At 52.7% G+C, this 40,900-nt stretch carries 37 protein-coding genes and 1 pseudogene (1 of these 38 running past the window's edge); 27 read left to right on the top strand and 11 right to left on the bottom strand.

From position 1 onward, the window contains the following. From speB to AC13CY_RS11725, 4 genes are all read left to right on the top strand, one after another. On the top strand, positions 1 to 2 hold a 2-nt sliver of the coding sequence (speB, locus tag AC13CY_RS11710) for an agmatinase (protein WP_253028033.1). It extends 949 nt beyond the left edge of the window; just 2 of its 951 coding nucleotides fall inside the window; its start codon lies off the left edge, out of view; its stop codon straddles the left edge of the window (only 2 of its three bases are visible, at positions 1 to 2). 137 nt (positions 3 to 139) lie between these two features. Continuing rightward, entirely contained in the window at positions 140 to 1,522 is a 1,383-nt protein-coding gene (locus AC13CY_RS11715; protein WP_483052546.1) for a YjiH family protein, read from the top strand. Positions 1,523 to 1,532: 10 nt separating this feature from the next. Further along, entirely contained in the window at positions 1,533 to 3,161 is a 1,629-nt protein-coding gene (locus AC13CY_RS11720) for a 5-guanidino-2-oxopentanoate decarboxylase (RefSeq protein ID WP_208596178.1), read from the top strand. Positions 3,162 to 3,170: 9 nt separating this feature from the next. Next, a complete protein-coding gene (locus tag AC13CY_RS11725) occupies positions 3,171 to 4,616 on the top strand; it encodes an aldehyde dehydrogenase family protein (RefSeq protein ID WP_089675247.1) in 1,446 nt (481 codons plus the stop codon). Between the two features lie 67 nt (positions 4,617 to 4,683). Here AC13CY_RS11725 and AC13CY_RS11730 read toward each other — a convergent pair whose 3' ends face one another. Further along, on the bottom strand, positions 4,684 to 5,625 hold the full coding sequence (locus AC13CY_RS11730) for a DHH family phosphoesterase (protein WP_058578176.1): 942 nt from the start codon (positions 5,623 to 5,625) through the stop codon (positions 4,684 to 4,686). Between the two features lie 432 nt (positions 5,626 to 6,057). Between AC13CY_RS11730 and AC13CY_RS11735 the strand changes: the two genes are divergently transcribed. From AC13CY_RS11735 to AC13CY_RS11770, 8 genes are all read left to right on the top strand, one after another. Then, on the top strand, positions 6,058 to 6,354 hold the full coding sequence (locus AC13CY_RS11735; RefSeq protein WP_054641241.1) for a hypothetical protein: 297 nt from the start codon (positions 6,058 to 6,060) through the stop codon (positions 6,352 to 6,354). Positions 6,355 to 6,545: 191 nt separating this feature from the next. Next, positions 6,546 to 7,652: a heparan-alpha-glucosaminide N-acetyltransferase domain-containing protein gene (locus AC13CY_RS11740; RefSeq protein WP_483052547.1), complete on the top strand. Its 1,107-nt coding sequence runs from the start codon at positions 6,546 to 6,548 to the stop codon at positions 7,650 to 7,652. 29 nt (positions 7,653 to 7,681) lie between these two features. Further along, positions 7,682 to 8,800 (top strand): serine hydrolase, encoded by a 1,119-nt coding sequence (locus tag AC13CY_RS11745; protein WP_474791254.1) that lies wholly within the window; start codon positions 7,682 to 7,684, stop codon positions 8,798 to 8,800. 55 nt (positions 8,801 to 8,855) lie between these two features. Further along, entirely contained in the window at positions 8,856 to 9,134 is a 279-nt protein-coding gene (locus AC13CY_RS11750; RefSeq protein WP_016915098.1) for a peptidylprolyl isomerase, read from the top strand. 132 nt (positions 9,135 to 9,266) lie between these two features. Next, positions 9,267 to 10,640, top strand: a complete 1,374-nt coding sequence (locus AC13CY_RS11755) for a transposase (protein ID WP_287836579.1) — start codon at positions 9,267 to 9,269, stop codon at positions 10,638 to 10,640. Between the two features lie 45 nt (positions 10,641 to 10,685). Beyond that, positions 10,686 to 11,621: an ABC transporter ATP-binding protein gene (locus tag AC13CY_RS11760; protein ID WP_289124090.1), complete on the top strand. Its 936-nt coding sequence runs from the start codon at positions 10,686 to 10,688 to the stop codon at positions 11,619 to 11,621. Next, positions 11,618 to 12,379, top strand: coding sequence for an ABC transporter permease (locus AC13CY_RS11765; RefSeq protein WP_044630024.1), 762 nt, complete (start codon positions 11,618 to 11,620; stop codon positions 12,377 to 12,379). Before AC13CY_RS11760 ends, AC13CY_RS11765 begins: the two co-directional genes overlap by 4 nt. 46 nt (positions 12,380 to 12,425) lie before the next feature. Next, positions 12,426 to 13,070: a nucleoid-associated protein gene (locus AC13CY_RS11770; protein ID WP_483052548.1), complete on the top strand. Its 645-nt coding sequence runs from the start codon at positions 12,426 to 12,428 to the stop codon at positions 13,068 to 13,070. Positions 13,071 to 13,274: 204 nt separating this feature from the next. Here the strand turns inward: AC13CY_RS11770 and AC13CY_RS11775 are convergent, their stop codons facing one another. Further along, positions 13,275 to 14,672: an IS1380 family transposase gene (locus tag AC13CY_RS11775; protein ID WP_289114228.1), complete on the bottom strand. Its 1,398-nt coding sequence runs from the start codon at positions 14,670 to 14,672 to the stop codon at positions 13,275 to 13,277. A 101-nt stretch (positions 14,673 to 14,773) separates the two neighbouring features. Between AC13CY_RS11775 and AC13CY_RS11780 the strand changes: the two are divergent. Together AC13CY_RS11780 and AC13CY_RS11785 are read left to right on the top strand one after the other, a co-directional pair. Continuing rightward, positions 14,774 to 15,157, top strand: a pseudogene (locus tag AC13CY_RS11780) (nucleoid-associated protein); the annotation flags it as partial. A 182-nt stretch (positions 15,158 to 15,339) separates the two neighbouring features. After that, a complete protein-coding gene (locus AC13CY_RS11785) occupies positions 15,340 to 15,933 on the top strand; it encodes an exopolysaccharide biosynthesis protein (RefSeq protein ID WP_289113500.1) in 594 nt (197 codons plus the stop codon). A gap of 318 nt (positions 15,934 to 16,251) precedes the next feature. Here the strand turns inward: AC13CY_RS11785 and AC13CY_RS11790 are convergent, their stop codons facing one another. Next, complete coding sequence (locus AC13CY_RS11790; RefSeq protein ID WP_054645118.1) at positions 16,252 to 16,572, bottom strand: hypothetical protein; 321 nt, start codon at positions 16,570 to 16,572, stop codon at positions 16,252 to 16,254. A 166-nt stretch (positions 16,573 to 16,738) separates the two neighbouring features. Here AC13CY_RS11790 and AC13CY_RS11795 point away from each other — a divergent pair, with 166 nt between their 5' ends. From AC13CY_RS11795 to AC13CY_RS11815, 5 genes are all read left to right on the top strand, one after another. Then, positions 16,739 to 18,061: a UDP-glucose dehydrogenase family protein gene (locus tag AC13CY_RS11795; RefSeq protein ID WP_483052549.1), complete on the top strand. Its 1,323-nt coding sequence runs from the start codon at positions 16,739 to 16,741 to the stop codon at positions 18,059 to 18,061. A gap of 177 nt (positions 18,062 to 18,238) precedes the next feature. Then, complete coding sequence (gene fliD, locus AC13CY_RS11800; RefSeq protein ID WP_483052550.1) at positions 18,239 to 19,588, top strand: flagellar filament capping protein FliD; 1,350 nt, start codon at positions 18,239 to 18,241, stop codon at positions 19,586 to 19,588. Between the two features lie 212 nt (positions 19,589 to 19,800). Beyond that, positions 19,801 to 20,556, top strand: coding sequence for a flagellar filament capping protein FliD (gene fliD, locus AC13CY_RS11805; RefSeq protein WP_483052551.1), 756 nt, complete (start codon positions 19,801 to 19,803; stop codon positions 20,554 to 20,556). After that, positions 20,523 to 21,200, top strand: coding sequence for a flagellar filament capping protein FliD (gene fliD / locus AC13CY_RS11810; protein ID WP_483052567.1), 678 nt, complete (start codon positions 20,523 to 20,525; stop codon positions 21,198 to 21,200). Before fliD (AC13CY_RS11805) ends, fliD (AC13CY_RS11810) begins: the two co-directional genes overlap by 34 nt. A gap of 254 nt (positions 21,201 to 21,454) precedes the next feature. Beyond that, a complete protein-coding gene (locus AC13CY_RS11815) occupies positions 21,455 to 22,399 on the top strand; it encodes an RpnC/YadD family protein (RefSeq protein ID WP_054645117.1) in 945 nt (314 codons plus the stop codon). 206 nt (positions 22,400 to 22,605) lie between these two features. Here the strand turns inward: AC13CY_RS11815 and AC13CY_RS11820 are convergent, their stop codons facing one another. Further along, positions 22,606 to 23,211 carry a hypothetical protein gene (locus AC13CY_RS11820; RefSeq protein WP_483052552.1) on the bottom strand — a complete coding sequence of 202 codons (606 nt, stop codon included), beginning with the start codon at positions 23,209 to 23,211 and terminating at the stop codon, positions 22,606 to 22,608. 231 nt (positions 23,212 to 23,442) lie between these two features. Between AC13CY_RS11820 and AC13CY_RS11825 the strand changes: the two genes are divergently transcribed. The 3 genes from AC13CY_RS11825 to AC13CY_RS11835 all read left to right on the top strand — a co-directional run bounded on the left by AC13CY_RS11825 (position 23,443) and on the right by AC13CY_RS11835 (position 30,182). Beyond that, positions 23,443 to 25,440 (top strand): flagellin N-terminal helical domain-containing protein, encoded by a 1,998-nt coding sequence (locus AC13CY_RS11825; protein ID WP_483052553.1) that lies wholly within the window; start codon positions 23,443 to 23,445, stop codon positions 25,438 to 25,440. A gap of 170 nt (positions 25,441 to 25,610) precedes the next feature. Next, entirely contained in the window at positions 25,611 to 29,630 is a 4,020-nt protein-coding gene (locus AC13CY_RS11830; protein WP_483052554.1) for a TDP-N-acetylfucosamine:lipid II N-acetylfucosaminyltransferase family protein, read from the top strand. Positions 29,631 to 29,633: 3 nt separating this feature from the next. Beyond that, the gene (locus AC13CY_RS11835) at positions 29,634 to 30,182 is read left to right on the top strand and encodes a class I SAM-dependent methyltransferase (RefSeq protein ID WP_483052555.1); all 549 of its coding nucleotides are present in this window, start codon (positions 29,634 to 29,636) and stop codon (positions 30,180 to 30,182) included. A 30-nt stretch (positions 30,183 to 30,212) separates the two neighbouring features. Here AC13CY_RS11835 and AC13CY_RS11840 read toward each other — a convergent pair whose 3' ends face one another. Genes AC13CY_RS11840 through rfbB form a run of 4 tightly spaced genes read right to left on the bottom strand, consistent with a single transcriptional unit; the run spans position 30,213 to position 34,170 of the window. Further along, positions 30,213 to 31,064, bottom strand: coding sequence for a sulfotransferase family protein (locus AC13CY_RS11840; protein WP_483052556.1), 852 nt, complete (start codon positions 31,062 to 31,064; stop codon positions 30,213 to 30,215). Between the two features lie 48 nt (positions 31,065 to 31,112). After that, complete coding sequence (locus AC13CY_RS11845; RefSeq protein WP_483052557.1) at positions 31,113 to 32,222, bottom strand: DegT/DnrJ/EryC1/StrS family aminotransferase; 1,110 nt, start codon at positions 32,220 to 32,222, stop codon at positions 31,113 to 31,115. Positions 32,223 to 32,233: 11 nt separating this feature from the next. Further along, entirely contained in the window at positions 32,234 to 33,103 is an 870-nt protein-coding gene (rfbA, locus tag AC13CY_RS11850) for a glucose-1-phosphate thymidylyltransferase RfbA (protein ID WP_483052558.1), read from the bottom strand. Then, entirely contained in the window at positions 33,100 to 34,170 is a 1,071-nt protein-coding gene (gene rfbB, locus AC13CY_RS11855; protein ID WP_483052559.1) for a dTDP-glucose 4,6-dehydratase, read from the bottom strand. The genes rfbA and rfbB overlap by 4 nt, the downstream gene beginning before the upstream one ends. 551 nt (positions 34,171 to 34,721) lie before the next feature. Between rfbB and cysD the strand changes: the two genes are divergently transcribed. The 5 genes from cysD (at position 34,722) to AC13CY_RS11880 (ending at position 38,966) form a co-directional block, all read left to right on the top strand. Further along, a complete protein-coding gene (gene cysD, locus AC13CY_RS11860; RefSeq protein WP_483052560.1) occupies positions 34,722 to 35,624 on the top strand; it encodes a sulfate adenylyltransferase subunit CysD in 903 nt (300 codons plus the stop codon). Further along, positions 35,624 to 37,528, top strand: a complete 1,905-nt coding sequence (gene cysN / locus AC13CY_RS11865; protein WP_483052561.1) for a sulfate adenylyltransferase subunit CysN — start codon at positions 35,624 to 35,626, stop codon at positions 37,526 to 37,528. The genes cysD and cysN overlap by 1 nt, the downstream gene beginning before the upstream one ends. A 17-nt stretch (positions 37,529 to 37,545) precedes the next feature. After that, positions 37,546 to 38,313, top strand: a complete 768-nt coding sequence (cysQ, locus tag AC13CY_RS11870) for a 3'(2'),5'-bisphosphate nucleotidase CysQ (protein WP_483052562.1) — start codon at positions 37,546 to 37,548, stop codon at positions 38,311 to 38,313. A gap of 71 nt (positions 38,314 to 38,384) precedes the next feature. Further along, the gene (locus AC13CY_RS11875) at positions 38,385 to 38,747 is read left to right on the top strand and encodes a hypothetical protein (protein ID WP_483052563.1); all 363 of its coding nucleotides are present in this window, start codon (positions 38,385 to 38,387) and stop codon (positions 38,745 to 38,747) included. Between the two features lie 6 nt (positions 38,748 to 38,753). After that, complete coding sequence (locus AC13CY_RS11880; protein WP_483052568.1) at positions 38,754 to 38,966, top strand: hypothetical protein; 213 nt, start codon at positions 38,754 to 38,756, stop codon at positions 38,964 to 38,966. Between the two features lie 22 nt (positions 38,967 to 38,988). On the opposite strand, the gene AC13CY_RS11885 is transcribed toward AC13CY_RS11880, so the two are convergent. From AC13CY_RS11885 to AC13CY_RS11895, 3 genes are all read right to left on the bottom strand, one after another. Beyond that, positions 38,989 to 39,213, bottom strand: a complete 225-nt coding sequence (locus tag AC13CY_RS11885; protein ID WP_483052564.1) for a hypothetical protein — start codon at positions 39,211 to 39,213, stop codon at positions 38,989 to 38,991. A 53-nt stretch (positions 39,214 to 39,266) separates the two neighbouring features. Then, positions 39,267 to 39,659 carry an RpnC/YadD family protein gene (locus tag AC13CY_RS11890; RefSeq protein WP_483052565.1) on the bottom strand — a complete coding sequence of 131 codons (393 nt, stop codon included), beginning with the start codon at positions 39,657 to 39,659 and terminating at the stop codon, positions 39,267 to 39,269. Positions 39,660 to 39,714: 55 nt separating this feature from the next. Beyond that, the coding region (locus tag AC13CY_RS11895; RefSeq protein ID WP_483052566.1) for an AAA family ATPase at positions 39,715 to 40,900 on the bottom strand (1,186 nt) is incomplete at its 5' end.

A 40,900-nucleotide genomic window follows, 5' to 3' on the forward strand; every position in this document is an offset into this window, starting at 1 on the left:
AAGCGCTGCCTGCAAAAGTGCCCTGCACCAAGCGCCGACCTGACAAGGCGCGGATGACAATACACAGGAAGAGGAGCGGTGCTCCCTTTCAGGACGCCGCCAGCCCACCTCCAATAATCACATCCAATAGGTGAACCGTATGTCACACTCTAACGCGACGCTGGAAGTATCCGCTTCGTCCACGTCGATACCCCGCGCGCATTTGCTGAAGTTTCTGATTCCTTCGCTGATCGGCGTGCTGCTGTTTCTGATCCCTTTTCAGTTTGGTGAGACCGTCAATATCGGCATGGGGCTGATGGCCGATGGCCTGCAGACCCTGCTGGGTGGGGTGCTGCCTGCCATTGCGCTAGGCGTGCTGTGCGTTTCCGTGATGGTGACGCTGTACGTCAAGCTGGCAAAGCCTGCCTGGGCACAGCAAGGCCACTTCAAGGAGATGTTCGATGTGGGCCCCGTATGGATTGCCATGCGCGTTCTGGGGGCCGTCTTCGTCATCATGACCTTTTTTCAGGTCGGCCCTGAGTTCGTGACGGCGTCCTTTACCGGCGGCGTGATGCTGAACGACCTGGCACCGGTGCTGCTGACGTTCTTCTTTTTCGCTGCGCTGCTGCTGCCGTTTCTGGTCGAGTTTGGTTTCATGGAGTTCATTGGCACCATGGTGCGCAAGCCGTTTCGCGTCATCTTCAACTTACCGGGTCGCAGTGCTATTGATGCCACCGCTTCGTGGATGGGGTCGGGAACGGTAGGCGTGCTGATTACTGCCCAGCAGTACGAGCAAGGCTATTACAATGGCCGCGAAGCCTCGGTGATTGCGACGAACTTCTCTGTTGCATCCATTGCGTTTAGTCTGCTGGTGGTTAATTTCGTCAACCTCAACCACCTATTCGTGCCGTTCTACTTTACCGTTGTGGTGTCGGGTTTAATCGCCGCGGTGATTGTCTCGCGGATTCCGCCGCTGTCGCGTAAAGCCGACGATTACTACGAGCCGGTAGGTTGCCAGTTAAGCGAAGAGCGCACCGAAAATGTGGGCCTGTTCCGCTACAGCCTGCTGCAGGCAACCCGCCGCGCAGCGGGCGCACCGGGCCCTAAAGAGTTGGCGCGTTTAGCGCTTCTTAACGTCATCGATATCTTCCTTACGCTGTTGCCGCTGGTATTCGCGATTGGCACCGTAGCGCTGATTTTGGCCGAGTTCACGCCGCTGTTTACCTGGCTCTCCTACCCCATGGTGCCAGTGCTGGAACTGCTGCGTATTCCCGAAGCGCAGGCGGCCGCTCCTGCCACACTCGTCGGCTTTGCCGACATGTTCTTGCCTGCCGTGCTGGCCACCAACATTGAAAGCGAGCTGACCCGCTTCGTGATTGCCTGCCTTTCCATGACGCAGTTGGTCTATATGTCGGAGATTGGTGCGCTGCTGCTCAAGTCGAAGATTCCCATCAAGTTCTGGGAGCTGGCCGTGGTATTCCTGCTGCGCACGGCGATTACGCTGCCGATCATCGCCTTTATGGCCCACACGTTTTTCTTCTAAGGGGCCTGGTATGAACGAGTCAACGACAATGACCTGCGCCGACCTGTTGATCCACCTGCTGCGCGATACGTACGGCGTGCGCGCGCTGTTCGGCATTCCCGGTGTGCACACGGTGGAGCTGTACCGTGGCCTGGAAGGCAGTGAGGTAGCGCATATCACTCCGCGCCATGAGCAGGGGGCGGGGTTTATGGCCGATGGCTATGCCCGTGCCAGCGGTCAGCCGGGGGTGTGTTTAATTATCACCGGGCCGGGGATGACCAATATTGCCACCGCCATGGGCCAAGCCCTGGCGGACTCCATCCCCATGCTGGTGATCTCCAGCGTTAATCGTCGCGATACCTTGGGCTTAGGCCAAGGGCGGTTGCACGAACTGCCCAGCCAGCAGCAGATGATCAGCGGCGTAGCGCGGTTTAGCCACACGTTGCTGGATGCCAGCACGCTACCCGAGGTGTTGGCCCGTGCCTTTGCCGTTTTCAACGGCGCGCGCCCAGGCCCGGTGCATATTGAAATCCCCATTGATCTGTTCAATGCGCCCGTCAGCGTGCCGACTAGCTGGCAAGCGCCCACGCTATACCGCGCGGCTCCCGACCCGGAAGGGCTGGCCGAGGCGGCTCGGCTACTCAAGGCGGCGAAGCTGCCTCTGGTGCTGTTGGGCGGTGGCTGTGTGTCAGCGCCGGAAGCCGCGCGAGCACTGGTAGAGCAGTTGGATGCCCCCACGGTGACAACCATCAACGCCAAGGGGCTGCTGGGTCGTGATCACCCGCTGGACTTAGGAGCTAATGCTGCACTGCCCGCCGTGAGGGCACTAGCCGCTAAGGCGGATGTGATTCTGGCAGTAGGAACCGAGTTGGGCGAAACCGACTATGACGTCGTTTTTGACGACGGCTTTCAACTCAACGGCACGCTGATTCGTATCGATCTTGATCCTGAGCAGCTGGTGCGCAATCAGCGCACCACGCTTGGCTTGGTGGGCGATGCCGGGCGCAGTTTGGAGCTTCTGATTAAGTATTTTTCGGAGACGCAGAAGCGGCAGGGCGGCGAGCGAACCGCTGCTGCTTTGAACACCTTAGATTTGGTAAACGATCCTTCGTTTAGCGATTTCGTTCCGCTCTATGAAACGCTGGCCGACCACTTACCTGACGCCATTCTAGTGGGCGACTCCACCGCCCCGGTGTATGCCGGAAATCATCTGGTCAGTCAGCCTGCGCCGCGGCGCTATTTCAATGCATCCACCGGTTACGGCACCTTGGGTTATGGGCTGCCTGCGGCATTAGGGGCGCAGCTAGCCCGGCCAGATCTACCCGTAGTAGCGCTGGTGGGAGACGGCGGGGTGATGTTTACGCTCTCGGAACTTGCCACCGCCGTGGAAGCCCGCCTGCCCGTGGTCATCGTGCTATGGCACAACGCCGGTTATGAAGAGATCCGCCGCTATATGGATGCCAACGGCGTGGCCCGCTTAGGCGTGGATATTCAAGCGCCAAACTTCCTGACTCTGGCCGAAGGTTTCGGCTGCCCCGGCATGTTGGTAGAGAGCCCCGCTGAGCTTTCCCAGGCACTCGCCAACCGCGTTCCCACCGGGCCGCTACTGATCGAAATTGACGCCGCTGCTTGGCAGCGCGCGTGCTCACTTTCTGACTAGGGTATTCCCATGCAGACACTCAATCATCAGTTCATCAACAACCAGTGGGTTGCATCGAAGGGCACCCGGTTGCTCGATGTGATGAATCCTTATCGCGAAGAGCGTATTGCTCAGGTCACCGCAGGGGATGCGGCAGATGTGGATGCTGCTGTTAAAGCTGCCCAGCAGGCTCAACCTGAATGGCAGGCGTTGGGTGGGGCCGAACGTGCCAACTACCTCGATGGATTTGCTGATGCACTAGAGTCTCGCCGAGAGGCATTGATCATACTGTCGGCCACCAATAACGGTAAGCCACTGGCGGAAGCAGGCATTGACCTAGACGATGCGATTGCCTGCTACCGCTACTACGCCAAGCAGGCCAAAGCGCTGGATGCACGGCAAGGGGAGCAGGTCAGTGTCGACATGGAAGGCGTTGAAGCGCGTACGTATCACGACCCGGTTGGGGTAGTGGGTCTGATTGCGCCGTGGAACTTCCCTTTAGTGACTAGTGCTTGGAAGCTGGCACCTGCCCTAGCGGCGGGCTGCACTGCGGTATTTAAACCTTCAGAAGTGACGCCGCTGCCTGAACAAGTGCTGGCGGAGATCGCGCTGGAAATCGGCTTGCCTGCAGGCGTGCTAAATCTGCTCAATGGTGACGGCGAGGGCATCGGTGCGCCGCTGACTAACCACTCTGGCGTGGATAAAATCTCCTTCACCGGCAGTAACCGCGTTGGCGAAGCGGTGATGCAGGCTGCCAGCGCCCGCACGGCGAGCGTGTCGCTGGAGCTAGGCGGTAAATCACCCATTATAGTGATGGAAGACGCAGAACCCGCCCAAGCCGCTGAGTGGGTGATGGCCGGTATCTACTTCAACGCCGGACAGATCTGCTCTGCCACCTCGCGTCTATTGGTACACGAAGACATAGCCGAAGCGCTTTACGCTGCGCTTGCTGAGCGGATGGATGCGCTGACGCTAGACGACCCGCTAGCCGAAGGAACCGACTTGGGCCCACTGACCAGCGTTAAGCAGCGCGATGCAGTACAGCGCTACATGGATATTGCCGATCAGGAAGGGCTCACGGTGGTACGCGATGGGAAGCACCGCACGCTGCCAGCTCAAGGCTATTTCCTAGCACCCACGCTTTACCGTGATGTGCCGGTAGAGAGCCGTTTGTGGAAAGAAGAGATCTTCGGCCCTGTACTTTGTGGTCGTAGCGTCGCAAGCGAAGCCGAAGCGATTCAGCTCGCCAATGACAGTGACTACGGCCTCGCCGCGACGGTGATCAGCGGCGACCCGGAGCGGGCCAAGCGCATTGGCCGTCAGTTGAAGGCAGGCAGTATTTGGTACAACAGCGAGCAGCTCGTGCTACCCGAAACTGCCTGGGGTGGCTTCAAGCGCAGCGGTATCGGGCGTGAGCTGGGCCCTTGGGGGCTGAGTGCGTACTTGGAAGTGAAGCATGTGGTTGGCGCTGAGTAGCCTGCGTTAACTAAGTAGAGTGGCCGCCAGTAGCGGCCACTCTACTTATGACAGATAAGTACCCGTTTTACCCATCCGCATTAATCTTCTTAACAATCGCCGCCAACGCGCTCTCCGCCTGATCATTATCAACTTGGCAAGTGCCCGCATTCAGGTGGCCGCCGCCACCGTAGCTTAGGCACAGTTCGCCCACGTTGGTGTTGCTGGAGCGGTTGAGGATCGATTTACCAATCGCCAGCACGGTGTTTTGCTGCTTGAGCCCCCACATCACGTGAATCGAGATATTGCATTCGGGGTACATGGCGTAGATCACGAAGCGGTTGGTGGCGTAGATGGTCTCTTCGTTGCGTAGATCCAGAACCACCGCATTGCCGTGCACGGTTGCGCAGCGCTCAATTTGCTCCTTTGCTAACTGCTCATGCTCACGGTAAAGCGTGGTGCGCTCATGCACATCGTCAAGGGCGAGGATTTCATCGATGGTGTGCTCGCGGCAGTAATCGATCAGCTTCATCATCAACTGATAGTTGGAGATGCGGAAGTCGCGGAAGCGGCCCAGGCCCGTGCGGGCGTCCATGATGAAGTTGAGCAGTACCCAGCCCTGCGGGTTGAGAATTTCGTCTTTGTTGAACTGGGCAGAGTCGCCTTTATCGACGGCTTCCATCATATCATCCCAGCGTGCGGGGAAGGCTTCGTGGCCGCCGTAGTACTCCCACACTACGCGGGCAGCGGAAGGGGCGTCTGCATTGATGATGTGGTTGTCGGCACGCTCAACGTTGCGCACGGTCTCGCTTAGGTGGTGGTCGAACGCTAGGTGGCAGCCGGGCACGTAGGGCAGGTTGGTGGTGATGTCGTTGGCATCAATAGCAATCTTGCCATCCTGCATGTCCTTCGGGTGAACGAAGGTGATTTCGTCAATAAGGCCTAAGTGCTTGAGCAGGGCACCGCATACCAAACCATCAAAATCGCTGCGGGTAACTAAACGAAACGTGGATGCTTGTTGGGTAGACATTTATTTTCTCGATACGGTGAACGGTGACCAAAAGATACCAGCAGTTATGTTGGGTTAAAATAAGCCTTTCTAGCCTTGCAACCTTTCTCACCAACGCTTTCGCCCTATGTACCTATTTATTATGTCAAGTTAGCCGCGGTGCGGGGCGGCATGAATCGCTGGGGCTCATGTGCCAAACGTAAACAAGATTTTGCTAATTAAAAATCGCGATTCACCTTGTTTCAGTTAATGAATTTTTTATTAAGTAGTTGAAAAATAGTGTTTATATTTATTTTTGGCATGCCCTGGTATGGCGTCTGCAGTAGTTGGGTAAGAGCGAAAGGTTAGGATGACTCGCCGCTCTTATCGATCGTGAATCTATCGTGAAGACATAACGTTGTTAAATGTTTAACGCTGAATTGAACGAAAGAGTTGCCATTAGGAGGCACGACCATGAAAAAGGAAGCTCTCAAGAAGTTAGGTATCCTGGGTGTATCATTTGGTCTGGTAGCGAGCCCGCTCGCGTTTGCGATGGAAGAGCCTGAAGAGCAGCCCGCAACGCCGCAAGAAGAGACCATGCAGGATGATCAAGGCACCTACAACTCCTACGACACCGAGCAGGAGCAGGGGTCGACTACTGAAGGCGTGACCACCGAGTACGAAGAGGAAGAGCAAGAATTTACTTACGAAGAGGAGGAGGAAGAGCAAGAGCAGTGGGAAACGGAAAAGGATGACACATCCGGCCAGTAAATCCATTTTAGCGAAAGGAAGTCCTTCCCCTCACGCTCACGGATGAGCAGCACAGTGCCCCGCCCATTGCGGGGCACTGTTGTGTTGGGTGAGTGGCAACGTTTAATAAAGCGCAATAGCACACTAGGTGAATAGGCTATGGTAAAAGCAATGTTTCCCTAACACGAACACCCTACAAGGACGTTGCTAACGTGTTTACCTGGCAAGAAGTGCCACGCCTGCCTCGTGCGGAAGGGCGTATAGATGCGATTGATCTCGCCCGTGGTATAGCGATTGGGCTGATGATTCTCAGCCATACGGTGAGTGGGCTGATTGGAATACGCAACGTGCCCGATTGGGGCATGGTGCCCGTCCATTTTCTCACTAAGTTCTCTTCTTCCCTGTTCATCCTGGTCTTCGGGATTGCGCTCACCGTGGCCTTTTTAGCGTCTACCCAAACAGAGGCGTGGCCAAAACGGCGGCTAAAACTATGGGTGCGCGCGGTTGAAGTGTGGTTTTGGTACAAGGCGTTGACGGTCGTCGAGATGCTGCCGTATTACGCCCCAGGCGATATTGTTGATGCGTTGCTTTATCAGCGCTTTGCGATTTGGGTAGAAATCCTCGGTTTTTACGCCATCGCCCTACTGTGGGTGCCGCTGGTACTTCCATTATGGGCACGTACACCGCTGTGGGGGCGGTGTGCGCTTATTATTGGCTTAACCGCGCTCTCCGCTTGGCTGCAGGGGCTGAGCTTTGGCGGTAACGACACCTTAAAAGCGCTGTTGGTAGACCATGAAGACCATTACACCTGGGGCCAGCTTAGCCGTGCGCCGTTAATTTTGGCGGGCCTGCTGATCGGTGAAGCCTTGCTGCGCTGCTATTTTGATACGGCGCTAAGGCGAAAGCTGGTGCTGGCTCTGGTGGGCGTAGGGGCTGTCATGGTCGCCGCGTTCTATGGCTTGGCCTTTGCCGAAGGCGATGTTTCTGCTGCGATGCTGGCGGTGGCGAATAACGACGGCAAGCACCCGCCTGGGCTGAAATTCACGCTGTACAGCGTGGGTGGCGCGCTGGTTATTTTAGGCGCTGCACTCGCTGGTGGAGCTACGGCAGCCAAGGCGCTACGGCCATTAACGATGGTAGGGAGCGACGCGCTCAAAGCGTTTATTTTCCATATTGTGATGATTTTTCTGGTGCTGCGTTTTCTGCTGGAAGGCGAAGGCATTTACACCTATCCACAGGCGCTTGGTGTGGGTGGGCTGTTAATTCTTGGAGCCGCATTGTGGATTTGGCTAACGCGCTGGATTGCCCGTTACAAATAGCCCGCCACTCGCCGCGGTAGGAGGTAAGGTTGCGACATCTTCAACGCTGGCTAGCCGCAGCGCTGCTGTGTGCTTTATTGCCAGCCAGCACCGCGGTATTGGCAAGTACGAACTGGTATTACGAGGTCGATAAACAGAGCCCTTGGCAAGGCGATGTAGATGCGCGAATAAGCGCCATTGAAGAGGTGTTTGGCGGCGCGCTAGGTGTTTATGTTCAGAACCTCGCAACAGGCGAGGCGTACTCCTGGCAGGCAGACGACCCCTGGTATTTGGCCTCGCTGATTAAAGTGCCCGTGGCGTCTCAGGTGCTGGCCGAGCGTCAGGCGGGCACGCTCTCCTTGGATGAACGCCTGATCCTGGCACGTAGCGACTTTGTCGATGGCGCCGGGCCGGTCAACTGGCACGACCCCGGTACGCCCATCTCGATTCGTTATTTGCTTGAGCAAATGATCACCGTCAGCGACAACACCGCCACGGATATGCTGATTGACCGTGTTGGCTTGGATGCCGTGAACGCCCGCGCCCGCCGCATGGTCGCCGCCAGCAACGGCCAGCCGGGGCACCTTGGCCCCATCAGCAAGCTGGTGGAAGTGCGCCAAGGGGTATATGGCCAGTTACACCCCGGGGCTCGCCAGCTGAGTGGGTTGGATTTTATCGCCCTGCGTCAACACGGTGTGAACCAGCGCTCCGCTGCGTTGGCCCGTGTGCTGGGCGTGAGCGAAGAAAGCTTCGGTCAACCCGACTACGACCACGCCTTCGATGCCTACGAAGCCACCGGTGAAAACGTGGGTACGCTGCGTGCCTACGGCGACCTACTGGCCAGCTTGCATCGCGGTGGTATGGAAGAGGTGAATGGCGAACAGCGCCAAACGCTGCTGGCGATCATGCAGCGAACTAAATCTGGCGAGCGGCGCTTGAAACAAGGCCTGGGCAACGAATTCACCTTTGCGCACAAAACAGGCACGCAGCACCGGCGAAGCTGCGATGCCGGTATTGCGTCGCGTGCCTCTCAAGCGGGTGGCGCGGCCAATGGCCCCTGGGTCATCGTGGCCTGTGCTCGTGGGCCGCTCTCGGTGCAGGCCCATGAGCGTGCCCTGGCGAGTGTGGGCGAAGCGCTGCGTTATAGCGGTGCCTTGGGTCACGACTAGCAGCGAGCGTGATAAACTGGCCTACCGTATTGGGTTTTTTATTAAGGAGTTCGTTATGGCTCGCGCCAGCGCCCGTCATATTTTGGTAAGCAGTGAAGAGCAGTGCAACGCACTGAAACAAGAGATCGAAAACGGCCGCGATTTCGCGGATGTAGCCAAGCAGCACTCCAGCTGCCCTTCTGGCCGCCAAGGCGGTGACCTGGGCAGCTTTGGCCCCGGTCAAATGGTGCCGGAATTCGACAAAGTCGTCTTCAGCGGTGAGCTCAACAAGGTTCACGGGCCGGTACAGACTCAGTTTGGCTATCACTTGCTCGAAATCACCAGCCGCACTTAATACCTTTTAAAGGCCGTCATGCATCGCGGCAGCCATGTCGCGGTGCCATTGACATCGCGCTGCGCTGGTTCTGCGCTGTCCCGCGATGTAAGGAGACTATCCCGCGGCCAGGGAGCCGAGAGAGGAAGTGTTATGACCACCGTCACACGCATTCTTCATGCAACGAGTCCGGATCTTTCGCGTTTGCTGGCGATGTGCCGGACGATGGGGTTCATTCGGGCCGACCTTTGGCGCCGGTACGGTGCCCTTGGTACCGTTGGCAAGAGCGCCAGCGCCGTTCGCAAGGAAATAACCCAGGGTGGCTGGCATACAGACTTGCCACTGGATGGCACGGTTCGCGCCGAATCCACTAAGGATGTGATCAACGACATCCTGACCTACAAGGCGGCTGCCAAGCACAAGGTGCGCCGGGCCGTGGCCGCACGCACCACGGACGAAACCGAACGCAAACGCCTCTACACGCTGCTGAAACAGGACAAATGGCTAGAAGATACCTATCTGCATCGCATGATGCGCAAACATTTCAGGCATGGCAAAAGCCAGTGTAGTAACCAGTTCGTCGTCCGTTCCGACAAGCACAGTGAGCGAATCATCGACGGCCAACTGGTTATTACATTGCATCTGTCCAAAAAGGTGGGCGGCAGCATCACGCTATACACCACGACGTCAGGCAAGAACGTCAGCCTGGAAAAGAAGAATCTGCGCGTCATCGTTCGGGAGGGAAAGGTCGAGATCCATTATGCCTACGAGAAACCGCCAGGGCGGCCTCATGGGGACAAGGTAATGGGTGTCGATAAGGGCTACACGGAGGCCTTCACTGACTCGCAAGGCCAGCATCATGGCGAGTCGTTCGGTCAAGTGCTCACTGCGTACAGCCATCAGGTATCCGCCACTGGCAAGGCGCGCAATCGCCTGCACGCCCTGGAAAAGAAGCATCGGGCGGCAGGACGGATCGCTAAGGCCGAACGCATCCGCGCCAATAATCTGGGTAAGAAGAAGCAAGTGGCTCGCCGCCAGCGCACCCAGCAGCACCTTCGCACCATCGCCTATCAGGCGGCTCATACCATCATGGACGAGGCGGCGCTTCTCGCTTCGGAAGACCTGACTCAGCCCATCGCGGGCAAGGTACAGTGGCGGGATTACAACCGCCGCATGAGCCACTGGGCCAAGGGGGTGCTGGCCCAGGCGCTCGACGAAGTATCGCAGCAGCGTGGCACCCGTCACGACATCGTGAACGCCGCCTATACGTCGCAAATGGACTCGATCACGGGACGCCTGGAAGGTGAGCGCCGTGGCGACAAGTTTTACCGTGCAAACGGGGACGTGATCCAGGCGGATGTCAATGCTGCGCGGAATGTCCTGGCAAGGCTTGATGACCCCGACATTACGCGGTACATGCCGCACGGCGAGGTCAAGCGAATATTGTTGGGACGTTTCTCCGGCGCAACTGAGCGTCAAGAGGCCCGAGTTGTTTGCCAGCACGGCATGTCAACCGGGTGCGGATAAATCCTTTTTGGCCAATGATGGCCAAGCTTTAAGGAGCAGTACGCCTTGAACGACCCCATCATTACCATCGATGGCCTGAATAAAACCTACGAAGGTGGCTTTCAGGCGCTCACCCGCGTGGATTTAACCATCCAGCGCGGCGAAATTTTTGCACTGCTTGGCCCGAACGGGGCGGGTAAAACTACCTTGATCAGCTTGGTATGTGGCTTGGTCAATCCCAGCGAAGGTCATGTCATTGTCGATGGCTTCGACAGCGTGCGCGATTACCGCCAAGCCCGCGAGCGGATTGGCCTTGTGCCGCAAGAACTCACCAATGAAGCGTTTGAAACGGTCTGGAACACGGTGAGTTTCAGCCGTGGCCTGTTTGGTAAATCCCCCAACCCCGCCCATATCGAAAAAGTGCTCAAGTCGCTCTCGCTGTGGGATAAACGCCACAATCGCCTGATGACCCTCTCCGGCGGTATGAAGCGGCGGGTGCTGATTGCCAAGGCGCTCTCCCACGAGCCACGCATTCTGTTTTTGGATGAGCCGACCGCCGGGGTGGACGTCGAGCTGCGGCGGGATATGTGGAACGTGGTACGCGGGCTGCGGGACGATGGGGTGACGATCATTCTCACCACCCACTACATTGAAGAAGCCGAAGAGATGGCCGACCGCATAGGCGTCATCAATCGCGGCGAGATCGTGCTGGTGGAAGAGAAAGCCGCGCTCATGAAAAAGCTGGGCAGTAAGCAGCTCACCCTGCAGCTCCACAGTCCGCTGGCAGAATTGCCGCCTGCGCTGGCGCAGGAAGAACTCAGCTTGGCCGCCGATGGCTTTGAACTGGTGTACACCTACGATGGCCGCCAGGAAGAGGAGGGGCGAGGGATCTCTACCCTGTTAACGCAGCTAGAGCAGGCGGGCATCAGCTTTAAAGATCTACACACCCGGCAGAGTTCGCTGGAAGATATCTTCGTGGACCTGGTGAAGGAGCGCTCATGAACCTCTATCCCGTTCGTGCGATTTACATGGCGGAGATGGCCCGCACTCGCCGCACGCTGCTGCAGAGCATTGTCTCGCCGGTGATCTCTACCTCGCTCTACTTTGTGGTGTTTGGCGCGGCGATTGGCTCGCGGATTACCGAAATTGGCGGGGTGAGCTACGGCGCGTTTATCGTTCCTGGTTTGATTATGCTGATGCTGCTGACCCAGAGCGTCTCGAACGCCTCGTTTGGAATCTTTTTTCCCAAGTTCTCCGGCAGCATCTATGAGATTTTGTCGGCGCCGATCTCCTATTTGGAGATTGTCGTGGGCTACGTAGGGGCGGCGGCCTCGAAATCGATACTGCTGGGGCTGATCATTCTCGGCACGTCCAGCTTCTTTGTGCCGCTTGAGATCGCCCACCCGTTTTGGATGCTGACGTTTCTGGTGCTGACCGCCGTCACCTTTAGCCTGCTGGGCTTTATCATCGGCATCTGGGCGGATGGCTTCGACAAGCTGCAGCTCGTGCCGCTGCTGGTGATTACCCCTCTCACGTTCTTGGGCGGCAGCTTCTACTCCATCGATATGCTGCCTCCGTTTTGGCAGAGCGTGACCCTGGCGAATCCGGTGGTGTATCTCGTCAGCGGTTTCCGCTGGAGCTTCTACGGCATTAGCGATGTCAGCTTGGGGGCCAGCGTGGCGATGATTTTGCTGTTTTTGGCGGCAAGCCTTGCCACCATTGCCTGGATTTTCCGCACCGGTTACCGCTTAAAGCCCTGATGCTGAAGTGACCTCTTCGACGTTTTTATAAAGGTAATGCCTGTTTATGCCGCTACTGCAAAGTACTGTCTACCGCCTTGAGCCATCCCTCGACGGCGAACGCTTAAGTGTGACGGCCCCGCCTGCCGAGGCCGCCGCCAGTGACGACACGGTGATGGCCAGCCTAGTGAATGCGCTAAACGACACCTACAACACCAAAGCGAAGGGCTGGGGGCGCTTTGCCGAGCAGGGCGAGCAGGCCGGGCCGCTGTTGGCGTGGCTCACGGCGTATCAAGCCGACGAGCAAACCTTTGCTCAACTGGCGAACGCGATGGCCGAGCGACTGGCCCAAACGCTGCAGGGTCAGCTCTCCGTTGGCGGTTACTTGGTCATTGCCCATCTACAACAGGGCGATACGGAAACGCTGCTGATGGCCCTCATTCACCAACGGGAAGGTATCGGCTTTAACGACGCGCACCAAGCGGTGCCTGCCGCCCAACTGAACACGAGCCAACTCACCCTGGCAGCCCGCATCAACCTGACCCAGTGGCAGAGCGGTGTGGAAAGCACGCAGTACGTCTCGTTTCTAAAAGACCGGGGCGGTAAAAAGCTCGCCGATGGCGTAGCGGCGCTGCTGGGCATGGAAGAGGGCATCGATGCCCCCGCCGAAACCCGCACGCTGCTGAAAGCCTTTAGCCCGAACATTTCATAAACACCCCAAGCAGCAGCCACGAAATTTTCTCGGTTAGCCCATTACGCCCAGATATGAGAATTATTAGTAGTATGCGCGCCAATGTCGCTCTGATGTCATCCAGTCACCGGCCTTAAGTGTTTATTATTCGATCAATTCCAGCGTCCGGGCGAGGGAAGGCCTCCCGAGCCCGAGATGGAGGTGGCCACGAGCGCCGACGGCGGCTCAGCCGGTGTTTAACCTGGGCCGAGGCAGGCGATATAACCGTTCGGTGACTGTGTGCAGAAGGGCCTTGACCGGGCAGCTACCTGGCAGGTGGAGCTTGATGCGGTCTTTGTACTGCACCACCCGTACGGCCAGCTTGAACAGCTTGATGATGACCGTCGAGGGCTGGGCCTGGGACAACTCGGTGCCTTGCAACAGTTCGGCGCGCAAGGCGTGATGCAGCACATAGGCGGCGCAGGAGAAAAACAGGCGCAGGTGGTTGGCCGCAAAGCGGCAATCCGAGGTGCGGTCGCTGGCCAGGTCGTTTTTCATCATCTTGATGAAATTCTCGTCCTGGCCCCGGGCGCAATACAGCTCGGCGTACAGTATTTCCGGGGTTGACTCTTCCAGGGAGGTGACGACGAAGCGGGGGTTATCGCCGAGGGCCATGGTTTCGGCTTTCAGGACAGTGCGAAACGCCTGTGGCCAGGAACGGGCCTGATAATCGATCTCGTGGAAGGTGCGCGAGCGTTGCGGCGGGGCCTGTTCCGCGAGGCGAGCGTTATGGCAGCGGGTATCGTGCAGCCGCCGGGTGGATTGCAGGTGTGGCTCGGCCAGTTTTTTCAGACGGCTGTTGCCGGCCAGGCCGAACAGAAAATCGGTGTACGGATCGTCGAGCGCCAGTTGCATCAATTCCACGTTGGCGAAATGAGCATCACCACGCAGCAGGATGCGGGTCTCGGGCCAATGCTGGCGCAGCCGTTTGAGCACCCGCTTGAGGATCATTGCGTTCTCTGCCCCCGTCGGGCGTTTGCCGGGGCGCAGTGCCGCGGTAATGAACTTGCCCGACAGACCTTCAAACAGAAACAGTGGCAGGTAGCAGTGACTCTGGTAATGGTGATTATAAAACGCCAGTTCCTGTTGGCCGTGGGTCTGGTCTTCGGAGTGATCCATGTCCAGCACGATCATCTCTGGAGGCTTGGCGTAGCTGGCGACAAACTGCTCTACAAAGGCCTCGGCGAGACGGTAAAGGTCGCGGGTGTTAACGGCATTTTCCAGGCGCGAGAAGGTCGGTGCGCTGGCCAGATCCTGCTCTGGCTCAAGCGGCTTGCGTTCGGTGCCGAGCTTGAACATCGGGTCACGGCGCAGGGTGTTGGCGTCATTGGCATCGGCATAGCCACAGGCGATCTGGAAGATCCGCTGAGTTAATAGATCGGAAAGTGAGTGGTCGATATAAGAGGCGTGACGGCGGTCGTCGATGGCCTGGGCCAGTCGATGAACCAGGCCAATCTGTTGGTCCACCCCACGCAGCAGCAGGGGGCCAAAGTCGGATGACAACGCTCCGCCCTCGAAATCAGCTCGCACGGTAAAGCCGGCAAAGGGAGGAAAGCGCAGTTGAGTTGGGATAGAATTGGACATGGGCGAACCTTGTTTAGCTTCTTCCGAAGCGTTATTGGCGTAACTCCCATTATATCAATGGGTTGGGCAAGGTTCGCCTTTTTTTATGAATTTTTCGGGTTAGCGACTACGTCGAAAAAGAGGACCTGGACGACGACGCCAGCCGGGAAAAAACCGATACTCTGGTTGATTACGCCAACGAGCAGCTGCGCCGAGGCGAACCCATGACGCTGGAAGAGCTCTCCGAGCTAGTGGATGAGAAGCAGCCCAAGGCGTTTTACGACCATATTCGCAACGCCGACTACGGCCTTTCGCCGGAAATCCCGCCGGACAAACGCACTATCAGCCAGTTTCGCCGCTTCACTGGCCGCGCTGGAGGCGTCTCGATCAGCTTTGATTCACACCTGCTGGGTTCCAGCATTGAGTATGACGAAACCCAGGACCGGCTGATCATCAAGCAAGTGCCCAAGCAGCTCAAAGAGCAGCTTGCCAAGCGGAAAGAGTGACAAGGTTAAAAGGGCTTGAACAGGCAGCGTAAAGCTTGGGTGGCGAGCGGCACCAGGGGCTAACCTATAGAGGCCAAGCGATTAACCAAGCAGCGATGTTCAACAGGCCTGAGCTAAACAGATCGACGCGAAACATACCTACTTTAAACAGAGCTCAATGGCAAAGGAGCGCCGCAGTGCCTATGAAAGAAACGCAGGATGCGACGAATTTAACCGAGCTGATCCACGCCATGGAACGGATGGAGCGGGAAAACGCGCAGGTCAGTGTGGATGATGTGGTGCATGCGGTAGGGAGACGCTCGTTTGGGCCGCTGCTTCTATTGGCAGGCTTGATAACGCTGGCGCCGATTATTGGTGATATCCCCGGCATGCCAACACTGATGGCGGTGTTAGTGCTGCTGACCTCTTCACAGCTGCTGGTAGGGCGGGAAACGTTCTGGCTGCCTAAATGGCTGCTTAAGCGTTCTTTATCACGGCAGAAGTTTGATAAAGCGCTGCACTACATGAAAAAGCCCGCCAAATGGGTCGATGGCTTGCTGGGCGTGCGCTTGGCTTGGATGACCGGCTACATCGGTATTCGGGTGACGGCCTTCGCTTGCCTGCTGGTGGCGTTAGCGATGCCACCCATGGAGTTCATCCCTTTCAGTGCCAATGGCGCTGGATTGGCACTCACGCTGTTTGGGCTGGGGCTGGTGGCCAGAGATGGCCTGATGCTGGCGTTGGGATTCTTGCTTACCGGCGTGACCTTCACGGTAGTAGTGATGAGTCTCATCTAATGCTTTACTAGGTTTTTCGCGCTGATTGATAAGGCGGGCCGCGATAGGGGGGGCTGATTACGCAAAACAAAACAAAGCCTGCTAGGCTGGAAGGGTCAGCTCAAGGGTGAGCAACCATCTGCTTTCTCGAAAACGCAACAAGCAAGGAGCACCGTTATGCGTAACATCATCTATATCGTGGGTTTGATCGTGGTAGTGCTGTTTATTCTTTCCCTACTGGGCCTACGCTAAGCGCTACGCTGCTGTACCACTCACTCTATCCCCCTGGCCTGTGCTGCCAAGCGCCCGCTCCTGTCTAGCGGGCGCTTGGCTAACGCGTTAGGCGCAGTCTGCGGCTCCCTGCCCAAACATATCAAACATCAGCTCGCGGCCCATGGCTGTTAACACAAAACGGCCATAGTCATTAAAAGTGGCGGCATCACTCTCTTCCAACACTTGCTGGCAAAGCGCCCAACGGGGGTGCTGATGGCTCAGAGAGATCAACTCCTGGTGCGATAAACCACGCTGTATCAGGGTGATGGTTTCAAGCACATGGCCGCTCTCATAAAGCAGTTCCGCTACGCTAGAAAGGCAGTGGCGCAAGCTGCGCTGTACGTGGAAGGAAGCAGTGGTCGCGGGGGATAATGCTTCAGCGGGCATGGTAGGTTGCTCCTGCAATCGCAGCAAAATGGGTGTGCTGCAGTGCATTATAAAGCAGTAGGAGTGTTAGACCAAGGTCTATGTATTGGGCTGAGTTTTGCGTGTCATCTGAATTACAAAAAAGGTGTGATAGGCTTGCGGCACTCCTTTTTAGAGCTGGTTGATTATGCAGATTAGTGTCTTTGGTACCGGATATGTAGGGCTCGTGGCAGGTGCGTGTTTGGCGGATGTGGGTCATCAGGTCATCTGCATGGATATTGATGCTAACCGCATCGCACAGCTTAGCCGTGGTGAGATCCCTATTTTCGAGCCAGGCCTGAGCCAGCTGGTTACCCATAACGTCGCCGCCGGACGCCTGCGGTTTACCACAGATGCCGCCCACGCGGTCACCGAAAGCGACACGCTGTTTATCGCGGTGGGCACCCCGCCAGACGAAGGTGGCAGCGCCGACCTGCAGTACGTATTAAGCGTCGCGGAAAGTATCGGCCAGCACATGCAGGGCTATAAGCTGGTGGTGGATAAATCGACGGTGCCGGTAGGCACCGCCGAGCGTGTGAGAGACACCATCAGCCGCGTGCTACAGCAACGTAAGGTTGAACACCCTTTCGATGTGTGCTCCAACCCTGAGTTTATGAAAGAAGGCGCTGCCATTGACGACTTCACCCGCGGCGCCCGCATTATCGTAGGCACCGAGAGCGAGCGGGTAAAAGAGCGCATGAAAGCCTGCTACGCGCCATATAACCGCAACCACGACAAGCTGATGTTTATGAGCGTGCGAGCGGCAGAACTGACGAAATATGCTGCCAACGCCATGCTAGCGACCAAAATTAGTTTCATGAACGAAATGGCGAATTTAGCGGAGCGCTTAAAGGTTGATATTGAAGATGTACGCCGGGGAATCGGAAGCGACCCGCGTATTGGCTATCACTTTATTTACCCTGGTTGTGGTTATGGCGGCTCCTGTTTTCCGAAAGATGTGCACGCCCTTGAGCAAGCTGCTTTGCAATTAGGTTACACGCCGGAATTATTAAAAGCCGTAGAAGCCGTTAATCAGCGCCAAAAACAAACGCTTTACATAAAACTGCAAGAGAGCCTCGGTAACTTAGAGGGGAAAGTGATTGCTATTTGGGGGCTAGCATTTAAGCCCGGCACCGATGATATGCGCGAAGCGCCCAGCCGAGCACTGATGGAAGCCCTGTGGGCAGCAGGGGCGAAGGTGCAAGCGTTCGACCCGGAAGCGATGGGTGAGTGCCGAAGGCTGTATGGCGAGCGTGACGACCTGATGCTCGCAGGTGATCGCATACAGGCAGTAAAAGGTGCCGATGCACTGGTTATTTGCACAGAGTGGAAAGAATTTCGCACCGTTGACTTCACTTGGTTAGCAAGCCAGCTAAACAATAAATTAGTGGTAGATGGGCGTAATTTATACGCACCCAGCGCGTTGAGTGAGGCGGGTGTTTGCTATGTGGGTGTCGGTAGAAAGTCTTAATAAACATAGGTTTATAGCTTTGGTTTGTTGTTTCTGATAAATGGGTAAGCCCAGGGCTAATAAATTTGTTAAAGTTAATAGTCTCAATGCCGAATAAATCACTAATTAGCTAACTTGAATAATGGCTGCCGCAAAATCGGTAAGACGGCCGCACAACGCGAAAAAGGGACGTAACGCATGGCTTCCATTTCATCACTGGGTATCGGTTCAGGGCTTGATCTCAACGGCTTGCTAGACCAACTGCAAGAAGCCGAACGCGGCAAGCTGGAACCCATCGAGCGACAACTGGAAACCCAGCAAACCAAAATTTCCGCCTACGGCCAGCTGAAAACGGCCCTTTCTGCCTTTCAGGACGCAGCGGATGCTCTCAACGACAGCACACTGTATGAGAGCCTCTCGACCAACGTTAGCGGTGAAGCATTCACTGCCACGGCCAATGGCGAAGCGCAGCCCGGTAGCTATAACGTATCCGTCACTCAGTTAGCCACATCGGGCACCCTGGCAACCGAAAGCGTGCCGGATTCAACTGCCGCCCTGACCACAGAAGCGACCAAGCTGACACTCAACTTTGCAGGCGCTGAGCAAGCTGACGTTGTGGTAGACATTGCTGCCAACAGCACGCTTGAAGAAGTACGCGATGCCATTAACGCGAAAGAAGATAGTGGTGTCTCTGCCTCTATTATCTTTGATGGTGAAAATTACCGGCTAGCGCTTAATTCCACGCAAACCGGTGAAGACGCATCTATCTCAGGCATAACGCTAGGGGAGGAATTTGGCGGGCAGTTGAAATCAGAGTTTACGCAAGCAGGCCAAGATGCGAAATTGAATGTTAACGGTGTGGCCATCACTAGCCCTACCAACCAAGTAGAGGGAGCCATTCAAGGAGTAACACTGAACCTTCAGGAAGAGGGAAATAGCACCGTGGCAGTAGAGCAAGATACTCGTGCAGTACGCGAAGCGATAACCGGCTTTGTCGATGCCTACAACGATCTAAAAGGCACCATTGGCGAACTCACCAGCTTTAATGCTGAAACGGGCGCTGCTGGGGAGCTGCTGGGCGACAGTGCGGTACGCACGGTGGAGTCTCGTTTACGCAGTGTGCTGGGTGGAGGTATCGAAGGCCAGTTCTCCATGCTGACGGATATCGGTATTTCACTACAGCGCGATGGCACGTTGGAAATTGATAGCGGCAAGCTAGATGATGCCATTGCCAATGATCAGGATGCGCTCTCTGCCTTTTTTGCAGGCGCTGCCGATAACGAAGGCATGGCAGGCCAAGTCAACCAAACCATCGAGCAGTTGCTAGGCACTAATGGCACGGTATCCGGCGCGATTTCAGGCGCTGAAACCCGCATTGAGTCGCTGGGCGAGCGTTACACGCGCATGGAGCAATCCATCGAGCAGACCATTTCTCGCTATCGTACCCAGTTTGGCCAGTTGGATAGCATGATTGCCCAAATGAACCAAACCAGTGACTACCTCACTCAACAGTTTGATGCGTTGGATGCTCAGTTAGGCCGCAATTAAGCTAACATTGGCAAAAACGCTGCAAAACGACGCCTGCGCTAAGCAGGCGTTTTTGTTGGGGTAATGGGGTATTCGTAGTTAAGTGATAAAAAAGGCCTAAAGTTAGCCGCTGTTCCGTCGATAAAAAGACTATTAAACTCAGTCGCAACGCCACTGTTGGCGCACTGTATCAATGACTGTGGGTTTAGCCTTTTGCATCGAGGAACATCTGCATGGCGACAATAACCTCTCTAGGCGTCGGCTCTGGCCTGGATCTCACCGGTTTATTAGATCAGCTTCAAGAAGCGGAGCGGGGCAAACTCGCGCCGATTACCCGCCAAAAAGAGCAACAGCAGGATAAGATTTCTGCCTACGGCCAGCTGCAAACATCGCTAAACAGCTTTCAAGATGCTGTAGCGAAACTCAACGACCCGAAGCTCTACCAAAGCCTTTCCGCCAACGTGCGTGGCGATGCCATTAAAGCCACTACCTCCGCCAGTGCGCTGCCCGGTAGCTACCGGGTAGAGGTATCGCAGTTAGCCACCTCTGGCACCCTGGCCTCAACCCGTGTGACTGACCGAGACACCCCGCTAGACCTGCAAGGTGCAACGGCCCTACGGCTGGAATTTGGTGGTGCGGACGCTGTGGATATTGATATCGCCCCCGGCAGCAGCCTTTCGGCGATACGCGATGCCATTAACTCCAATAAAGATGCAGGCGTTAACGCCACCATCATCAACGATGGCCAAGGCTACCGGCTGGCGCTCAGCTCTAAAAATACCGGTGCGGATGCTTCTATTGCCAGCTTTAGCTTTGTCGATACCAGCCAATCCCCTGAAGTCACGGTGGCAGGGCCCTTTGCTGAAGATGCCGCCACCAAGCGTGCTGGCGAAGATGCAGCGCAACCGTCAATGGCATTGCCATCAGCAGTGCCAAAAACCAGATCGAAGGGGCCATTCAAGGAGTCACGCTCAACCTGGCAGAGTTGAGTATTGCCGAAGGCGAAACGGCGACCAGCACGGTTAATGTAGAGCGCGATACGCTCAAGCAGCGCGAAGCGATTAGCGGTTTTGTAAAAGCGTTTAACGACCTAAAAGGCACCATTGGAAAACTCACCAGCTTCAGCGGCGATGCCGACACTGCCGGTGAGCTGGTAGGCGACAGCACCGTGCGCACCATTGAAAGCCGCCTGCGTAGTGTGCTGACGGGAGGCGTAGCCGGGGGCGAGCTTTCCACGCTTAACCAGCTAGGCATTACCCTGCAACGAGACGGCACGCTGGAAATGGATGACGATAAAATCAGCGATCTAGTCGCCAATAACCCCCAAGCACTCAGCGACTTTTTCGTAGGTGGCGAAGCAGGGAATGGCTTGGCAGCCCAGCTCGACAGTACCGTAGAGCGAATGCTTGGCGATAACGGAGTAGTCAAGCTAGCGATTAGCGGTGCCGAAAACCGAGTGAAAAGCCTAGACGAGCGTTTTGAACGCATGGAAGTGACCATCGAGCGCACCATCAGCCGCTACCGCACCCAGTTCGGCCAGCTAGATAGCATGATTGCCCAGATGAACAGCATGAGTAGCTACCTAACCCAGCAGTTTGAAGCGCTAGACTACCAGCTAGGCCGTAAAAAGTAGCTAACGTCATGGTAGCCAATAACGCCAAAAGCGGCCTCAACGGGCAATAAAGTGAACCGCTCAGAAAGAGGCCGCTTGGCAAAATAAAATGGCTACTTTGTGAAATACGTAGAAAAATCCGCACAGCCATCAAGCACGAACCTAAAAAGGTAATCTGTGTTTAGGTGGTGTCGCCGACAATACTGTTGTGCACGACTTCTCACCAATTCAAGAACGCTCTTTGGTAAGGTATATGTACCAATAGAGGAGCCATCATGAGCGATCAAGATGACCGTCACCGCGCTGACCATGACAGCCCATGGAAAATGGCGTTAGAGGCATATTTTAAAGAATTTCTAGAATTGCTGTTTCCGACGATAAACCAGCACGTTGATTGGTCAAAAGGCTACAGCTTCCTTGATAAAGAATTGCAACAGATTACGGTTGGTGCCGAAAGCGGCCGACGTTACGCCGACAAACTGATCAAAGTCTATGCCAAAGACGGTAGCGAGACCTGGGTGCTGATTCACGTTGAAGTGCAGGGTGAGCCCGAAGTTGAATTTTCCGAGCGGATGTTTACCTATCAGTATCGCTTGCGGGATCGCTACGCAATGGAAGTGGTCAGCCTTGCAGTACTGGCAGATACCCGTAAAAGCTTCCGCCCCACAACGTTTCATTACGAGCGCTGGGGGTGTGAACTGACCTTTACCTTTCCTACGGCTAAACTGATAGATTGGGAAGGCAACTGGGTTGCGCTAGAAACCAGCGACAACGTTTTTGCGCTGGTAGTGATGGCCCAGATCCAGGCTAAACGGGTGAAAAATAGCGCGACGCGCAAAGACACCAAAGTAGCCCTCATTAGGCTTTTATATGAGCGTGGCTACAACCGCGAACAAATTTTACGGCTATTTAACATTATCGATTGGATGATCCAGTTACCAAAACGCCTAGACCCTGATTTTGCGCAAGCGGTTTATGCGATACAGGAGGAAAAACACATGCCTTACGTGAACACCATTGAGCGCTTAGGTATTGAAAAAGGCCGCCAAGAAGGCCGGCAAGAAGGTCGTCAGGAAGCCGAACAGCGGGCATTAGAGGGCAAGCGCAACGCAGCGCGCAAGCTGATTGCTTTAACAGAAATGAGCGACCAGCTCATTGCCGAGATTGAAGAACTCCCCTTGGAAGAAGTAGCGAAACTCCGCGCCGAAACCAAGCACTGAATTCACTACAAGTCCTATCCTGACAAACCCCTTGGGGCACTCATAAGGCTGCCCTCACAGAGTCTCAGTCAAAAGTAGAAGCCAGGCAAAGTGAGAGTCAGTCTAAAGTGGGAGGCCGCTTCAGCGGGCGAAGGATTTCGGCACATTTCTTAATACGCGCACATGATGGCAGGGCACAACAACGAAGCAACCTTAAGCCTTTCCAGCTAATCCCCATCTCGGTACATGGCCGCCAAACTCTCTTCTGTGATGGGTTTACGCTTAGCATCCAAAATTTTGCCACCCAGTGCCGCCACCTCATGGGTGAAGGTAATTAAATCCTCCGGGTTGCGCGACACCTTTCGCGTGTTCAAAAAGCGGATCAAGATCGACACCCCCTGCACCGGCGTATGCTCCCCCTCTTTATGCTCTTTATGTAGCGGCGGCAGCTTACCCGGCGAGGTAGCGCTAGCCAGCATAATCGGGTAGCCCTGCGGCCCCGGCGGAAGATGGAAGGCGCCTAGCTCCGCCTCATAAAAGGCATTTTTCTCGGTGAGCATTTCCCCCAGCGCTTGGTTAACGGCTTGGCTGGGCGCATCAAACATCACAAACAAACACTGCTGGGTCGGCTTTTTGCTCTGCTTGCTGGTTGTTTTAGGCTGGCTTTGATAGCTGGGGGTATCCGCCTGCTCTGCTGAGGGAGTAGGGGCCTGCTGAGAGGAAAGCTCAGCCTTACGTGGTGCAATCACCACCTTGTAAAAAAGCACAGCGCTTATTAGCCCTAACACAACAGCGATGCCGCCTAGTAGCAAAGGTAGGTAGGTTGTTGACATGGTGCGTCCTCTACTGCATTCGTATGAACGTACAATACCCCTCTACGATTAAAAATGCAGCGCCTTGACCAGCTATGTAGCGCTATGTTGGTCAGCGTTCACTAAAATTTACATAATTTTTTACTATTCGCCCTAAAGGTTCTCCTCCTTATGCCGTTAATCAATACAACGGCACACAACGTGGCCGAAAAGCGGGCCTTCTAGGCCAGTGTTCCAGCAAGGAGAATCACCATGTCAGTGATCAATACCAACATCACATCGATGATCGGGCAGCAGAACCTGCGTGAATCACAAAGCGCACTGCAAACTTCTATGGAGCGTCTGAGCTCTGGCCTGCGCATCAACAGCGCCAAAGATGACGCTGCTGGGCAAGCCATTGCCAACCGTATGAGCGCCCAGATTAGCGGTCTTGCTCAAGCGCAGCGTAACTCCAACGACGGTATCTCTATCGCGCAAACTACTGAAGGTGGCTTGAACCAAATCAACGATAACCTTCAACGTATTCGTGAGCTGACGGTTCAGGCGCAAAATGGCACCAACAGTGAAGATGACCTGAAATCTATTCAAGATGAAGTTAACCAGCGCCTTGCTGAAATAAACCGTATTTCAGAAGAAACCGACTTCAACGGTACGCGCGTATTATCTGAATCAACTGAGCCGCTTCAGATTCAAGTAGGTTCAGAAGATGGTCAAACCATCACAGTTAACCTAGAGACTACTAACAGCAGTACGCTAGGTGTGGCTTCCTTTGATGTCCGCAATATGCTGTCCAGCACTAACTTCTCAGACGTTACCGATATTGAATTGGAAGGCGCTGTCGAGGATAAGGTTTCTTTATCCGCCGTTAATACGTTTACTCCAGGTACAGGTGCAGCTGCATCTAAGATCACTGCGGATGGTGTCTTCCAGGTAGAGGCTGCTGCGGCAACTGCAGGTGGATCAGTAGGTACAGATTTCGCTGTTCGTGGTAGTGACGGTAGTTTCTACGCACTACAACAAAATAGCACGACAGGCGAATACTTTTTTGACTCTGGTGCTGGGGCGATTGACGAAGCTGATATCGTCAATGCTGACGCCCCGAATGGTGTAACAACTATCACTGAGCAAGTTGCTGTTGGTGACATCGTTGTTGATGGTAGCACTGCAGGTGTTCAATCAACTCTCGTTGGTCTTGATGTAGTTCCTAACGGAGGAACTGCAGGTGACACCATTACAGATTTCTTTGGTGCTAACACGGCTGCAGTACAGGGTAACCTGTTTGCCCGTGAAGACGTTGAAAATGGATATGCATTACGCGGTGCAGATGGTAATTACTACGCTGTGGACGTCAACCGCGACACCACTACCGGTGAAGTAAGTATCCAGCTTGCTGGCAACCCTACTACAGGTAACATTCAAGACTCTAGTGCATTACAGCAGGTAGCGCTTTCAAACATTACTAGTCCTGGTGCAGCGGGTACCGGAGTCAGTGAAATCGATGTGTCTATTGATGCTCCCTCAGCCGGTGATAATCTCTACAACATCGAAGCAACCGGTGGTGATGGTGCCAATGCAGTAGAAATTTACAGCCTGTCTGATTCTTACTCAGGCAGCGCTGACTACGCAGTATTTGCAGACGATGGCAAATACTATGCTGGTACGTTGGATGATGATACCGGTGAGGTAACTTGGGACTCAAGCGGCACTGCGCTGGCAACTGCTAATGTAGACGTAGACAGTGGTGCGCAAACGCAAGCAGTCCTCTCCTCAGTAGATACCGTTGCTGTAGCTGATGCAGACTTGCCAGAAGGTATGAATCTTGTGTCTGACAGCGAAGGTAACTATTTCCTTCAAGGCAAGGATGAATTTGGCAACGATGCAACCTATGAAGCTAAAGTCGATATTGATCAAGATGCCGGTACTATTACTAGCATTTCTATTGCCCAAGACGCTGAAGGCAACAATATCCAACGTACCGTTGATGCGTTAAGCACTTTGGATAATGCGCTTAGCAAAATCGACTCTTTCCGTTCAGACCTTGGTGCTGTGCAAAACCGTTTCGAAGACGCTATTACTAACTTGAGCACCAACGAAACGAACCTTTCTGCAGCGCGTTCACGCATCGAAGATGCAGACTATGCAACGGAAGTTGCTGAGATGACGCGTGCACAGATCCTGCAGCAGGCGGGTACTTCTGTACTTGCTCAGGCCAATCAGCTACCGCAGAGCGTTCTTTCTCTGCTGGGCTAATTTAAAGCCTGATGATAGAGCTTTGGCTTTATTATCTGTTGTTAATGAACCGGTTCCTTCGGAGCCGGTTTTTTATTAATAATTATCATGGATAAGTGGCAAAATATCTGGATATTCAAGTAGGCTAGACGCATAAACTGCCTAAACGATCCTTATCAGCAGAGTTACTAATGGCTAAATCTCGTCGACTCAAAATACATACCTCTACACTTGGCACTAAACAAGCTCCTCATGCCGAGCGAGTACTGACAGTAGCACAGGCCAAACGATTAACTAGCAAGACGCCAAACAAGACAGAGGTCTGGGTGCAGCTAGGGGTCGCCTATATCGCCGCTAACCGCCATTCAGAAGCCATAGAGCCGCTTCAGCGAGCGGTATCCTTGAGTGGGGAAGCCGCACATATTCACGCTTGGCTTGCCGCCGCCTACTTAGGCGCAAGTGAGTTCTTGCTGGCCAAAGAAAGTGCCAAGCACGCTCTTAATTTGGATGAGCACAGTGTACGCGCCTTGATCATTCTTGCGATGATTGACTTTGACAATGGTTTATCTGCTGGTGCTTTGAAATGGATAGAAAAAGCTGAAAATGTCGAACCTGAGAATTCGGACGTATTGCATGCTAAGTCACGCGCCCTTTTTGGCCTGCACCGATATGAAGAAGCAGAGGCAGTACTTGAAGCTTTGACAAGGCACCACCCAGAAAACCTGAGATATTGGAATGAACTGGGAGTTGTTCAACGTGAGCTAGGCAAACTAGCGTCGTCAGCGAATAGCTTCTCTCAAGCGATCAAGTATGGAGATAATTCAACACCGTTTTCTAATCTGATTACCGGATTTCATTATGATCCTTCGAAGCAGCAAAGTGATATAGCCGCTGTTTGTCGAGAATGGCAGTCGCGTTATGGCGTAAAGAAACCACCTGCACGCCCTGTTCCTGAGAATAGGTCGCCTGACAGAAAACTGCGGATTGGGCTGCTTTCAGATGGATTTCGCCAGCACCCCGTCGGCAACATGATTATTGCGGCACTAGAAAATACGCACCCAGAGGAAATGGAGTTTTATTTTTACTCGACCAGCGCGAGCAATGATGCGATTACTAAGCGTTTTCAAGCGCTGGCAAGCCAGTGGCAAATGGTCAAGTATCAAGATGATGCTGCATTTAACCAGCAGGTGCGCGATGATAAGATCGATATCTTATTTGACTTAGCGGGCCATAATGCAGGAACGCGCTCAAAAGCTATTTCTATGCAGCCTGCGCCGTTGATTGTGAAATGGGTCGGCGGGCTGATCAACACCACCGGTGTTGAAGCAATTGATTATTTAATAAGTGACCATATTGAAACACCTGAGGGTGAAGATCAGCACTATACTGAAAAATTAATTCGGCTACCAGACGATTATATCGTTTACTCTCAACCAACGTATACACCTAATATTGGCCCGTTACCTGCACTATCTAATGATTTCATTACTTTAGGATGTTTCAACAATCCTACCAAGCTTAATGCTCAATTATTGACTGAGTGGGCAATATTGATGAATCAATTGCCAAACTCACGTTTATTCCTTAAGGGAAAACCCTATACTAGCGAAAGCTTCTGCGAGCGCATTTATGCGTTGATGGAAAGCTTGGGGGTTGAGCGGGAACGAGTATTGTTAGAAGGACCAGCGGCTCATCGTGAGCTGCTTAATAGTTATAACCGTGTTGATATTGCCCTTGACCCATGGCCTTACTCTGGTGGGTTAAGCACCTGTGAAGCGTTGCTGATGGGCGTGCCAGTAGTCACTTTGCCTGGCCCTACGTTCGCTGGGCGGCATAGCGCTTCGCACCTAATTAATGCTGATATGGCTGAATTGGTGGTAAATAACTGGGATGAGTACCGCGAAAGGGTAATTGAACTTGCTAGTGATACAGATAGTTTGAGCACTATTCGTAATAGTTTGAGGCAGGTGCTTTTACAGTCCCCAATGTGCGATGGTCGCCGTTTTGCAAAACATTTAATGCTGGCCATGCGCGCCATTTGGCAGCGTTACTGCGAAGACAAAGTGCCAGCGGCGCTTGCTTTCAATAAAAATAGCGAGCTTTGGTTTGAAGACGATCAAAAGCTGCTGGACATACAGGTGAAAGAGAAGCCTCCTGAGCCTGAGAAAGGCTTTAAATGGAAGTTTGATGGACAAATTGTAGTACTAGATAATGCCAGTAAAACGTTGAGAAACCGTGCTCTGTCGTTAATGGTTAAAACCAATGCCTTTGCGATTGTGGCATTTGACCCACAAAGCTTGATTGAAAACCGCGAAGTTTTTACAGCTAACAAAAATATTCAGTTATTCCAACATGCACTTTTAGGCGATGGTAAGTCGACAACATTATATGCATGTTTGGAGCCGACCTTGAGTAGTACTTTACCTCCTTTGCCGAATGAGCAACTGCCTCCCAGTAAACGACTTGGTGCTAGAGTTTTAACGAAGCTTCCAATAAGTACAATTGCATTAGACTCGATTCAGGGGCTAGCGAGCTTAGATTGGTTAGTCCTCGATGGTTTAAGTGATGCTGCAACAATACTTGAGAATGGAGCTGAAGCTTTAAAAGATACGCTGTTAGTTGAAGTGCAAGTGGCTTTTCAAGCTACTCATAAGCGTCAACCTAATCTTGCCGAATTACAATACTGGGCAAGTCGTAATGGCTTTCGTTTTTATCGCTTGAATGCATCGCGCTACATCAGCCACTTGCCAGAGAGCGTGCCCACGAAAAAACGCCAAGCCACCGAGCTAGAAAGTGCCGATGCTATTTTCCTACCTAGCCATGAGCGTATGGCCAATTTAAGCGATAATCAACGCACCAAGCTCGCCTTTCTACTGCATACGATTTATGGCATTAAAGATATGACGTATGAACTGTTGGCTCAGGTGAGTCAGGAGAAGGCTGAGGAGTACTTGGTGGGTGAGGAGTTAGCTGCTCCTGTGACACAAGTGCACTCATCCTCAGGCATACTTCCACAAAGTGAGCTTGTTAAAAGAGAGCCAGAGAAAGCTATAGGTGTAGGTCTTTCTAGTGACCATCAATCTATTTCATATACGCTCGATGATGTTTTAAAGCGGCTGAGGAAAGCTCAAGATAGCTACTTTTTGCATATATGCTTCAATAATATGCATACCCAATCTTTGATTGAGGGGTGCTCTTCTGTAAATGGAACTGCTTTAGATAAGAACTTGTTCTTGATTGATAAAGCAAAAAGTATCGAAGGTTACACTTTGAATCCTAGTGGTGCAGAGGTGGTTCTCTTTGATGCCTCAAAAGAATTTAGTAAAATTGTTGATGTATGCAAGCAACAAAATGTTAGCGGTGTATATGTTCATGGTCTTTTCTTTGATTGGCAAAAGCGGCTAGTTGCAAAAATTGGTGAATATAAGAGAATGGCATGGGTAATATGGGGGGGGGATGTTTACAGATATAAAAAAGCTAATAAAGAAATGTTAAATTTGGTGGAGAACATCGCTTGTGTTGCAACCGTAACAAGCGATGATTACACAGTATACAAACGCTTGTTTGGGCAGAAGAAGCATTTTGATTTTGCTTACCGATTCCCTTTTGATGAGCTTGATAAAAGTTTGCCTGTTACAAAGGAAAAGTTAATTATTATTGGTAATAGTGGCGATATTGGTAATAATCATGTTGAAATATTCGACGCTTTATCTGCCAAAAAAGATATAAATGATTATAAGATTATTGTGCCATGCTCATATAATGCTCCTGTAGGGTATGCCTCAGAAATGCATAGATATTCTTTGTCAAAAGGGCTTTCAAAAAATCGTGTAGAAATTCTAACTGAGTTTTTATCGAAAGATGACTATTTTGATTTGATTGCCCGGGCAGAGTTGTTAGTGACGGCACATGATCGCTCTCAAGCTGGTGCGACCATTAATGCTGCTATTTACTTTGGCACTAAAGTCGTTTTGAAGAAGCATATTTTTTATCATGAAACTCACATGCAAAATCCTATGTGGAATAGGCTGTCTGATATGTCTATTCAATGCATTGAATTCTTAGATTTTATAAAGAGTAACACCGTTAAACAACTGCCATCGAAAAACGATTCGATGGTCGAAAAAGATAGGAATAACTTGAGAAAAGCCAGAGGCGATGAAGCTCTGGGAGACAACCTGGCGCGTATAAACAGTTTTTTAAAGGTGTGAACCATGAAAGAGAGTTATCGGAATCAGCTTGTATCTTGTTTGCCACGTCACTCGGTAGGTGTGGAGGTTGGTGTGCATAAAGGAGAGTTTAGTTCTTTTTTGTTAAATTTCTTGCAGCCCAAACAGTTGCATTTAATTGACCCATGGAGATATGAATCAAGTGAACAGTACGATCAATCTTGGTATGGCGGTATGGCAGATGGTCAAGCTGAGTTAGACGAAAGATTTGAATCTGTTCAAAAAAAGTTTCAGAAGGAGATTGCAGAAGGGGGCGTGGTAATTCATCGAATGGACTCTGCCTTAGCTTTGGCAGCTTTTGAAGCAGAGTCTCTGGACTGGGTCTATATAGACGGAAATCATTTATATGAATTTGTACTTAAAGATCTTAATGCATCTTTAAGTAAAGTAAAAAAAGGCGGCATCATCAGTGGCGATGACTATCAGCTTGGCGGTTGGTGGGATGGCGGGGTCATAAAGGCAGTAGATGAGTTTTGTGAGAAATTTTCACTAAGAAAAGAGATAATTGGTAACCAGTTTTTGATTTATTTATGATTAAACCAGGGCTTGTAAAAGCCCTGGTTCTTAAAGGTAGTTGAATGCTTCCAGCGCGCTGTAGGCATGCTGCTCGAAAGATAGAATTTGCTCTTGAGTGAGTTCTTTTCTATAATTTCCAAGGCTGCTTGTATCCACCGGATGTTTCGTTTTTGCTTTCCATTGCAGAAAATCTGTGGGCTCATCATTGTTTTTATAAAACTGAAGCATGTTATCTGAGTAGGCTATGTTTAGATGAGAGCATACTGTCGATAAGGTGCGTACTGGCTCTCGTACGAGATTTTCGTATAGTATAACGCATGTGTTGGGTTGAATTTGCATCGATTTGGCTTTAAATGTACTTTTCGACCAATCGCTAGCGATTTTTTCAATAGATTGGGGTAGCGCCGGTTTATACTTAGAGCTTATTTTGCTTCTATCTATTTTAAAGTAAGAGGCTGCTACATCTCTTCCATCTCGTACTATATAAATGAGTTTTGAACTTGGGAAGATTTTTTCAATTTTTTCAATTTCGTTGATATAATAATTGTTTTTATCTCCATGAAGTCTTGGGGTTTTTCCTTTTTCTAAAGCATAGTGGTTATATACGATTGATGCCATGCTGCTATAATTTTTCGGCTTATCGCTTTTTATTTTTTTCAGTAGTTTTTCTTTCTGAATGCCCCAGGTTTCAAATTTCTTTGTTTTGAAAAGGTCTTCTATAAAGCTGAAGTAAGTCAGTTCAGTATATTCTGCTTGATGGATGTATTTTTCACTTAACCATAATAAAAAGCCGCATTCAGGTGGTACGACTGTTTCTGGATGACTGTTCAACATTAATCTTAATAGCGAAGTACCCGATCGTGGGTTGCCTAAAATGAAAAATGGCTGACTCATGGACATGATTGTACACACCCTTCTGGAAAATGATAAAAATAGCTTTTTAACTCGTCAAGAAAAAGAGATTTTAAGTTGTCTGCAAATTATATTTTGGCTCTCTTTATTCATAGAGCTATAAACCGGCATGCACAATATTCGGCTGGCAACGTCTTTCGACACTGATTGTGTAGACTCTCCAGTCAAACACTCTACGTTTTCCAGTGACGGGTAAAAATACCGCCTCGCTAGCACACCGTTTTCCTTAAGCTTTGCAGCCATGCGTACGGCCTGCTCTTCGTTTTCAAACAACACGGGGAAGTAGGCGTAGTTGTAGTCCATTTCTGCTGGCTTAACTTGCAGTTGCAGGTTCTGGCTTAGTGCTTGCTCGTAGCGGCGCCATACGGCGGCACGGGCTTTCAAGTTTTCTTCCATTTCATCCAGCACACAAAGTCCCATTGCCGCCTGCAACTCATTCATCTTGGCATTAATGCCTAGCTCTTCGATAGTTTCTGGCCCAGTGATGCCGAAGTTGATCATCTTATTCGCGCGTTCTAGGTCTTCCTTGCGTTTGAATACAATCGCGCCACCTTCGCCAGTATGGAAGAGCTTGGTCGCGTGAAAGCTAAGTGTGGCGGCATCGCCATGTTTGAGTAAGCTTTCGCCTTGGAACTTCACGCCAAACGCATGTGATGCATCATAAATAACTTTAAGGTTATGCTTTTTTGCAATGGCATCGATAGCATCTACATTGCAGGCGTTGCCGAATACATGCACGGGAACTATGGCTTGAGTTCTAGGTGTTATTGCCGGTTCGATATTGGTTGGGTCTAGGCACCAAGTGTTTGGGTCAATATCAGCGAATACCGGCTCTACGCCTTCCCACTTGAGAGAACTAGCTGTAGCAACAAAGGTAAACGGAGTGGTAATGGCTTCAGTCGGCTCATTGCGGCCAGTAACCCCAAGCGCTCGATAAGCAATTTGTAGTGCCAGAGTACCGTTCGCTACAAGAAGAAGATTCTCTACCCCCAGGTATTCCTCTAGACGCCTGGTAAGCTCCTGCACTAACTCGCCATTATTGGTGAGCCAAGCTCGCTCGTAGATTCCGTCTATATATCGGTCAAGCTTTTCACGGCTAGGCAAATAAGGCTTGGTGACTGGTATCATAGTAGGCCTTTTAATCATTATGGAATCGCTTAAAAACCGTGTACCAGCTGTTGTAAATAGGCACCGTACCCACTCTTCTGTAATGGCTTACTTGTGCGAGCTAATGCCTCTTGAGTTAACCATCCCTGATTAAACGCAATTTCTTCTAAGCAGGCGATTTTGTACCCTTGGCGTTTCTCGATAGTTTCAACAAATTGAGCCGCTTCTAGCAGGCTTTCGTGGGTGCCTGTGTCTAGCCATGCAAAACCGCGCCCCAGCAGTTCAACCTGTAAATCACCCCGCGCAAGGTAGGCTTGGTTAATGCTAGTAATTTCTAGTTCCCCTCGCGGTGAGGGCTTTACTTGCTTAGCTATCTCAATGACATCGTTATCATAAAAGTAGAGCCCGGTTACCGCATAGTGAGAACGAGGATTCTGAGGCTTTTCTTCGATGCTGACCGCACGGCGCTGGCTGTCAAACTCAACCACTCCAAACCTTTCAGGGTCTTTAACCTGGTACCCAAAAACGGTCGCGCCGCTTTTTCGCAGTGATGCTTGGCGCAGTTTAGGGGTGAACCCCTGACCGTAGAAAATGTTGTCGCCTAGCACCAGGCAAACACAGTCATTGCCGATAAACCTCTCTCCGATCAGGAAGGCTTGTGCTAGCCCATCTGGCTGAGGCTGTATCGCATAGCTTAGGTGGATGCCAAAACGGCTACCGTCGCCTAATAGCCGCTGAAAGCTTGCTTGATCATCTGGCGTGGTAATAATCAAAATGTCTTGAATGCCCGCTAACATCAATACGGAAAGCGGGTAATAGATCATAGGCTTGTCATAGATAGGAAGCAGCTGCTTGGAAACACCCATGGTAATAGGGTAAAGCCTGGAGCCACTTCCTCCCGCCAAAATAATACCCTTCATGGCTGCTCCTCGCGATACGTTGTTATGTTGTTATCGGCGCTTACCGTTGTTTCTTTAAGTGCTGACTGCCTATAGGTTTTGAGCATCCAGGTGACGGTTTTGCGCAATCCGCTGTGAAAGCTTTCTTGTGGGCGCCATCCAAGCTCATGAGTGATTTTCTTGTGATCAATCGCATAGCGTAGATCATGCCCAGGCCGGTCGGTAACGAAAGCGATCTGTTCTGTGTAAGAGCCCGAGTTGAGTGGGACTAACTCGTCCAGCAGCCTGCAGATCTCATTGACGACATCAATATTGGCATGTTCGTTACTTCCTCCAATGTTGTAGGTTTCACCTACACGGCCAGAAGTCAACACGCAGTGAAGCGCGCGTGCGTGATCCTCAACGTACAGCCAGTCTCTTCGCTGCTGGCCGTTCCCATAGACAGGTAATGGCTTTCCAGCCAACGCCTGGCTGATCATGAGGGGAATCAGCTTTTCCTGATGCTGCCAAGGGCCATAGTTATTGGAACAGTTGGTGACCACGACAGGTAGGTCGTAGGTACGGTGCCAAGCCCGTACTAGATGGTCAGAGCTTGCCTTGCTGGCCGAATATGGCGAACTTGGGGCATAAGGCGTTGTTTCAGTAAACGCTGGAGCTTCAGGCAACAAATCCCCATACACTTCGTCGGTGGAGACGTGATGAAAACGGAATGCTGTTCGTTCACTGTCCGCTAATGCCTGCCAGTAATGACGGCTAGCTTCTAAAAGCGTGTAAGTGCCCACGATATTGCTGGCGATAAAATCAGCAGGCCCGCTGATGGAGCGATCCACATGGCTCTCGGCTGCAAGGTGCATCACTGCATCTGGCTGGTATTGTGTAAACAGTGCTTTGAGTGCAGTTTGATCACAAATATCTATCTGCGCTAGATGGTGGCGCTCGTTTTTGAGTGCATTGCCTAGTGCCTTGAGGTTGGATGCATAAGTTAGCTTATCAATGTTGATTACGCGCCAGTCGGTGTGCTCCATCAAGTAGCGCACAACGGCACTACCGATGAATCCCGCGCCGCCAGTTACAAACAGTGTGGCCATGTGGTTGAGCTGCCCCGATACTTAAGCGTTGCTGCAAAGGCATAAAAGCCTTATGTTTTTTGCTAGTTTGCCACACATGACTCAGGGTAAATGCTAGAAAAGCGTGCTTGAAGGGCATTACATTAAAATAGCCACAGCTCCTTCAGTCGTACGAGGAGTAGCATGGTAGCCGTTTACCCCCATATTGTGTCCTTGCTAGAGATTGCGCTTCCTTATATGGTGATTTTTTATAGCCATTAAGTATATTGTTATGCGTATGCTGTGTGTCTACGGCTTTGAATAGTCATTGCCCACTTCAGCATGTATCGGTTTGCTAGCCGCGTTAACCCAACCTGCCGCCGTGGTTTTCGCGGGGCGCTGTTCTCGGCTAGAGAAGCACTGACTCAGTGGCTTGAGCGCCAGGATAGGCCCACGGTGGTAGCCGTGCCCGCATACTTTACCCTAGCCCGTCCGTAACACAACGTCGTCTATATAGATTTTCAGGATAGATTTTAAGTCAGTGCCGTAAGCGGCAACTTGAAAACAATTTTCACACAATATTGGGAAAGATGATGACATCACTCACCCATTTACAGCGGCTGGAAGCAGAAAGCATTCAGATCATGCGCGAAGTGGTCGCCGAGGCTGAAAATCCGGTGATGCTTTATTCTGTGGGCAAAGATTCAGCGGTCATGTTGCACCTAGCGCGTAAGGCGTTTGCGCCTTCGCCGCCGCCATTCCCGCTGTTGCACGTCGATACCCGCTGGAAATTCCAGGCGATGTACGCCTTCCGCGACAACATGGCGGAAGCGATGGGTATGGAGCTGATCGTGCATATCAACCCGGAAGGGGTGGAGAAAGACATTAACCCCTTCACCCACGGCTCTGCTATTCACACCGATGTGATGAAAACCGAAGGCTTGAAGCAGGCGTTGGACAAGTACGGCTTCGATGCAGCGTTTGGCGGCGCACGGCGGGATGAAGAGAAGTCTCGCGCGAAAGAACGTGTGTTCTCGTTTCGTACCGCCCAGCACCGCTGGGACCCGAAAAACCAGCGCCCTGAGCTGTGGAAGCTCTATAACACGCGCAAACACCCAAAAGAGTCGATTCGCGTGTTCCCGCTCTCGAACTGGACCGAGCTGGATATTTGGCAGTACATCCACCTGCAGAACATTCCCATCGTACCACTTTACTACGCCGCCGAGCGCCCCGTGGTGGAGCGTGATGGTGCGCTGATCATGGTGGATGACGAGCGTATGCCGCTGGAACCGGGGGAAGTGCCCATGATGCGTAAGGTGCGCTTCCGTACCTTGGGCTGCTACCCGCTGACCGGTGCTGTGGAGTCGGAAGCCTACACGCTGCCCGCCATCATTCAAGAGATGCTGCTGACCAAAACATCCGAGCGCCAAGGGCGTGTGATTGACCACGACAGCGCAGCCTCTATGGAAAAGAAAAAGCAAGAGGGGTACTTCTAATGTCGCACTCATCTGAATTGATCGGCACGGATATTGAACAGTACCTCAAGGCCCACGAGCACAAAGGCTTGCTGCGCTTTATTACCTGCGGCAGCGTAGATGACGGCAAGAGCACGCTGATTGGCCGTTTGCTGTTTGAATCCAAGCTGCTGTTTGAAGACCAGCTAGCCGCGATTGAAGCGGATTCCAAGAAGTACGGCACCCAAGGCGGCGAGATGGACTTTGCGCTGCTGGTCGATGGCTTGGCCGCCGAGCGTGAGCAGGGCATTACCATTGACGTGGCGTACCGCTTCTTCTCTACCGAAAAGCGCAAGTTCATCGTCGCAGATACGCCAGGGCACGAGCAGTACACCCGCAACATGGTCACCGGGGCTTCTGCCGCCGATGCGGCGATTCTGATGGTGGATGCTCGCCACGGTATTTTGACCCAAACCCGCCGCCATAGCTTTTTGATGTCGCTGATGGGTATGCGCCACATCATCGTCGCCATCAATAAAATGGATTTGGTGGATTACTCCAAAGCGCGTTACGACCAAATCGTTGACGAGTACCGCGCCTTCGCCAAGCAGTTGGGCCTGGAAAACATCACCTTCATTCCGATGTCGGCATTGAAGGGCGATAACGTGATTGAACACAGCGCGAAGATGCCCTGGTATCACGGCACCACGCTGATGGGTTACCTGGAAACCGTCGAGGTAGACGACGAACGCCTGCAGCGCTCCCCCTTTAGGATGCCTGTGCAGTGGGTGAACCGCCCGAATCTCGATTTCCGTGGCTTTACCGGCATGATCGCCAGCGGGCTCGTTCGTCCTGGTGATCACATCCGTGTGCAGCCCTCCGGTAACACCAGCACCGTCTCGCGCATCTACACGTTCGATGGCGACCTGGAGGAGGCCGTCGCAGGGCAGTCGGTTACGCTGCTGCTGGAGGACGAGATTGACATCTCCCGTGGGGATGTGATCTCCGGCGTTGACCAACCGGCACACACGGCAGACCAGTTCGAGACCACGCTGGTATGGATGCATGAAGCGCCGCTGCTGCCGGGCCGCCCCTACCTGATGAAGTTAGGCACCCAAACGGTGAACGCCACGGTGACCGATATTAAGTATCAGGTGAACGTCAATACCTTGGAGCACACGGCGGCCAAGCAGCTGGACTTAAACGGGATTGCTGTCTGCAATCTGAGTTTGAACCGCGCCGTGGCGTTTGATGCGTATAAGGACAACCAGGATACCGGCGGTTTCATTCTCATCGACCGTATGACGAACAATACGGTAGGCGCCGGAATGCTGCACTTTGCGCTGCGGCGTAGTCAAAATATCCATAGGCAGCATGTGGATATTGACAAACAGGCGCGTGCCCTAGCCAAAGGTCAAAAGCCTGCGGTGCTATGGTTCACGGGCCTCTCTGGCGCGGGTAAATCGACCATTGCCAACTTGGTCGAGAAAAAGCTGTTTGGTAACGGCCAACACACCTACCTACTGGATGGCGATAACGTTCGTCATGGCTTGAACCGTGATCTGGGGTTCACCAATGCCGACCGTGTTGAGAACGTGCGCCGCGTGGCAGAAACCGCCAAGCTGATGGTCGATGCGGGTTTGATTGTACTGTCGGCCTTTATTTCACCTTTCCGCAGCGAGCGACAGTTGGCGCGCGATCTGTTGGAAGACGGTGAGTTCATTGAAATCTTTGTGGATGCGCCGCTAGATGTAGTGGAAGCGCGCGACCCGAAAGGACTCTATAAAAAAGCCCGCCGTGGTGAGCTGAAAAACTTTACCGGTATTGATTCCGCTTATGAGGTGCCCCAAGCACCGGATATTCATTTAAAAACCGCTGAACTTAGCCCCGAAGCAGCCGCTGAAACAGTGATTGAAGCGCTGCGTGAGCGTGGTCTTATCAGCTAAGCGCAAGGATAAAGTGGATGATTGATCAAACGCTGCTGGATGCGGTGGAGCGTATTGCCCGCGAGGCGGGCGACGCCATTATGACTATCTATACCCGCGACTTTACGGTAGAGCAGAAAGCGGATAACAGCCCGTTAACCGAGGCGGATCAAGCGGCGCATCATGTCATTGTACGCGGCTTAAAGGCGCTGCCTACGCAGTTACCCATTCTTTCCGAAGAGGATGCAGAGGGCTTTGCTGGGATAGATAGTCAGGGCCGCTACTGGCTAGTAGATCCCTTAGATGGCACGAAAGAGTTTATCAAGCGCAACGGCGAGTTCACTGTGAATATCGCGCTTATTGAGAACGGCGTACCCGTGTTAGGTGTGGTGACGGCTCCTGCATTGGGCACGGCTTATGTCGCCGCCGAGGGAGTTGGCGTGTTTAAAATCGACATCGATGGTCAGCGTCATGCGATTCAGGTAGCAGGCAAGCCTGCCGCAGGGGCGGCATGGCGGGTGGTTGGTAGCCGTTCGCACCCAAGCCCTGATTTAGCCGCTTGGCTGGACAAGCTGGGCGCGCATGACATGCTCCCCATGGGCAGCTCATTGAAGCTCTGCCTGATTGCCGAAGGCAAAGCGGATGCCTACCCACGTTTAGGCCCCACTTGTCTGTGGGATACTGGAGCCGCTCACGCCGTGGTGCGCTGTGCAGGAGGGCGGGTAGAGACTCTGGAAGGTAAGCCACTGAACTACTCCAATCCCGCCGAAAAGCTCAATCCTCACTTTGTGGTGTGGGGATATTAGTGGGATGATAGCCATTCTCGCTATTGGTGTGCCAAAGGCGATAAAAAATAGAAAATTCAGCAAAGCTAGGAATGAATGTGACTCAAACCAGCACCACCATCTCAGCCCGAGAGGTCGTCAACGACCTCGTCCCCAAGCTCAATGCGGTTGAAAAGCAGATCAAGCTGACGATTAGCGCCGTTGTGGAAGCCAGCGGCGCAGCACCTGAGAAAAAAGAGCGCTACGCCAAGCTGCAGGCAGAGTTCCAGCTGGAACTCACCATGATCCGTATGAACCTGGAGCATCTGCTAAAACGCTACCGTAACGAGCTGGAAGCAGCAATGAACGACCCGCGTAAAGATATGCTGCTCACCCTGGATGCGTATGAAGCCACCGCGGTTGAAAACGCCAAGCAGCTGTATGCGCGGGTACAACGCTTGCAGCAAGGCCATTAAGTGAGTATGCAGCCCGAGGAGCATGAGCAAGTAGCGCTCGCGTTAGAAGCGCTGATTCGTGAAACCCAGGCAACGATAGCGCGGGCAGAGCAACACGGGCTGGATATCGCCATGCCGGAAGGTTATCAGGCGCTGTTGGATATTTTAGACAGCGCTATCAAGCAGCAGCGCGAGCATACAATGGGGATGCTATCGAACGTTCAATGTTCAGCCAAGTGACGCTCGGCCTGAAGGAATGTATTTAATGTTTGATTTCGGCGCGCAGCTTCTTAATCTCTTCCACAGGCAGTTCTTCAATATCTGCGATAAGCTGGTCGCTCATTTCAGTGAGTGCGGTGAGTTTGCGGGCGGCATTGCGTTTACTTTCTAGCGCACGGTGCTCCGCCTCTTGCAGGCCTTCTTGGCGACCTTCTTGACGACCCGCTTGGCGCTCTTGCTGCACCCAGTTTTTAATGTTTTCAGCCAATATGTCTTTTTCCTCCCAAGCTTGGGAACTGAACCAGGTTTGTTAACAGCCCGTTAGTGTTGTGTCTCTGCTTGCAACTTGGAAATGTCTTCTATTGCTAACCCTGTTACCTCGGCAATCTGCTCGTTACTAAGCACCCCAAGCTTCAGTAGGTTGCGCGCAGTTTTTTCGATGCCTAGCTTTGTGCCTTTTTCAATTCCCGCTTGCCGTTCTTGCTGCGCCCAGTTTTCAAGATTTTCTGCCAACATGTCTTTGTCCTCCATCAAGCTTGTGAGCTGGTCTAGGTTTGCCTTGGCTCCTAGCCGCTGAAGATATCGTTTGAGCCAGCGGGTGATAATGTTATCGATCCGCTCTTTATCAGGGGAGGCTTGTATAATGGCAACAATGCGATCAACGGCTTGCTGCAGCCCTTTCCTGTCAGCAGACGCCTTTTCAATACTGAACACGCCGCTCAGCGGTGTTGGGCGTAATCCCAGCTCTTCATCGCTGGCTAAACCTAACTTAAAGCGTCTCCACGTCAAACGCGACTATCTGCCGTTGAACGCTTGAAAACTCGACGCCCACCAAGTGGATCGGCTTGCCGCTGGCGCGGTGTTTGTCGGCGTAGCCTTTAGCTTTAATCTGCTCTAGCGCTTTACCTTCGGGTAGCTGCTCGACCACTTTGAATTCAAACAGGTAGATATGGCCGTTAAAGTCGACGCTCATATCGACTTTGCCATGGTGGCTGGCGTCTTCCACCGTCACATCGACACCCAGCGCTGCAAAGTGGCTGTAAAAAACGCTTGCGTAGTGGCCTTCATATTGGGCGATAGGGTTGTTTCGGTACCAGTCGTGGGGCAAACCGGCATAAAGTGCTTTGAGGTGGATGCCTAGGCCCGCGAGATCATGAGCCTGTAGCAGGCGGAACAGCGTTAATCGTTCCCGGGGTGGTTCTTGAAGGCCTAGTAGTGGCAAAAGCGCTTGGTTAAGGCTGGTTTCTACTTCGCGGTTTGGGTAACCCAGTGTGTAAAGGCGGTAGCCTGTCATGGGTTCTTCGGTGGCGTGTACCGTTAGGTAACCCGTTTGGAATAGCAGCGCTTCCGTGGCGATATGGTCAACATCGAAGCGCCCCAGTAGCTCTGCTTCCGTCTGTAGTTGGCTGAGTGCGGGCGTAAACACGCCGCGTTGCGTCAGTACATCGACCAGAAACGTAGGAGTCGCGCTCTCAAACCAGTAGGGGCTAAAAATACGTTTTTGTAGTAATAGCAGTACGTCAAAGGGGTTGTATACGCTGGGCACATCCTGCCCACCCCAGCGGTAGCCGTTGTACCAGCGGCGGATCTCGTCGCGGTCAAGGCCGGAAAGCTCGGGGGCAAATACGGTATCAATATCGTGGTCGGTATAGCCGCAAATATCCGCATATGGTGTATCTAGCGTAATGTCGTTGAGGTTATTTAACCCTGAAAACAGGCTGACCTTGCTGAACTTGGAGACGCCGGTGAGCAGCACGAAGTGCAAATGGGGGTCGGCATCTTTCAGCACGCTGTAGAGATTTTTAAGCCCCTCGCGCAGTTCACGCGCCCTATCGCCGTCTAGGATATTGTCCAGAATGGGTTTGTCATACTCATCGATTAGCACTACCACACGTTGGCCATAGTGCGAGTGGGCTTGGCGAATAAGCTGCTCAAACTCACCGGCGATATCGGTA

This window comes from Vreelandella sp. L-15 (assembly GCF_056857635.1).

Excerpts from the sequence above, each read along its gene's own strand:
- cysN (WP_483052561.1), top strand. The coding sequence starts at position 35,624 with ATGTCGCACTCATCTGAATTGATCGGCACGGATATTGAACAGTACCTC.
- AC13CY_RS11820 (WP_483052552.1), bottom strand. The coding sequence starts at position 23,211 with ATGTCAACAACCTACCTACCTTTGCTACTAGGCGGCATCGCTGTTGTG.
- AC13CY_RS11785 (WP_289113500.1), top strand. The coding sequence starts at position 15,340 with ATGAAAGAAACGCAGGATGCGACGAATTTAACCGAGCTGATCCACGCC.
- fliD (WP_483052550.1), top strand. The coding sequence starts at position 18,239 with ATGGCTTCCATTTCATCACTGGGTATCGGTTCAGGGCTTGATCTCAAC.
- AC13CY_RS11770 (WP_483052548.1), top strand. The coding sequence starts at position 12,426 with ATGCCGCTACTGCAAAGTACTGTCTACCGCCTTGAGCCATCCCTCGAC.
- AC13CY_RS11775 (WP_289114228.1), bottom strand. The coding sequence starts at position 14,672 with ATGTCCAATTCTATCCCAACTCAACTGCGCTTTCCTCCCTTTGCCGGC.
- AC13CY_RS11720 (WP_208596178.1), top strand. The coding sequence starts at position 1,533 with ATGAACGAGTCAACGACAATGACCTGCGCCGACCTGTTGATCCACCTG.
- AC13CY_RS11735 (WP_054641241.1), top strand. The coding sequence starts at position 6,058 with ATGAAAAAGGAAGCTCTCAAGAAGTTAGGTATCCTGGGTGTATCATTT.
- AC13CY_RS11765 (WP_044630024.1), top strand. The coding sequence starts at position 11,618 with ATGAACCTCTATCCCGTTCGTGCGATTTACATGGCGGAGATGGCCCGC.
- AC13CY_RS11725 (WP_089675247.1), top strand. The coding sequence starts at position 3,171 with ATGCAGACACTCAATCATCAGTTCATCAACAACCAGTGGGTTGCATCG.
- AC13CY_RS11880 (WP_483052568.1), top strand. The coding sequence starts at position 38,754 with ATGCAGCCCGAGGAGCATGAGCAAGTAGCGCTCGCGTTAGAAGCGCTG.
- AC13CY_RS11845 (WP_483052557.1), bottom strand. The coding sequence starts at position 32,222 with ATGATTAAAAGGCCTACTATGATACCAGTCACCAAGCCTTATTTGCCT.
- AC13CY_RS11755 (WP_287836579.1), top strand. The coding sequence starts at position 9,267 with ATGACCACCGTCACACGCATTCTTCATGCAACGAGTCCGGATCTTTCG.
- AC13CY_RS11840 (WP_483052556.1), bottom strand. The coding sequence starts at position 31,064 with ATGTCCATGAGTCAGCCATTTTTCATTTTAGGCAACCCACGATCGGGT.
- cysD (WP_483052560.1), top strand. The coding sequence starts at position 34,722 with ATGACATCACTCACCCATTTACAGCGGCTGGAAGCAGAAAGCATTCAG.
- AC13CY_RS11750 (WP_016915098.1), top strand. The coding sequence starts at position 8,856 with ATGGCTCGCGCCAGCGCCCGTCATATTTTGGTAAGCAGTGAAGAGCAG.
- AC13CY_RS11790 (WP_054645118.1), bottom strand. The coding sequence starts at position 16,572 with ATGCCCGCTGAAGCATTATCCCCCGCGACCACTGCTTCCTTCCACGTA.
- AC13CY_RS11815 (WP_054645117.1), top strand. The coding sequence starts at position 21,455 with ATGAGCGATCAAGATGACCGTCACCGCGCTGACCATGACAGCCCATGG.
- AC13CY_RS11830 (WP_483052554.1), top strand. The coding sequence starts at position 25,611 with ATGGCTAAATCTCGTCGACTCAAAATACATACCTCTACACTTGGCACT.
- AC13CY_RS11835 (WP_483052555.1), top strand. The coding sequence starts at position 29,634 with ATGAAAGAGAGTTATCGGAATCAGCTTGTATCTTGTTTGCCACGTCAC.
- fliD (WP_483052551.1), top strand. The coding sequence starts at position 19,801 with ATGGCGACAATAACCTCTCTAGGCGTCGGCTCTGGCCTGGATCTCACC.
- rfbB (WP_483052559.1), bottom strand. The coding sequence starts at position 34,170 with ATGGCCACACTGTTTGTAACTGGCGGCGCGGGATTCATCGGTAGTGCC.
- AC13CY_RS11875 (WP_483052563.1), top strand. The coding sequence starts at position 38,385 with ATGAATGTGACTCAAACCAGCACCACCATCTCAGCCCGAGAGGTCGTC.
- AC13CY_RS11825 (WP_483052553.1), top strand. The coding sequence starts at position 23,443 with ATGTCAGTGATCAATACCAACATCACATCGATGATCGGGCAGCAGAAC.
- AC13CY_RS11795 (WP_483052549.1), top strand. The coding sequence starts at position 16,739 with ATGCAGATTAGTGTCTTTGGTACCGGATATGTAGGGCTCGTGGCAGGT.
- AC13CY_RS11715 (WP_483052546.1), top strand. The coding sequence starts at position 140 with ATGTCACACTCTAACGCGACGCTGGAAGTATCCGCTTCGTCCACGTCG.
- AC13CY_RS11730 (WP_058578176.1), bottom strand. The coding sequence starts at position 5,625 with ATGTCTACCCAACAAGCATCCACGTTTCGTTTAGTTACCCGCAGCGAT.
- rfbA (WP_483052558.1), bottom strand. The coding sequence starts at position 33,103 with ATGAAGGGTATTATTTTGGCGGGAGGAAGTGGCTCCAGGCTTTACCCT.
- cysQ (WP_483052562.1), top strand. The coding sequence starts at position 37,546 with ATGATTGATCAAACGCTGCTGGATGCGGTGGAGCGTATTGCCCGCGAG.